We start from the raw sequence: 56698 nt of genomic DNA, 5'->3' as shown, positions 1-56698 counted from the left end.
GGCTGGCGCTGCCGGTGACGATCGTCAACCTGGCCTTTGCCGTACCGATTGCCTTCAGGGTCCGGTTGATGACGCGGCAACGGCTGTTGACGACGATCCTTGTCCTGCCGATCACGCTTGGTACGGTTTTCGTTGCCGATGGGCTTTTGACGTTTCTCGGACCGCAGGGCTGGTTCAACCGCGTGCTGGTGCTTGTCGGGCTGCTGGATGCACCCGTGAAGCTCACCAACAACTATTGGGGCGTCTTTGCCTCGCTGGTCATTACCGGTTTTCCCTTCGCTTTCCTTCTGACGCTGTCTTACGTCACCGGCATCGATCCGGCGATAGAGCAGGCAGCCGCCACCCTTGGCGCCAATGCGCGCCAGCGGTTCACGAAAGTCTTCCTGCCGCTGCTGGTGCCGGGGCTTGCCGTCACCTTCTGTCTTGCTTTCGTCCAGGCCTTTGCCGTCTTTCCCTCCGCCGTCCTGCTCGGGGCGCCGGCGGGGCCGACGCGGGTGATCTCGATTGCCGCCTATCAGGCGGCCTTCGAGCAATATGACCATTCGCTGGGAACCGCGATCGCGATGATCATGGGAGCGGTGGAGCTGGTCGTCGTTTTGGCTGTTCTTGGCGCGCGATCGATGTTCTATCGCGGCCCGACCGGGGGGACGAAGGGATGATGATGCTGACAAAGCCTGTGCCCCATCACTCATTTTTCCGGGAGATGCCGCGATGATCCGTGATCAGGGCCTCGTGTCGAAAATCTGGCGTTTTGCCGTCTGGGCGGTTGCCGGGCTGTTCATTATAAACCTTATCGGCGTGATTGCTGCCGTGGTGGTCAATTCCTTCGCCACCCGCTGGCTCGGCACCTGGCTGCCGGTCGGTCTGACGACAAAGTGGTATTTTAGCGCCTGGAAGGAATTCCAGCTGTCGAGCGTCGTGTTCGTCACCTTCCAGATCGTCTTTACCGTGGTGATCATTTCCGGGATTCTCGGCGTCACCACCGCCTATGCACTGGCGCGGCGGGATTTTCCGGGCAAGCGCCTCGTCGTCCTCCTGTTCCTTTTGCCCTTGCTCATTCCGCCGCTGACCTACGGCATTCCGCTGGCGACGGTGCTTTACCAGATTGGTCTCGGCGGCTCGTTCTGGGGTGTCGTGCTGATCAACCTCGTGCCGTCGCTGCCCTTCGTCGTTCTGGTGATGATCCCCTTCATCGAGCAGATCGACCCGCGCATCGAGGCCGCAGCGCGTGTCTTCGGGGCTGGGACAGGCAGCCTGTTTCTGCGTATCCTGTTGCCGCTTCTGCTTCCCGGCATGCTGGCGGCGCTGCTTCTGGTGCTGGTGCGTACGATCGCGATGTTCGAGCTGACCTTCCTGATCGCCGGGCCGACGAGCCAGACGCTGGTCGTGTCGCTCTACTACGCCGTCTTTGCCGCCGGCGTGCGGGCCGGACAGTCGATCGATGCCATGGCGGTAATCTACATGGTGACGACGCTGTTCTGGCTGATTCTTGCCCTGCAATTCGTCAACCCGTCGCAGATCGTCGCTCGCGCCAAACAGCAGCCCGCATCATGACCAGAATATCGAATGACACCCTGAAGCCCGTACCGGACGGGATCGAAAAGCCGGGTTATGACCGGGCGACGGTGACGGTCGGTATTGTCCATCTCGGGATCGGCGCCTTCCACCGCGCGCATCAGGCGGTGTTTACCGATGATGTTCTGGCACACGATCCCTCCTGGGGGATTTGTGGTGTCTCGCTGCGCAGCCCTGACACCCGCGATGCGCTCGCACCGCAGGACGGGCTTTATACGCTGAAGATTCAGGACGGTGGGGGCGAGACGCTGCGCATCATCGGCAGCGTTGTCGAAATGCTTGTTGCGCCGGAGGGCCCGAAAGCTGTTCTAGCGCGGATGGCTGACCCGGCGACCCGCATCGTCTCGTTGACGGTCACCGAAAAGGGCTATTGCCATAATCCGGCGACCGGCATGCTGGATGAAAACCATCCGGATGTTCTTCACGACCTGCAGAACCCGGCAGCGCCGCGATCGGCCGTTGGCTTCATCGTCGAGGCGCTGGCCCGAAGGCGGGCGGCGGGCGTGGCTGCGTTTACGCTGCTATCGTGTGACAACCTTCCATCAAACGGTCATGTGCTGAAGCGCGTCGTCAGCCGTTTTGCCGAGCTGCGCGATCCGGGACTGGCCGCTTTCGTCGCCGATGTCGCTTCGCCATCCACCATGATCGACCGGATCGTGCCGGCAACAACCGATGCAGACCGCGCTGCCATTGCGGCTGCGCTTGGTGTCGACGATGCCTGGCCGGTGGTGACAGAGCCGTTCCGGCAATGGATCATCGAGGATCATTTTCCGCTGGGACGGCCGGCATGGGAGGAAGCGGGCGCCGTCTTTGTTCCCGAGGTTTCGGCCTTCGAGACGATGAAACTGCGGCTTCTCAACGGCAGTCATTCGACACTTGCCTATCTGGGGTTTCTGGCCGGGGCCGAAACGGTGGCGGATGCCATGGCCTTGCCGGGCATGCAGCCGCTGATCGACGGGCTGATGTCCGAGGAGGTTTCTCCGACACTGCCGCCGCTCGCCGGTTTCGATCTGGCGGCCTATCGAGGTGCCCTCATTCAGCGCTTCAAAAATCCGGCGTTGCGTCATCGCACCTGGCAGATCGCTATGGATGGATCGCAAAAATTGCCGCAACGGCTGCTCGGGACGATCCGCGACCGTATGCGAGCAGGGGCTTCTTATGACCGGCTGGTACTCGGGGTTGCCGCATGGATGTCTTACGCACGCGGCCTCGATGAGGCTGGAGAGGCGATTGACGTCCGTGATCCGCTGGCCGGGCGCATCGCGGCATTGACGCAAGGTCTGGATGATCCGGAACAGATCGTCGTGGCGTTTCTGGGCATAACCGAGGTCTTCGCCGACGATCTTAGCCGCGATGATGGCTTCCGGGCAGCGCTTACCGATGGTTTGTCGCGTCTGCTCTCAAAGGGAGCGGCCGTCGAACTGGCTGCGTGGCAAAGGCCAGTCAGGTGAGCCGCTGTTCTGGTCGCTGCTGCGGCAACTGGCGTTACCAGCCCGGTGTAGAGCCCTGCCGATGTGCCAGTACCCAGCTGGCAAGAATAATCTAAGGTTGTCGTTTTTAACATATGTATATTTACTGGTGTAGTCTTGCGGCAACTTGTATTCTTTCGTTTGTGGATGACCGCGCCGCCCGCGTGGCAAGCTAAGGGCGGTATTTGTTTCTAAATGGAACGTGCAGCTCCATATTCTAGTAAAATAATGTTCTGCTGAATTACGTTTCGGTTAACTACTGCTTTTTACCGCCGTTTAGAGTTTCGTAAGTACTGTCCGTTGTCTGAGGGATACATCGATGCCAGGGGTGGCTGATGCCGAGACAGGGGATCACAGTGCGCATATTGAAGAAGCTTTTTGCCGACCGGGCCGGCAATTTCGCCATCATGGGCGCCATTGCCATCGTTCCCATCCTCGGCTGCGCCGGCCTAGCGGTGGATTTCAGCCGCGCCATGGACCTGAAATCGAAGTTGCAGGATGCCGCCGATATGGCGGTTCTTGGATCGATCGCTGAAAGGTCCGCAGGTGTCGCGCAGGCCGTCGGCATGACCAAGGATGGTCCCGTTCCCCTCAGCGAGGCGGAAGCAGAGGCGTTTTTCAAGGCTCAAAGCGAGGGCACATTGAACGGCGTGGCGGAGGAAGGGACTGAGGCGGAAAAGGCCGCATCACAGGACGTAAAACTCGACCTCGTCAAAGCGTCCGTTACCAAGGACGGCAAGGATATCAAAGCCAAGCTGACCTATCAGGTTACCTTGAAGACATCTTTCCTGCGCATTATCGGCAAGGACAGCATTACCGTTTCCGGTTCTGCCAATGCCGTCTTTCAATCGCAGTCTTTCATGGACTTCTACATGCTGTTGGACAACACGCCGTCCATGGGGGTTGCTGCGACAACGGCTGACATCGACAAAATGATCGCCGCGACAAAGAATGTGGCGGACGCGGGTTCCAAGAATTGCGCTTTTGCGTGCCACATCGTCTCGGAACAGGGCGTGCCTAACACCGGTAGCAACTATGCCATCGCCAAGAAGAACGGCATCTCCATTCGTATCGATGCGGTGGCAAAGGCGGTGGCGCAACTGACCGATGAGGCCAAGCTCCAGCGGAGCTATCCCGACCAGTACCGTATGGCGACCTATACGTTTGGTGAGACCGCTATGGATACCAAATTGCTCAAGGTTGCGGGTTTGAACGGTGATCTTTCCCAGGTGGCAAGGACCGCAGAGGGCATCAAATTGATGAGCATTCCCAAGCAGGGATACAACAATGACCAGCAGACCGACTTCGACAATGCGCTGACAAAGATCGGTGAGGAAATTGGCACGCCGGGCGATGGTTCAACGGCCGCAACTCCGGAAAAGGTCGTGTTCTTCGTGTCCGATGGTGTCGGCGACAGCTATAAGCCGAAAGGGTGCACGGCCAAGCTGAGCGGTAGCCGTTGTCAGGAACCCATTGATACGAAAAGCTGCGCTGCACTGAAGGCGCGAGGCATCAAGATCGCGGTCCTTTATACGACCTATCTGCCGCTTCCAAACAATGACTGGTACAATTCGTGGATCAAACCTTTCCAGCCCACGATCGGTACGAAAATGCAGGAATGTGCTTCTCCCGGCTACTATTTCGAAGTGCCGCCATCGCAAAACCTCGGGGGGGCCATGAAGACACTCTTCAATATGGTCGTGCATACACCGCGCCTCACGAGTTAAGCCGCGCCTGCGTCAAGTCCTGATGCTTAAAACTGAACGGCCATATGTCCATGATGGAGATATGGCCGTTTTCACGGCTATCAATCCGTCTGTTTGGTGCTATTCCGCCGCGTTTTTGCAGTGCAGCATCGTGACGCTCTGTACAATTGCGCTCAGGCGCAGTATGAGGCGCGCATGTATTGGCTGGCGACGTGCCGGCTGCGGGGACTGCGATTACCCTCATCGACCGAGGAACGCATGACATCCGAATTCCGAAAGATAAACATATGGTAGAGTTAGACGGCATCGCTCCGGCGATCGCTCAGGCATTGAGCAAGCGCGGTTATTCAGAGTTGACGCCGGTTCAGAAGGCTGTTTTGGGCCCTGAACTCGAAGGCAGGGACGCGCTGGTCTCGGCGCAGACCGGTTCGGGCAAGACCGTGGCTTTCGGTCTGGCGCTTGCCTCGACGCTGCTCGAAGGCAAGGACCGCTTCGGCCAGCCAGGCGCGCCTTTGGCGCTCGCCGTCGCACCGACCCGCGAACTGGCACTGCAGGTCAAGCGCGAACTGGAATGGCTCTATGAGCTGACCGGCGCGACCGTGGTCTCCTGTGTTGGCGGCATGGACATGCGCAGCGAACGGCGCGCGCTCGATCGTGGCGCCCATATCGTTGTCGGTACCCCTGGCCGTCTCTGCGACCATATCCGCCGCAACGGCCTCGACATGTCGAGCCTGAAGGCCGTCGTTCTCGATGAAGCCGACGAGATGCTCGATCTGGGGTTTCGTGAAGACCTCGAATTCATTCTCGAGGCAGCACCGGCCGACCGCCGCACACTGATGTTTTCGGCGACCGTGCCGCGCTCGATCGCCAATCTGGCGAAGAGCTACCAGAAAGATGCCATTCGTATCTCGACCCAGGCCGAGCAGAAGCAGCATCTTGATATCGAATACCGGGCGCTGACCGTTGCGCCGTCCGACCGCGAAAATGCGATCATCAACGTGCTGCGCTTCTATGAAGCGAAGAATGCGCTGGTGTTCTGCTCGACGCGTGCTGCCGTCAACCATCTGACGGCGCGCTTCAACAATCGCGGTTTCGCTGTTGTTGCCATGTCCGGCGAACTCAGCCAGAACGAGCGCACCCACGCGCTGCAGGCGATGCGCGATGGACGCGCCCGCGTCTGTATTGCCACCGACGTTGCTGCTCGCGGTATCGATCTGCCCGGCCTCGAACTGGTGGTTCATGCCGACCTGCCGACCAATCCTGATACGCTGCTGCACCGGAGTGGCCGCACGGGCCGCGCCGGACGCAAGGGCGTCAGCGCGCTGATCGTGCCGAACAGTGCGCGCCGCAAGGCTGAACGCCTGCTGCGCGACGCCAATATCAATGCCGAATGGGGCCGTCCGCCATCGGCCGACGACGTCAGCCGCCGTGATGACGAGCGGGTTCTGGCCGATCCGGCGCTCACCGAAGCAATCACGCCCGACGAAGCCGATTTCATCCGCGAATTGCTGGAAAAGCACGGTGCAGACCAGGTGGCTGCAGCTTTCCTGCGACAAGCGCGTGCGGGCCGCTCGGCACCGGAAGATCTGATGGACACACCGTCCTATACCCCATCCGGCGATCGTCCCGACCGTGGCGACCGCCCGGAACGCAGCGAGCCAAGGGCTCCGCGTGGCGATTTCGGTGACAGCGTCTGGTTCTCGCTGTCGGCTGGCCGCAAGCAGAGTGTCGAACCACGCTGGCTGATCCCGATGCTGTGCCGCATAGGCAAGATCACCAAGCAGGAAATCGGCGCTATCAAGATGCAGACCGAAGAAACCTATATCGAGATCGCTCGCGAGTGGGTGGATCGTTTCGTCGAGGCGATCGGTCCGAAGCGGGCGCTCGAAAAGGGCATCACCGTGACGCAGCTTGACGGCATGCCTGATCTGTCCGGCGGCTCGCGTGGTGCGCCGTTTGCCGGCAAGAAGCCATATCCGGCCAAGCAGGCCGACTGGAACGGCGAGAAGCCAAAGCGGAAGTTCGAGGGCAAGCCCGATTTTGCGAAGGCCGACAACCGCCCGGCTGAAAAGACCGACAGCAAGCCCTGGACCAAGAAGGCCGGCAAGCCTGCTTTCGACAAGCCGAAATTCGATAAACCGAAATTCGACAAGCCGAAGTTTGACAAGCCTGCGACCGAGGGTGTTAAGCGCAAGCCGTTCAAGAACAAGACCAACTGATTGATTTTCGGGCGAGTAGGTACAGCCTGCTCGCCAGAGACTGAAAAACCCGCGTATCGAAAGATGCGCGGGTTTTTCGTTGGAAGAGAATGCGTGCTCTATGCGCTTGCTGTGCCAAGCCGCTTGATCTGGCCGGCAAGCGTGGAGGCGAGCCGTGTGCTGGCGCCGCAAGCGATCACCATTTGCGGCAGGATCATCCATTCCAGGGTCCAGGCAGCGCCGGAACGTTCCTGTTCATGCACCATCGACTGGTGAATGCCGGAAAGCTGGACGGCGTTGAAGCGGGCGAGCGATACCAGTGTTTCTGCGGCCACCGGGTTCTGCTTATGCGGCATGGCGGATGAGCCGCCGCCACCCGAAAGCGCGATTTCATCACTGGCTTGGGCCAGCAGAGCGATATCCTGGCCGAATTTTCCAAGACTGCCTGATATTAACGACAGGAGATGGGCGAGATCGGCGATGATAGCGCGCTGGCTTTGCCATTGTGGCCGATCGGAAAGGCTAAGGTTTTCGGCCAGCGTTGCCCGAACGGCGCCGGCCTTATCGCCCAGTTTCTCGAGTGTTCCTGCGGCTCCGCCGAACTGCACCGGGAATGACGTTTCCTGCAGCCTGTCGCGATAATCGGCAAGCGGCGATGACCAGGCGGCGAGGCGATCGGCGACAGTGATCGGGATCGCGGCCTGCATGCGCGTGTGGCCCATCAGCGGGTGTCCGCCCCACTCGTGGCCAAGACCGTCGAACGAACCCAGCAGTTGCGACAATCTGTTGGAAATGACGGCGCAAGCCGCCTTTAACCGCCGCATCAGACTGGTGTCGATAACATCCTGACTGGTGGCGCCGAAATGGACTTTTTCCGCCGCTTCCCCCCCAACCGCCTTGCGCAATTGCCGGACCAGTTCGGGGATCACCACGCCATCGCTCGCAACGGCGTGGCGCAGGGCAAGGACATCGGGCTGGAATGTGGCGCAGGCCTCAGTGATACGGGTTGCCGATTCCTTTGAAACAATCCCGTGTTCGGCTTGTGCCTGCGCCAAGGCTGTCTCGAAGCACAGCATGGCGCGGATATCCGCCTCCGCCGAGAAGAAGGTGGATATTTCCTCGTCGCCGAGAAGACCTGAGAGATAGGGGTGGTCGAACACCGAGGCGGTCATGGCTGTCCTAGGTTCCCGGGGCTCTAGCAGGCTGCTGAAAAACCCTGAATATGATGATTTAACGAAGGCGGCACACCACTCTCCGTCATCCTCGCCCTGTGGCGGGGATCCAGCGACCCGACGTCTGTCGGGTCAAAAGACTCTTTCAGCTCAATGACTTGAGCTGGCTGGATTCCTGTGACGAGCAGAGGAATGACGGAGGATTTGGTAAGCGCGCAATTTCTAAAATGATCCACCAAATGCCAACAGAATGACTTTATCAGCAGCCTGCTAGATGTCGAGGAACACGGTTTCCTTTTCACCCTGCAGATGGATATCGAACGTATAGACCGATCCGTCGCGTGGCGCGACCAGGGTTGTGACGCGGTGGCGGTGTTCGATACGGGCAAGCAGCGGGTCTTCGGCGTTGGCTTCCGGCTCGTCGCCAAAATACATGCGGGTATGCAGGCCGATATTGATGCCGCGGGCGACGATCCAGAACGTGATATGCGGGGCCATCTTGCGCCCGTCCTTGTAGGGCGCGCGGCCGGGCTTGATGGTCTCGAACGTGAAGATGCCGTCCTCAGTGCCGGTCGGGCAGCGGCCCCAGCCGGTGAAATTCGGGTCGGCGGTACCGCGCAGGTCCGACGGGCTGTTGTAGAGGCCGGCGGCATCAGCCTGCCAGATTTCGACGAGCGCATCCTTCAGCGGCACACCGGCACCGTCGATCACCCGGCCGCGCACTGTGATGCGTTCGCCGAGCGTCCGGTCGTTGACCATGGTGGTGCCGAGGTCGGTTTCGTAGACGCCGGTAATGCCGGCGAAATTCGGGGTGCAGCCGATATGGACGTAAGGACCGGCCGTCTGCGACGGCGATTCCTTCCGGTAGCCGAGATCTTGGACCATCAATTGCCCTCCATCCGGTTTTCAAACAGCGTCGAACGGCGGCCGCGCAGGACGATGTCGAATTTGTAGGCGCGTGCATCCATCGGAATGGTGTTGGCCCAGTCCAGCGGGGCGATCAACTGTTCGATGGCACTCCTGTCTGGGATGGTGGTGACGATCGGACACTTCCAGATCATCGGATCACCTTCGAAATACATCTGGGTGATCAGCCGTTGCGCAAAACCGTGGCCGAAGATCGAGAAGTGGATATGGGCCGGGCGCCAGTCGTTGACGCCGTTCGGCCAGGGATAGGCGCCGGGCCGGATGGTGCGGAAGCGGTAGCTGCCGTCCTCATCGGTGATCGTGCGGCCGCAGCCGCCGAAATTGGGGTCGAGTGCGGCGAGATAGCTTTCCTTCTTGTGGCGGTAGCGCCCACCGGCATTGGCCTGCCAGAATTCAAGCAGCGCGCCCGTAACAGGCTTGCCGCGCTCGTCGAGCACGCGGCCGTGGACGATGATGCGCTCGCCGATGGCGCTTTCGCCGGGCTGGGCGAAATTGTGGATCAGGTCATTGTCCAGTTCGCCGAGCAGGGAATGGCCGAAGACCGGGCCGGTGATCTCGGAAATCGTGCCGTCGAGCGACAGCAACGCCTTTTGCGGTGAGCGCAGCACCGAGGTTTTGTAGCCCGGCGTCAGGGCAGGGGCATGCCAGGCGCGGTCACGCTGGAAGAATGCACCGGTCTCAGGCTTCTTGTTGGAAAGATCAGACATCGTTTCGCCTCATGCCGCTTGTTCGGCGTCCATCTGTTCGAAAACCTGCTTGGCAATCTTGATCGCCCGGTTGGCGGCGGGAACACCGGCATAGATCGCCACATGCAGCAGCGCTTCGCCGATATCCTCGCGGCTGGCGCCGGTATTGGCGGTGGCGCGTACATGCATCGCCACTTCCTCGTCATGGCCAAGCGCGGCCAGCAGGGCGATGGTGACCATCGAGCGCTCGCGTTTCGTCCAGGTCGGCCGCGACCAGAGGTTCCCCCAGGCGGCCTCGGTGATCAACTCCTGAAACGGCTGATCGAAATCGGTGGTCGCCGACTGTGCCCTATCGACGTGACGGTCGCCCAGCACAGCGCGGCGGGTGGCCAGGCCCTGACGGTAACGTTCGGTGGGAACTGCGGCGTCACTCATGGGCTTTTTCTCCAGACAGGATGGTATCGATGAAGGCGCGCAGCACGGCGGTCAGCATTTCCGGCTGTTCGACGCAGGGGATATGGCCGGCATCCTTGATAACTTCGTAATGCGCGCCGGGAATGAGCTTGGCCGTCGACAGGACGAGATCGGGCGTCGTCGAGCCATCCTGATCGCCGACGACGCAAATGGTCGGAACGGCGATACGTTTGGCTGCTTCGGTAAAATCGGCATCACGGATGGCAGCGCAGGTGCCGATGTAACCGGTTACCGGCTGGCGGATCAGCATGTTACGATAGCCGTGCAAGGCGTTGTTTTCCGGCCGGCGGAAGGCGGGTGTGAACCAGCGTTCGAGAATGCTGTCGGTAATACTACCGATGCCGTTCTGTTCGATGGCGGCGATGCGGGTGTTCCAGAACTCCGCCGTGCCGATCTTGTGGGCGGTGTCGCAGAGCGCCAGCGCCCGCACGAGGTCGGGCCGGGCAGCATAGAGGCCCTGCGCAATCAGGCCGCCGACCGACAGGCCACAGATGATTGACTGCTTGACCGATAGCAGATCGAGCAGTCCGGCGAGATCGGCGACGTGCAGGTCCATCGAATACGGCATGTCGCCGACATCGGAGAGGCCATGGCCACGCTTGTCGTAGAGAACCATGGCAAAGTCGCCGGCGAAACGGACGATCACATCGCGCCAGATGCGGAAATCGGTGCCGAGGGAATTGGCAAAGACCAGCACCGGCTTGTCATTGGCAGCACCAATGACCTGATAGTGAAGCGTGGCGTCGTTGATGCGGGCAAACTGCACGGAAATTCTCCTCGGGAAACAGATTGGAACTTTAATCTGGTTCGGTAAAATGACATTTTATTGCCTATCATTAACTCCAGAGTTATGAGTTGCCATGATCGACGCTCGTGTGAAATTCCGCCATTTGCAGACCTTTGTCGAGGTCGCCCGCCAGAAGAGCGTGATGAAGGCGGCCGACCTGCTGCATGTCAGCCAGCCGGCGGTGACCAAGACCATCCGTGAACTGGAAGAGGTTCTCGGTGTTGCCGTCTTCGAGCGGGACGGCCGCGGCATCAAGATCACCCGCTATGGCGAGGCTTTTCTGCGGCATGCGGGGGCGGCGCTGACGGCGCTACGCCAAGGGCTGGATTCTGTCTCGCAGGTGCGCTCCGGCGATGGACCACCGGTCAGGATCGGTGCGCTTCCAACGGTTTCCACCCGGATCATGCCGCAGGCCATGGCGAATTTCCTCAAGGAGGAAACCGGCAGCCGGATCAAGATCGTCACCGGCGAAAATGCCGTGCTTCTGGAACAGCTGCGGGTTGGGGATCTTGATCTGGTCGTCGGCCGGCTTGCAGCGCCTGAGCAGATGACCGGGTTTTCCTTCGAGCACCTCTATTCCGAGCAGGTCGTCTTCGTTGTGCGCAGCGGTCACCCGCTGCTGTCGGCCAAACAGTCGGTGTTCGATAATCTCGGCGTCTATCCGGTGCTGATGCCGACACGCGCGTCGATCATCCGGCCGTTTGTCGAGCGGTTCCTGATCACCAACGGTATTGCCAGCCTGCCCAACCAGATCGAGACCGTGTCCGATTCCTTCGGGAGGGCTTTCGTGCGGGCGAGTGATGCCATCTGGATTATTTCGGCTGGTGTCGTGGCTGGTGATATCGAGGACGGAATGCTGGCAGCCCTGCCGATCGATACCAGCGAGACCAAGGGACCCGTCGGGCTGACGATGCGGGCCAATGCTATTCCCTCAATGCCGCTGGCGATCCTGATGCAGACGATCCGGGAGGCTGCTGCCGAGGTTTCGGCTGCTCCGGCCGAGCGCCGGTAGGCCACACTCAGGCTGCCTGCAGCTTCATGGTTTTCCTGTACGAAATTACCACCGGCTGCTAGTCTTCATTCAACTCCAAGTTTTGGATTTTATTGGCGTATTAGGGGTCAGAGGCAAAGCATGTCGGAAGTAACGGGTGGGCCTGCCGCAAAAGGCAGGCCGACAGTCTGGACCAAGCCGCTGAGATCGCTTCTGGGGCTTGCGATGGCGGCTTTGCTGATCGCCGTTTCCGGGACGTTGATCAGTCTGGGCTATGTGCGGGCGCGCGACGCGGCGCTGATCAATGCTGAGGCTGACATGCGGGCCTTTTCCGAACGCCTGATCGATCGATTGGCGATTCTGTCCGGACGGACGACGGCGCTGGTGGGGTTCACCGCCTCGATCGCCAACTCCTTGCTGGTGCCGCCGCCCGAGCGGATGAACGACAAGATCAAGCTGCTGCGCGAGATCATCGCCCAGTCTTCCAATCTCGATGGCATCTATGCTGGTTATCCCGATGGAGCCTTCATTCAGGCTGTCGACCTCAGCGCGCCTGCGTGGCGCACCGCCCTCAATGCACCGGATGCGGCGGAAATCGCTGTTCGTTCGATGCAGGTGGAGCCGACCGGGGACCGCAGCAACCGGCTGATCTTTCTCGACAAGGACGGCAATCAGATGCTGGAACGGCGTCTTATGCCAACGGGGTTCGATCCGAGGAAACGTCCCTGGTACCAGGCTGCAGTCAACGGCACGATGCCAGCCGCAATCGGTCCCTATACGATGGTGACGACCGGCGCGCTGGGCATGAGCATTTCCCAGGCACATAGCGGCAATGGCGGCATCGTCATCGGTGCCGATATCGACCTTGGCACGATTACCGATTTCATTGCGCGTGAACGCCTGACCACCGACACCGTCGCCTTCGTGATGGACGCGGCGGGCCAGCCGATCATGCATTCGGATCGCGGTCTGATGGCCCGGATGACGGCGCGAAAGGAGAAGGGGGAGCTGGATGTTTCAAGGCCCGTCGATCCGCTGCTTTCCGGCATCAAGGCCAATCTTCCAACCGGCAACGGGGTGAGTTTCGCCGATATCGAGGGCCGCACCTATATCATCATGGCGACATCGGTAAAATCGGTGCTGCTGCTTGCAGGACACCGGACCGTGGTGGCAGCTCCGCTCGACGAATTGACGGCCACCGCCAATCGCAATCTCTATCAGGGACTTGCCATCGCCGCAGCCATTGTCATCCTCGGCCTGCTTGCAGCGCTGTTCATGGCCCGGCTGATCACGCAATCGCTGAGCCGGTTGACCGCCAGCGCCAACCGGCTGCAGGATCTCGACTTTACGGCGCCAAGCCACGTGTCCTCGCATGTCACCGAGATATCGACGCTTGGCCGGGCGATGAACCGCGCGCGCGATGCGATCTTCACGTTCGCGCTCTATGTGCCGAAGGAATTGGTGCGCAAGGGCATTGAATCCGGGCAGTTTGCGGGCAGGGGCGCGCGGCGGCAGGAGGTGACGGCCTGGTTTACCGATATCTACGATTTCACGACGCTGAGCGAGCAGCGGACGCCGGAAGAGGTCGTGGCGCTGCTGTCGGACTATTTTGACATCTTCAATGAGACCGTCGGTGCGCATGGTGGCGAGATCATCCAGTTTCTCGGAGACTCGGTGTTCGCCATGTGGAACGCACCGGTTGCCGATGAGCATCACGCGGAAAATGCCTGTCGCTGCGCGCTTGCGGTGGAGAGAAAACTCAAGGTGTTCAACGCCAATCTGAAGGCGCAGGGGCTGCCGGAATTGCGTACACGCTTTGGCATTCATACGGGCACGGCAGTTGTCGGCAGCGTCGGGGCGAGGGAGCGGCTGCAATATACCGCGATGGGCGACACGGTAAACGTGGCTTCCCGTCTCGAAGGCATGAACAAGGTTTATGGCACGGCGATTCTTGCCAGCAGCGCCGTGGTGGCGTTGTGTGGCGACGCAATTGCCTTTCGTTCGCTTGGGGAGGCACAAGTCAAGGGCCGCGCGACTGCGCTGCAGCTGTTCGAGGTTGTCGGCGAAAAGACGGAAGCGGACTGTCCGCAGACGCAAGCTGCGGTACAAACCTGACGATCAGTCGTTCGAGTAGCGTTGCTCGCGCCAGGGATCGCCGAGCATGTGATAGCCGTTCTTTTCCCAGAAACCGGCCTGATCGCCGACAAGGAATTCGATGCGGCGCAGCCATTTGGCGCTTTTCCAGAAATAGAGATGCGGGATGACGAGGCGCATCGGGCCGCCATGGTCGCGCGTCAATGGTTCGCCCTCCCATGCCGTTGCGAGAATTCCGTCTTCCGAGGCGAAATCGGCGAGCGGCAGGTTGGTGGTGTAGCCGTCATAGCTGGTCAGCATGACGAAATTGGCCTCTGGTCTCGGCATGACAAGATCGAGCAGATCATGGGGCGAAACGCCCCGCCAGCGATTGTCGTAGCGCGACCATGTCGTCACGCAATGGATGTCCGACAGTTTGCGGCTTTGCGGCAGCCGGTGGAACGCATCCCAGTCGAGTTTGACGGGATTTTCGACGCCGCCGACGATCTGCAGTGTCCACTCCGCCTGCTGGATACGCGGTTGCTGGCCAAGATCAAGCACCGGCCAGTTGGTGACCAGATGTTGACCCGGTGGCAGGCGGTCGGTTTCCGGGCGATAGATTTTTCCCGTCAGGAACTTGCCCTGTTCGGCCCAGCGGCGTTTGGACAGCGTCAGTTTCGTTTCCGGGCTTTCGTCGGTCATGATGGGAACTCGCTGCTTGTAACTTGCCTGTGGGCGGGCAGCCGAATTACAGGTTTAATTGGCGGATGTGTCAAGGCATCCTGCAAAGCCAGCCATATCTCTTAAATGAACAGGGCCGCACACCTTTCGATGCGCGGCCCTGTCTCATCTTACTCCGATCTGATCAGACCGGCAGCTGGAAGTAGGCGTTCGCCGCAAGCACGACGGCGAGGCCGCCGGCGAGTGCCACGTAGGGCAGGATACCGGCTTTCTTGACGCCGAGGTCCTGGCCGACGAGGCCCAGATCTTCCATTGCGCCTGCCGGGAATTTTCCGCCGTCGCGCACATAGTGGCGATAGGCAAAGACCGGCAGGATGAGGGCGGCGAAGATGAAGCCGACCCAGAGCGCGTTGGAATAACCCCAGACCTTGGCGCCGGCACCAAGGAACAGCGCGTTGACGAAGGCAAGAACGGTGTTGAGGCCGATCAGCCAGGTCGGTGCCTTCCAGGGGCGCTGGATGTGGCTGGAGTCCATCCGGTGGATCCAGCCGGCGTTGAGATTGAGGAAGTTGAAGATGATGTAGCCGACATTGGAGACGGCCAGCACGAAGAAGTAACCGGCGACGTCGGAGGCGATGGCGAGCAGGATCAGGTTGAAGGCGAAGTCGGTCCACATGGCGCGGGTGGGTGCGCCGTGTTCGTTGACGTGATCGAGGTATTTCGGCAGCCAGCCGTCCTTCGAGCCCTGGTACAGGGTGCGCGACGAACCGGCCATAGCCGTCATGATGGCGAGGAACAGCGCCATGATCATCAGGATCACCAGCAGCTGGGTAACGATCCGGCCGCCATGGACGAGGCTTGCCAAAGCTTCCGCAACACCCGTTCCATCAACGATGCCGGGTGCGAGCATGCCGGCATGGCCGAGAACGCCCTGGAAGGTGAAGGGGATGAGGAAGAAGAACAGGCAGCAGAGCAGGCCGGAATAGAAGATGGCCTTGAAGGTATCGGTCTTCGGGTTCTTCAGTTCGCGGGTGTAGCAGACAGCTGTTTCAAAGCCGTAGGTCGACCAGGCAGCGATATAGAGGCCGCCGAGGAACAGCGTCCAGCCGCCATTGCTCCACACACCGTCAATGCCGGAATAACCGGCGGTCGGCGGAACCAGATTGGTGATGTTGGCGCTGTCGATCTGGCCGGAGAAGATCGGATAGAGGCCGATGATCAGCAGCGGCAGCAGAACGATGATGGCGAGCCATTTCTGGACGCTCGCCGTTCCCTGGATGCCGCGATGCTGGATGGCAAAGATCACCAGCATCAGGATGCCGCCGATGACGAAGGTGGCGTTGAGATTGGCCTTGGCGAGGAAAGGAATGTCGAAGGTGATCAGCGACCAGCTGCGGATTTCCGGCGTCAGTGCCGCGATGGCATCGGTCGACAGGAGAGCGGAAATCGCATCCTGTGGCGCCTTTCCGGCATTGGCCGCAAGCCATTCCGCGACGCGCGGGCTTTCGGCCGTTAGTGTGGCCATATTGGCGTTGATCCATTCCATCACCGCCGGGCTGTCCGCACCGGGAATGGGGAACAGGGCGTTCAGAATATAGCCCGCCGCGATCGCGCAGCCGAGCGACAGCACCGGCGACCATGCGAACCAGTTGCACCACACAGACAATGGCGCGATGAATTTCGAATAGCGCAGCCACGCGGTGGCGCCGTAGATCGACGCGCCGCCGGATTTGTTGCCGAACATGCCGGCAATTTCAGCGTAGGTGAAGGACTGTAAAAAGCCCATCGTCATGGAAATGATCCAGACCACGAAGGCGAGCTTGCCTGTCGTGCCTGCAATGCCGCCGATGGAAAACAATACCAGCGGCGGTACGCCGGCAGCGACCCAGAATGCCCCTTTCCAGTCCAGCGCGCGGATCAGGCCGGTGCTGGGCGCAGCGGTCGACCCGTCGGTCTCAACGATAGATGCCATAAACAGTCTCCTCGACCAGTTTTGTCTTGAAGCGCGTTGCCGCGCGTTCCCTTTGGGATGGTTTTCGCTGCGGCTTCTTCGCTGGATGGGCCTGCGTTTTCGCAGTGTCACCACCTGTTCCCGTTTGAATTTCGCGACCGCAACTTATCTTCATAGTGAATTTTTTTTCTTCTCGGTCAAGTCTCTCTTTACTTTCCAAGGGCTCCCATAGGATAGTTTGGCCATATTGCCGGTGCATAACGTGGCGCTTATAGATCGCTGGACCGACTGTGCCTTCGGGTGGGAGCTGAGATGACTGATTCCGGACGATTTGCCGGCACCTTGATGCCGCCGCGGCCCAGCACGATTCTGCGGCCGGGCATTCCGGCGCTTGCCCCCGGCGTCGAGCGTTACCGCGTCAAGGGACGCGGCGCGACGGTCATCAAGGTGATGGCTGGCGACCGGATCAGCATCAAGGATATCGAGGGTGGACAGCTTTGCGAGGTCAGCTTCATCGATGCTGGGGGGCGGTTCAATGCGGCCGGGCTTGGCGTCGGGTTTTCACGGGCCGCTCTTGGATTACAGGAGATACTTGCCCGCGATGAGGACAGTGCGCGGAGAACGCTGTCTGCCTTGAAACGGCGCAACGTCGATCCGGCTGGAGCCCAAGTGCTGGTATTGTTCGGTGAAAGTTCGTCGCCGGGCGCTTCGGCCGAACTGACGATTGCGCTCGACGGTTTGATGATTGTCGCAGCACCCGCGCCACCAATGGATGCAGAAGTACAGAATACCGCGACTGCGCTCGAACTGCGGGTGACCCGCTCCCGAATTGAACGCACCTACGAGGAAATGCTGCCCGAACCAATGGCCGATCCCGTGCAGGATCTGCGCATCAAGGCGGCGAGGGCTTCGGCCTATTTCGTGCGGGCCGGCGAGTTCATTCAGGTTATCGACGTTTCAGGACGGCAATGCACCGATTTCCAGGCGTTTTCGGCCCGCAAGGTCGACAAGGGGCTGGATCTGGCGCTCGATGCGACGGTGACGCGCACGCTTCTTGGGCGCAGCTATCCGACGCCCGGCCTGCCGTCGAAGGCTTTCGACCGCGATTTCGAGCCGCTTGTGGAGATCGTTCAGGATACGGTTGGGCGCCATGATGCGTTCGCCACCGCCTGCAATTCGCGTTATTACGACGACATGGGTTATCCGGGGCATGTCAATTGCACCGATAACTTCAACGATGCGCTGGCGCCCTATGGGATCGCGCCGCGTAAGGGCTGGGAAGCGCTCAACTATTTCTACAACACCAATGTCGATCACCAGAACCAGCTCTATCTCGATGAGCCCTGGTCGCGGCCGGGCGATTATGTGCTGATGCGGGCGCTGACCGATCTCGTCTGCGTCTCGTCGTCCTGCCCCGACGATATCGATGCAGCCAATGCCTGGAACCCGACCGACATTCATGTCCGTACCTATTCGGACAAGGAAAAATTCTCGCGCGCCGTCGCCATCCGAATGACCCCTGATGCAGAGCCCGAAATGACCCAGGAAACCGCCTTCCATCCACGCCTGTCGGCACTGACGCGCAATCATACCGAATATCGCGGCTACTGGTTGCCGAACCGCTTCAACAATGAGGGGCCGATCGAGGAATACTGGGCCTGCCGGGAAAAGGCGGTGGTGATGGACCTGTCGCCGCTCAGGAAATTCGAAGTGACCGGGCCGGACGCCGAGGCGCTGCTGCAATATTGCGTCACCCGCGATATCCGCAAACTGTCGCCGGGGCAGGTGGTTTATACGGCGATGTGCTACGAGAATGGCGGCATGATCGACGACGGCACGGTGTTCCGGCTGGGCGAGAACAATTTCCGCTGGATCGGCGGCGACGATGTCAGCGGCATCTGGCTGCGTGAGCAGGCGGAAAAGATGGGCTACAAGGCCTGGGTGCGCTCCTCCACCGACCAGATGCACAACCTCGCTGTTCAGGGGCCGAACAGCCGCGAGATCATCAAGGAAATCATCTGGACAGCGCCATCGCAGCCGTCGATCGGCGAGCTGGAATGGTTCCGTTTCGCCGTTGGCCGCATCGGCCATTTCGAAGGTGCGCCGGTCGTTGTTTCGCGCACCGGCTATACCGGCGAACTCGGCTACGAAATCTTCTGTCATCCGAAGGACGCACTCACCGTGTTCGATGCTGTCTGGGAGGCAGGCCAAAAACATGGGCTGAAGCCGATGGGGCTGGAAGCACTCGACATGGTGCGCATCGAGGCCGGTCTGGTGTTTGCGCATTATGACTTCTCCGACCAGACCGACCCGTTCGAGGCCGGTATCGGCTTTACCGTGCCGCTGAAATCAAAGACCGAGGATTTCATCGGCCGCGACGCACTGATCAAGCGCAAGGAAAACCCGCGCTACAAACTGGTCGGGCTCGATATCGATGCCAATGATGCCGTCGGCCACGGTGACACCGTGCATATCGGCCGCGCCCAGGTCGGCGTCGTCACCAGCGCGACGCGCTCGCCGCTTTTGAAGAAGACGATCGCGCTGGCGCGGATGGATGTATTGCATTCGGAAATCGGTACGGAAGTGGAGATCGGCAAGCTCGATGGCCAGCAGAAGCGGCTGCCGGCGCGGATCGTGCCGTTTGCGCATTACGATCCGCAGAAGCTGAAGCCGCGGTCGTGACGACACAGCTTCGACAGCTGTAGATCCCAAGCCTATTTGCCCTGTGCAGTCGCGATCTGCCGCGCGACCGCTTCGGAATCGTTGGCAAGGGTGCGCATTTCCGAGGCAAGCACGGCGAAGCCGGCGCCGGCTGTTCCGGCCCGGGCGGCTTCGATGCCGGCGTTGACGGCAAGCAGTTTCAGGTAGCGCAGGGAATGGAGGATTTCGGCTGTTCGAGAGGCTGTGGCGCGCATGTCGGCGGTCTGTTCGTCGATGCGCTGGTAGAGGGATTCGATATTGACGATGCTGCCTTCGAGATAGAGCAGTTCGCCGTTTTCATCCCAGACACCACCGCCGGTTTCCGTCACCCAGACGAAATGACCGCTGTTGTGGCGGATGCGGTATTCGAGCGTCCAATCGGTGCGGCTTTCCAGCGCCTTTCCGACCACCGCGTCCATGGCGGGCACGTCGTCTTCGCACATGATCGAGGTGACGGTGCGCACACGGTTGCCGACGATCTCGTCCATCCGGTAGCCGAAGATCCGCTGGATGCCGTCGGTCATGTCGAGCATCGTATAGTGCTCGTCAGCCCGGCACCGGTAGAGAAATCCATTCATGCGGCCGAGAACGCTGCTCAGAAAGTCCATGGCTAATCCGATGATGGCTGGAGGGCGAGCGGGGAGGTTATTGATATGTCTTGGAAATGTGTGGGCTAGTTGAAATTGCTGCGCCGAAGCCCATTGCATTGGCCTTCGGCTATGTCATCAGCGAGATGCGATCAGTTCTTCAGGTAGACTTCCAGCGTATCGTCCATCGCTTCCAGCCATGGCGTATGGTGCTTGGGCGCCATCGTGCCAGTCATCAGCGATTTGTAGGCGTTGTCGCGGAAGCCCATGATGTTTTCGCCCTTGTGGTGCTCCCATTCCATGAAGGTCTGGTTGGTGCCCTCGACGTCGAACTTTGGATAATCGGTGTCTGCAAGCAATTCGATGACGTAATCGCCCTGGAACCAGATCATCTGTTCGGCATCTTCAAGCGTTTCCTCGCGGGTGCGCCATGTGTCGAAATGCGCCTTCATGTCCTCCTTTGAGGGCAGCTTGATGCGGTTCATGATGACGTCGCGGGCGAACCAGGCCTGGGCGTCAAACATGTTGAACGTGTAGAACTGGTCCTGCATGCCGATATACATCAGCTGCGGATTGTCCTCGTAAACCACGCCCTTGTAGAGATTGTCGGACCAGAGCCGGTTGGCGGTCTTCAGGCGCAGGTCGTCGGGCAGGAACGGAAAGTGGTGGAGATAGCCGGTGCACAGGATCAGCGCGTCGACTTCCTTGGTCGATCCGTCGGCGAAATGCGCCGTCTTGTTGACGAGCTTCTGCAACAGCGGCCGCTCCTCGAAACGCTCCGGCCATTTGAAGCCCATCGGCTTGGACCGGTAGGTGGTGGTCACCGATTTGGCGCCGTATTTCCAGCATTGCGAGCCGATGTCCTCGGCCGAATAGCTGCGGCCGACGATCAGCACGTTCTTGTCCTTGAATTCCAGTGCATCGCGGAAATCATGGGCATGCAGGACGCGGCCGCCAAAGGTTTTGACGCCTTCAAAATAGGGGACGTGGGGTGTCGAGAAATGACCGGAGGCGACGACGACATAATCGAAGATCTCGTCATACATGACGTCGTTGACGCGGTCGTGGGCGGTAACAGTGAAGGTCTTGGATTCCTCATCGAAGCGGACCATGCGTACCGGGGTCGAGAATCGCACCCATTTGCGCACGTCTGCCTTTTCGACCCGGCCCTTGATATAGTCCCAGAGTACGGCGCGGGGCGGGTAGGAGCCGATCGGCTTGCCAAAGTGTTCCTCGAAGGAATAGTCGGCGAATTCCAGGCATTCCTTCGGTCCGTTCGACCAGAGGTAACGGTACATGCTGCCATGGACGGGTTCGCCGTATTCGTCGAGCCCAGTGCGCCAGGTGTAGTTCCACAGCCCACCCCAGTCGGCCTGTTTTTCGAAGCAGACCACTTCGGGGATATCAGCGCCCTTCTGGGCGGCGGACTGGAAGGCTCTCAATTGAGCGAGGCCCGAGGGTCCCGCGCCGATCACGGCTACTCTGGTCATGTCTGTCTGTTCCCTTTGTTTTCAGACGCATTTTTGGCGCCCTTGTCTTGATATTCGTTCGACCGCTTTTCTCTCCCTCATCCTCGCCCTTGTGGCGGGGATCCAGCAGCGGCACGTCTGCGCCGCTAGAAGACTCTTTTCACGCGACGGACGTCGCGTGGCTGGATTCCTGTGGCAAGCACGGGAATGACGGAGCCAGAGGATTGCCCTGACCACGTCTCAATCTGGATAAATCCCCGCACTCGTGGGCGCCCCGTCATCGTATTTCGCCAGCCAGTCAATCATGATCGGGCGGTTGCGGGTCAGGCCCTTGTAGTCGATGATCTCAGGCGGCAGACTTTGCAGTACGCGTGGCAGGCGGCGGGCCCATTTGGGGACGGTCACCAGTTCGTCGAGGCTGATCAGGTAGCAGCGGATAACGAAGAGGATGGCGTTGGAGCGCGGCAGGCGCCACAGGCTCTGCAGTTCGACGCGCAGGTGCATCTTCTCGCCCACATTCTCCGGCGTCACGGTCAGGCGGTCGGGGCCCCATTTGTGATAGTTTTCCGGTGAGGTATCGAGCCTCGGATTGACGGTCATCGTCCAGTTGAGGCGGCGGGTTGGCTTACCCTGCTGCAGGTTGAGCAGGAATTTCAGCGCCCGGTCGAACACGCCAATCTGGTGGGCGAGCGGCACCGGGCCATGCCATTCCATGAAGTTCATGCCGATATCGAAATCGAGCGACCAGTCGGCCTGGGTGGTCACCATCCCGGCGTCCATCCAGAGATTGTTGTCGCGCTGATCGACGATGCAGAAATCACCCTGGGCCTGGCGGGTGATGTATTCCATCGGCGGATAGGGCAGGGTGGAGGGATCGCCGAAGGTGAAGGTGTCGTCGATACCCATCGGCCGGTTGATCCAGCGCCAGCGGTCGCCGTCCTTTGTCAGAGTAAAGTGCTCGGGATAGTCCTGGGCCTGATGCTCCATCAGCAGTTCCAGCACATCCCATTGCGCCGCCATCATATGCGGCAGCGCCTGGCAGCGCAGCGGATCGTCCTTCAGAACCATCGCCCGGTCCTGCATCTCGGCGACATAATGCTCGTCAACGTCGATCAGGTTTTCAAAAACGCTATCGGCCTTGCCGCGAGTATGCGGCTCCATATTGACCGAATACATGTATTCGTCGCGGTCGAAGGGAAAGGGAAAGCGCCTGATATTGGTGAGGCTGTTGCGGAAGGTGAAGTCGTCGCGGAACGTTTCGCTCCTGAACGTGATGGTCATCTGTCGGCCCTCCGGTGCTAGAGTTGAAGAACGAGTTGCTGGCCCTTGAACCGCGAGACGCAGATCATGACCTTCTTGCCGGACGCTTTTTCCTCGTCCGACAGGTAGATGTCGTTGTGCTCCAGCGTGCCGTCACAGGACGACACCTCGGTCTCGCACTGGCCACAGGCGCCGCCGCGGCACATGTAGGGGGCGTCGCAGCCATGGGCCTCGGCTGCTTCCAGAATGCTCTGGTGCTCGCCGACGGTCATGTGGATATTGGATTTTTCGAGGAAGACCTGGAACGGCAGGCCGGCGGGCGGCGCAAGGAAGCGCTCCGAATGCAGGTTTTCCTTCGGCCATCCGGCTTTGAGCGCCGTCATCAGCACGCCATCGATCATGCCGGCCGGGCCGCAAACATAGAGATGTGTGCCGAGCGGCTGGTTGTCGGCGATCCCGGCGACGGGGATATAGGTCTTTTCCTCGTCGACATAGATCTTGATGCGGCGCGGGCCGTAGCGGTCCAGCAATTGCTGCCAGTAAGCCCCGTGCGTGCGCGAGCGAATGGCATAGTGCAGTTCAAAGGCGATATTGTCGCGGCTGAACTGTTCCATCATGGCGATGAACGGGGTGATGCCGATGCCGCCGGCAATCAGGATATGCTTTCGGCCGCGATGGTCCGGCGCGAACAGATTGACCGGCTGGCTGACGGTCAGCCGGTCACCGGGGCGGACCTGCTCGTGCATGAAGATCGAGCCGCCGCGGGAGTTCGGGACCCTGAGAACGCTGATTTCATAGGCGCTGTTGTCGTCGGGATTGGACATCAGCGAGTAGGGATTGCGGCGCAAAAGGCCATTGTCGTTCATCGAGACGACGACATGGGCGCCGCCGGAAAAGAAAGGCATAGGGTGGCCATCCAGCCGCTCGAAGCGGAAGCGTTTGACCAGATCGGTCACCTGCGTCACCGCTGCGACCCGGACGGGCATGTCGGTATTGAGGCTCACGGGAACATCTCCTCAGGGGCAGGCGCTGTACCCGGTTCTTCTGCATCGATGTTGACGCCCTGGAAGGCGCCGAGACGTCTGGAATAATGATCGCGCACCAACAGAGGAAGTCCGCAATGGGTGCAGGCAAAGGGGCTGGTCGTCACATTGTCTGTGATGCCCTTGCAGTGTACGCATTGCACCCGGCGCGCTGTCGAGCCACGATGCTCGGTGTGGATCGAGTTGAAATCGATACCGAATTCCAGCGCTACCTGCATGATCTGGCCGATGAAACCCTCGGTGCCGGCAATGGAGAGCCGCGTTCCCATACGGGCCTGCTCAAGACAGGCGCGCAGACGAAAGAGAAGCGGCTGAAGCGTCGGCGCCTGCCAGAAAATATCGGGCGAGAGCGCCGAAAGCGCGATGTCGTAGGCTTTGGGGGCCGCGCCCGCCGCCAGATAGAGGATTTCCGACTTTGACAGGAAGTCGTTGCCCTTGGCCTCGACATGATCGATCAGGGCCTGGGCCCCTTCGCCTTCGAGGACGAAGAGGTGGCGCTTTGCGTGGGGATCGACGTCGAGCCCCTTATATTCCGGCCTGCTTTTGATCCCTTGTACGAGCATGCCGATATCCTCAGCCTTGCGCCGTCCGTTTCGTCTTCTTCGGATCGTCGAAGGTGATCGTGTGGGCGATGGCCGGTGCGTTGACGGTCTTGCCCTTCACTTCGAGCTTGGTGCCCTGCACGGCATAGGGAACCTCGACGCGCATGATCGCCATCGAGCGGTTGGTGAGCTTGGAATAGGAGGGGCAGGTGATGACACCGACCTTCTTGTCGCCATCCCAGACCTCGTCGCCGAGATCGGCCGGGCCGTCAGATTCGACCAGCAGGCCAAAAATCTTGAAGCGTTCCTTGCCCTTGAGGCGGGCGTGTTCTTCAGCGCCGCGAAAGCCGGTCTTGCCGGGGCTGACGGTGAAATCGAGGCCGAGTTCCCACAGGCTGTCGCCGGGGTGCTCGTTGGCGAAGGGATACATCTGCGAATTGTCGTAAGGGTAGAACAGCAGATAACTTTCGACGCGCAGCATGTCTAGAACGCTGAAGCAGACGGGGATGATGCCCATCGCCTTGCCTTCGTCGACGATCCGATCCCAGACCATACCTGCATCCTGGCCGCGCACGAAGATTTCATAGCCGCGTTCGCCGGTATAGCCGGTGCGCGAGATCATCACCGGGGCGCCAAACAAAGTCGTCTGCATATGATGGAAATATTTGAGGTCGCGAATGCCGGGCACGTATTTTTCGAGATAATCGACGGCAAGCGGCCCCTGCAGCGAGAGGTCGTGCAGGTCGTCGTCGAACAGCACGGCACAATTGCGGCCCTGCGCCTGCTTGACGATTTCCTCGAAGCCGGAGCCCGAGCCATGCACCAGCATCCAGGAGTTCGGGCCGGTGCGATAGACGATACAGTCATCGGTGAAATGACCGCGATCGTTGAGCATGCAGGCATAGACCGACTTGCCGGGATAGACCTTGGTCATGTCGCGGGTGGTGATGTATTCCAGGACGGCAATCGCATGCGGGCCAACGAGATGCACTTTCTTCAGACCGGAGACGTCCATGATGCCGGCCTTGGTGCGCACGGCGATGTGTTCTTCGGAGATATCCTTGTCGTAGGTCCAGGCGGTTCCCATGCCGCTCCAGTCCTCAAGGTTGGATCCCAGTGCCCGATGCCGATCGCCCAAGGCGGAGAAACGCCAGCTAAGTGCCATGATTTGTTCCCTTATTTATTTCACTCTGTGGAAATAATTATTCCTGAGTATATTCGCGTTTTTGGGAACGGCAAGCCCGGGATGTGGATTTCTAGCCGGAAAGTGCGGTGTCGCGGATGGTGAAAACCATGCCGCATTTGTGCTTTGGTGGGCATTCAACGCCGGGCAGGCGGCATTTTCAAGTGGGAAATACTGGAGGGGAGCCGAAAACAAAAATGCCCGGATCGAAGGTCCGGGCATCGGCGTGGCTTGGGACAGAAGAATCAGGCGAGCACGCCTTCTTCCTTCATGGCAGCGGTAAACGAAGCCCAGGCTTTCTGCGGGCTGCGGATGCCATCGAGGGCGTCGAGGCAATGTTGCAGGGCGCGCCGATAGGCAAGGCCACGCTTGCCCGGCCAGTGGCGCAGGAACTCGACGGCATCCCATGCGGTGGCGATGATGTTTTCCTGGCTCTGCTTGATGATCACTCTGACGGGGGTTGGAAAGCGTTTGTAGCTCACGTCGTCCTCATGCTGCTTCTTGAAATTGCAGCACTGGAACGTCCGAGATTCGAGAAGGTTCCGGCACAGGTTTCATTTCGGAATCTGCTTGTGAAACGATGTTCTGATGCGGCCGGAGATTAGCGTCTGTCCAATACCTGCTTTACCCATTCCGCCCCGATCTGCCATCGCCGCAGGACATCCAGAGGGTCCTCGGCATCGAGCCGCGAACAGATGCGGTAGACCTCCAGTACCTCTGCGCTCATCTCTCCCTGATGATAAAAGAAAGTGGCTGCGGCATAGCGGGTGCGGCCGGACCATTCGATGCCCGGCGGCGTTTTGATCAACTCCCAGTTCTGGCGCGTTTCGTCGTCCATATCTTAACCGTCAGAACAGGCCGGGCGGGGAGGCGGCGCGGCGGTCGAGCTTGATGAACGGGCGCGGCACGATGCGGGCGCGTTTCATCATCTTCTGGTATTGCAGCTCGCGCAACGCGTAGATTTCCACCCAGAGGTCTTCGGTGAGGCGCGTGCCGTAGGGCCGCGTCAGGCTGGCGATGGCGATGTTGCGCTTGGCAAGCGGCGACCAGATCGCGGCGCTGACGAGACCTGCCTCTTGCTTTTTCCGGTGATAGACGATTGCCCCGTCACCCGGAATATTGCCTTCAATTTCAAGGCCGACGAGCACATGCTTCAGAGTTTGATTCCGCCTAGCTTCAAGTATCGCTTTACGTCCGTTGAAGTTCGGCTTTTCCGCATCGACCAGCCAGTCCAGTCCGATTTCGTCGGGCATGCGGGCGCGATCGGCGCGCAGCGCAGTCTCGGCCGTCATGAAATCGGCATTGGCGACGATGAAGCCGGCTTCGATGCGGGCGCGGTTGAGCGCGGCGTAACCGATGGAGCGGATGCCATGAAGCTGACCGGCCACCCAGAGGCGATCCCAGAGGCTGAGTGCTGCTTCGGCCGGGACGAACAGTTCGTAGCCGAGATCACCGGTGAAGCCGGTGCGCGAGACGGTGACCGAGCCGCCTTCATGGGGGAAATCTGCAAGCTGAAAGGGTTTTAGCCGTTCGATGCCGTCGAAGCCGGCTTTGGAGAGCACGGCAAACGATGTCGGACCCTGCAAGGCAAGGCCAGCGATTTGCATGGTCTCTTCTTCAATCCCGACATCGAATCCGATGCCGCTGTCGAGGAGCCAGGGCAGGTGGCGTTCCTGGCAGCAGAGACGGAACGTGTCAGGCGCGAGCCGGAACAAGGTGCCATCGTCGAGAACATGACCGTGGTCGTCGCACCAGGCGGTGTAATGGACGCGGCCGGTGCCGAGCTTGGCGACGTTGCGGACGGTCAGGCGGTTGAGATAGCGCTCCGCGTCGGGTCCGGCGATGCGGTATTTGACCATCGGCGAGATATCGAAAAGCGCCGCCGTCGAGCGGATGGCGAAATATTCGAGTTCCTCGTCGAAGACCGAATGCGGCGCCTTGTAGCCAGCCCAGGTGTACCAGTCGCTGGTTTCGCTGAGTGTGGCGATACGTGGATGAAACGGGGTCTCGAAGCGCGGCGTGGTGATGTGGCTTTGCAGGGCGCGACGGGTGTTGATCTCCAGCATCATGCTCTGTCTCCCGAAAGAATGTGGCGCGCGGCGAGAAGCCCCGGCAGGCCGGAAATGCCGCCGCCCGGATGCGAACCGGCGCTGGCCAGATAGAGACCGGACAATGGGGTCGCGTAACCGGCGGCGGCATTGAGGGGGCGGTTGACCAGCAGCTGATCGGCCTGCAGCTCGCCATGATGCCAGTGGCCGCCCGGCAGATGGTAATGGGTTTCCATGTCGGCTGGTGTCATCAGGTTGCTGGCGATAATACTCTTGCTCAAGCCCGGCGCGTAGCCCTCGAGTGTTTCGAGGATGATCTTTTCGAAGGCCACCTTGCCGTTTGCCCAGCCGCCCTTGAGGTCGTAGGGCGCGAACTCGACCAAAGCCGAAAGCGTCGCGCCACCGGAAGGTGCGAGCGCTGGATCGGTGAGGCTTGGCAAAGTGATCTCCATCACCGGATCGGGGGAGAATTCGCCGTATTTGGCCGGGTTGAAGGCATTTTCGACATGGGCGATGGAGCGGGCGATGACCAATCTGCCACGATGATCGTCCGCCGCGACGCCGGTGAACGTTGGCGGCTTGTCGAGCGCCAGATCAAGCTTTGCGACATTGCCTTTCGAACGGATATTGCTGACGGCCCGGACGAAGCCGGTGTCGAGTTCGGCGGTATCGCAGAGTGTCAGAAACGTCGCCTGCGGATGGATGGCGGAGACGATGACGGGTGCGTTCAGCTGCTCGCCGGTGCCGAGGATGACGCCGGTTGCCGTGCCGCGGTCAGCGGTAATGCGTGTGACATGGACGCCGGTACGGACGGAAACCCCGGCGGCGGTTGCTGCTTTTTCGAAAGCCGGGGCAAGTGTGTTCATGCCGCCTTGCGGTACGTATTGCGCACCGGTCTTGCCATCGGTTTCGCCGGTCAGGCGATAATAGAGGCCGAGAAGCGAGGTTGGTGAGCGCGGCCCGAGATGAATGCCAAGCGTGGCGTCAAAGGCGACGAGGCCCTTGAGGCGGTCGTCGCTCAGATATTCGTCGGCGACATCGGCGACATTCATCAGCAGCATGCGCAGGAAGTCGCGGCCTTCTTCACGGCCCTTGGTGATGAGGCTGAGGCCTGCTCCGGCAAAAGTACTGAGGTCGCGCATCCCGACCTTGCCGATCTCCGGCGGTCGGCGCTTCAGGAAACGCTTGAGAATGCTGGCCTGAAACATCAGCTTCTTGCGCATGGCAGCAAAGGCCTTGGCCTCTTCCGGGCTGACGCCCTCGATGGTTTCGCCATAGGCGCCGCGCAAGACGGCATGCTTGCCATCCGGGGAGAGTGCGACAGTTGGCAGTGGCGCGCCGGACGTGGTGCTGGCGTTGAGCTTCAGCAGCTTGGCCACCTCCGGATCGAGCCGGTTGACGATATGGGCAAGACCGGCGGAGTGGTAGCCGGGGTGGAATTCGAAACCGCGCATCGCGCCGCCGGTACTGGCTGCGGCTTCGAGAACGACCACCTTGCGGCCGTTCTGTGCAAGCAGCGTCGCGGCCGTCAGGCCGTTATGGCCGCCGCCAATGACGATGGCGTCGAAGTCTGCGGCGTCGAGGTTGGTCGTCCGGGCGAGATCAGATGACGTCATGGGCCGGGCTCATTTCAGCGGGTTTCAGTTTCAGGTCGCGCAGGATTTCAGCGGCGGCATTGCGGCCGGGCGCCCCCATGACGCCGCCGCCGGGATGGGTGGAGGAGCCGCAGAGATAAAGACCGGGCACCGGCGTACGGTATTGCGCGTAACCGGGCACCGGGCGGTTGAACAGCAGCTGGTCGAAGGTCAGCTCGCCTTGGAAGATATTGCCTTCGGTGAGGCCCACTTGCGCCTCGATCTCGCGCGGCGTGCGCACTTCCATGTGCAGGATACGGTCGCGGAAGCCGGGGGAGTAATCGGCGATCTGGCTGACGACGGTATCGGCAAAGGCATCGCGATCGGCATCGGTCCAGTCGCGGCCTTCCAGTTGCGGCGGGCAATATTGCACGAAACAGCTCATGAAATGCTTGCCCGGCGGTGCCATGGTCGGATCGAGCGTGGTGGGAATGACCATATCGACGAAGGGATCGGCGGAATAGCGGCCAGCCTTCCAGTCGTCATAGGCGCGCTCCATCCGTTCCATCGAATCGGTAAAATGCAGGTCGCCGCGAATGCAGGAGGAATTCTTCGGCAGTGCGGGGAATTCCGGGAGGCTATCGAGCGCGATGTTGAGCTTGCCGGACGAGCCGCGCATCTTGAAATGCTTGACCCGGTGGACGAAGGTTTCGGGCAGGGCGTCTTCCTCGACCAGCTTGAGGAAGGTGCGCTTGACGTCGGCATTCGAGACCACGAGATTGCCGCGCACTTCCTCGCCATCGGCAAGGACGACGCCGGTGGCGCGGCCGCTGCGGGTCATGACCCGTGCCACATCGGCGCCGGTGCGGATCGTGCCGCCCGACGCCTTGAAGGACGAGGCGAGCGCCTGCGTCACCGCGCCCATGCCGCCGCGGGCATAACCCCAGGCGCCGACGGAGCCATCCACCTCGCCCATGTAGTGATGCAGCAGCACGTAAGCGGTGCCGGGCGACATCGGTCCAAGGGCCGTGCCGATGATGCCGGACAGAGCCAGATAGGCCTTGATGACGTCGGTCTCGAAATATTCATCAAGAAAATCGGAGATCGACATGGTCCAGAACCGCAACGTCTGCGCCATGTCATGGGCGGAAAACTCGCCGAATTTCTTGCCGAGATAGAGAAGTTCGGAAATGTCACGCGGCTTGAACGAGAAGGGATCAGGGGCGGTGCGCATCAACAGCGGCTGGATGAATCGGCACTGGCGGGTGACGTCACGGGCGTAGCGGTCATAGGCTTCAGCATCGCGCTTGGAATAGCGGGCGAATTCGCGGCGGTGGCTGTCGTGGTCACGGTAGGATGCGATGTAGTCGCCATCGCGGGTGAACACCGCGCCGCCTTCATAGGCGATGACCTGCAGGCCGTGCTTGGGAAGTTCGAGATCGCGCATAATTTCCGGGCGGAACAGCGAGCAGACATAGGAACAGTTGGAATAGAGAAAGCCCGGTGTCAGCTCGCGGCTGGTGGCAGCACCGCCGACCCAGTCGTTCTTTTCCAGCACAAGCACGTCAAGCCCGGCGCGCTGCAGGTAGCACGCTGCGACCAGGCCGTTATGGCCGCCTCCGATCATCACCACATCGTATTTTTTCATGCAGCCTGTCTCCCTCATTGCGAAAAATCTGGCATGAAAAGCAGAATGTTGTCCAGTTATATTGAATGAATATTCAGCAAGTATGTTGCAATCCTCTGATTATGCGATAGGATTTCGTGTCAGAGGCCATGCGGCGGGAAAGACGCAATGAGCGAAACATCAGCGCAGGAACCGGAATATGACGAGGCGGCGATCCGCTTTCTCGGCGTCCTGTGGGGCGAGGGCTATCTGTCTCCGGGCGGGCCGCAAGAAGTGGACAGGGTTCTGGCCGGTATCAATCTGTCCGGAAAACGCATTCTCGATCTGGGCTGTGGGGCCGGTGGCATCACACTGCATATCGCCAACACATACGGTCCCGCGCAGATCACTGGTTTCGATGTCGAACTGCCGGTGATCGAAAGGGCGCGTCTTGCAGCAGGCAAAGCCGGTCTTTCCGGGCAGGTTTCATTTGTTCAGGCAGCAGCAGGCAATTTGCCATTTGCCGACGCCAGCTTCGATGTCGTTTTTTCCAAGGATGCGCTTGTGCATGTCGCCGACAAGGAGGCGATCTTCCGCGAAATTTTCCGGGTGCTGAGGCCGGGTGGATTGTTTGCCGCGTCCGACTGGATGATCGCTCATGATGATGCGCCGTCGCCGGAGATGCGGGAGTACCTGGCAGCCGAAGGATTGAGCTTCGGCATGGCATCGGCGGCCCGTTATCTTTCGGCGATGCAGGCTACCGGTTTCACCAAAACGACGACTGAAAACCGCAACGGCTGGTATCGCGAGGTGGCACGCCAAGAGCTTGCGCGGCTGAAAGGCCCGTTGCATTCGGCCGCCGTCGAGGCGGTCGGTAAAGCGTATGTCGCGAAGAACATTCGCACCTGGACGGCCATGCAGAAGGTTCTTGACACCGGTGAACATTGTCCCACTCATCTGCGCGGTGAAAAACCGGGTGGGAGCATGTCATGAACGTTGTTCTGAGCCTGAAGGACAAGAAGGTAACGTTGAGCATGAAGGCAGTGTCTGCGTCGGTGCAAGCCGGCGAAAGCGAAAAGCGGGGCCGCAAGGCATCCAAGGAAACGCGGCGCCAGCAGCTGGTCGAGGCGACGATCGATTCGCTTGCCAAGCGCGGCTATTCCGAGACGACGCTTGCCGATGTTGCCGATGGCGCGGGCCTGTCGCGGGGCATCGTCAACTTTCATTTCGAGAGCAAGGAAAAACTGCTGATCGCCACGCTGCAGTTCATGGCCGATGAATATGCCGCCCATTGGGGTGTGGCACTCGACAAGGCGGGTGAGGCGGCGGCGTCGCAGCTCTGGGCGCTGGTGGCAGCCGATTTCGATCGCAAGATCTGCACAAAACGCAAGCTTGCCGCCTGGTGCGCCTTCTGGGGCGAGGCCAAATCACGGCCGACCTACCAGGCGCTGTGCGGCGCCCGGGACACCAAGTACCAGGAGCTGTTCGTGGCGCTTTGCGCCCAGATGAAAGCCGAAGAATCCTATACCTATGACGCCGAAACCATCGCGCTGGCGCTGAGCGCCATGATGGAAGGCCTGTGGTTCCGGCTGATGATGGGCGACGGGCTGACGCGCGAAAAGGCCCATGCGGCCGCGATCGAATATCTGGTTTCGGTTTTTCCGGGCCATATGACCCACAAGGGTCCGAAATAGGGAACAGCTGAAAACAGCGAAGGAGACCGGCATGCGGATAATGAGAATGGTCAAGCATTTGGGAAGCGCCGCGTTGCTGGCTTCACTCATTTCCAGCGCAGCCCTTCCGGCTCTGGCTGCGGACAATCTCACCGTTTTCGATTGGGCCGGTTATGAGGACCCGGCCTTTCATCCGGCCTATACGGCGAAATATGGCACCGAACCGGACTTCAGTTTCTTTGGCGATGAGGAAGAGGCGTTCCAGAAGCTGCGTTCCGGCTTCAAGGCGGATCTTGCCCATCCCTGTTCGCAAAGCGTCAACAAGTGGCGCGAGGCTGGTCTGCTGGAGCCGCTCGATACGTCCAAGCTCACCGGCTGGAACGATATCTTGCCCGGCATCAAGGCGATGAAGGGGCTGATGACATCCGATGATGGTACGGCCTGGTTCCTGCCATTCGAATGGGGCAACACGGTGCTGACCTATCGGACCGACACCGTGAAACCGGAAGAGATACAGTCGCTGAAAGCCTTTGCCGATCCGAAATTCAAGGATCGCGTCTCGATCGGCGACAATGTCGACGATGCCTATGCGTTGGCCAGTCTTGTCATCGGTGTGAAGGACTGGACGAAGATGACCGATGCGCAGTTTGCGCAAGCATCCGCCTTCCTGCGCGAGGTGCACAAGAATGTCCGCCTCTACTGGACCGACAATACCGAAGTCAGCCAGGCGATGGCGAGCGGCGAGATCGATCTTGCCTGGGCCTGGAACGAGACCGTGACGACGCTGCAGAAGGATGGCGTGCCGGCCGATGTCAAGCGGGATACGACGGAAGGGCTTTCCACCTGGGTCTGTGGCTATGTCCGGCTGAAGGGTGCAGAGGGCGATGCGGCAAAGCAGTATGATTTCCTGAATTCGATCAGTGATCCGGCCATCACCACCTATCTGGTCAACGACTGGGGGTACGGTCATTCCAACGGCAAAGGCATGGCTGCGGTGGATCCGAAGATCCTTGCCGATAAGGGTTATGCCGATGTCGATAAGTTCGTCGACAAGACGTTGTTCCAATCGCCGATGCCGACCGAATTGCGCCAGAAGATGATTGCTGAATTCGAGAAGATCAAGGCAGGCTATTGAGCGGACAGGATGCAGATGTGATCGTCGTCGGGGCCGGTTTTACAGGCCTTTCGGCGGCTGATGCGCTGGTCGCGGCTGGGCTCGATGTTATCGTGCTCGAAGCGCGCGACCGTGTTGGCGGACGGGTTGAGCGCACGGCTTTTGCCGATGGCGTGGCGATGGATACCGGCGGCCAGTTCATCTGCGACGAGATGCCGAATGTGATCGCGCTGACGCGGCGGTTCGGCATGTCGCTCGTGGAAACGCCGCTGCAGGGTGCCTTTCTGGTCCAGCCGCAGGCTTTGGCAGATACCGGTTCGTCCTTTGCGGAATCCGGACGTATCCGCGCCCGGGGCAACCGGATCGACCCGCGCGATCCTGCCATTGCTGGGTTGACGGTGGGCGAATGGCTGGCCCGCCAGAGCGATCCGCCCGGCGCAAAAGCCAGCTATCAGGCGATGGTCGAGGGCCTCTGGTGCCGGCCGATCGAGGAAATTCCGCTCTGGTATCTGATCGACAATGACCGGCGCACGATCAGCAACGGCAACGAGCTGCAATATTTCGCTGAAGGCACAATCCATGTGCTTGCCGAGGCTTTGGCAGCAACGCTCGGTCCGCGCCTGCGGCTCGGCACGCCCGTCCTTCACATAACCCGTACGGATGGTTCGGTATTGGTGACGAGGGGCAATGGTGACGTTTTAACCGCGCGGCAGATGATTATCGCCGTGCCGCCGGTGATGGCGTCGCGCATCGTGCATGTGCCTGAACTGCCGAAGCCTCTGGACGGGGCTCTGGCCGCCTGGAAGAGTGGCACGGTGATCAAGGCGCTTGTGCGCTACGAGCGGCCATTCTGGCGCGATCGTGGTCTGAGCGGCATGATCATGTGGCGCGATACGCTTGGGCTTTTTGCCTGCGATGTCAGCAGCGCGCAGACAACGGCGCTGGTCGTCTTCGCTGGCGGCCCGCTTGCCGTCGAATGGAGCGGCCGGGGGCGTGTGTTCATCGAGGTTGAAATCCGCCGGCGGCTGGTGGACGCGCTGGGAGAGGCTGCTGCCGATGTCACGGGTCTCCTGATCCGCAACTGGGTTAGCGATCCGTGGAGCGGCGGCGGCTACAGCGATGTGATTGCGGACCTTCAAGCCTATGATACTGAAGACATTCTTCGTGCCGGTGCCCCGCCGGTCCATTTCGCCTCATCGGAACTGGCCTCGTCGTTTCCCGCCTATATCGAGGGCGCAATCGTTGCCGGGCGCGAGGCGGCCGTGCGGGTGATCGCGACGGTTCAGTCGGCCATCGCCACCAGCGCATCCGGATCGTAGGCCAGCCGGATCGGTGCGCCGACCGGAATATCATCGGCGCCGAAATTGTTGGTTTCCGATACCGATAATGGTTTTTCCAGGCCTGGCACATCGACGATCAGGTGGGTGATCTCGCCGAAATAATGCCGGTCGACCACATGGCCGGTCACTTCGCAATCGGCCTTGGCATCATCCCAGAGCACCCGCAGACGTTCCGGCCGGATGCCGATGGTGGCCAAACCGTTGGTGGCAGTAAACCCCTTGGGCTTGGCGATGGTGACATTGCCGAAGCGGGTGGTCTCGACGGAAAGATTGACGGCGCTCTCGCTGGTGATCTTTGCCTGCATGAAATTCATGCCGCCCAGGAAATCCGCCACTTGGCGGGTGAGGGGATGCTGGTAGATCTCCTTCGGCGTCGCCACCTGGGCGATCCTGCCGCCAAACATCACGGCAATCCGGTCCGACATCGCAAGGGCCTCGTACTGATCATGCGTGACCAGCACGAAGGTGATGCCAACGGCTTTTTGCAGGGTGCGCAACTCGACCTGCATTTCCTCGCGCAGTTTCTTGTCGAGCGCAGACAGCGGCTCGTCGAGCAAAAGCACTTTCGGCCGCATTACCAAAGCCCGCGCAAGCGCAACGCGCTGACGCTGGCCACCGGACAGTTCGTGCGCCTTGCGTTTGCTCAAGTGAGCGAGCCGCACCTGTTCGAGCGCATTGCCGACACGCTGGCGTTCGTCGGTTGCATTCAGTTTGAGGCGCTTCAGGCCATAGGCGACATTTTCCTCGACATTCAGGTGCGGAAAGATCGCGTAATTCTGGAAGACCATGTTGGTCGGCCGCTTGTTGGGCGGCAAGTCGATGGCCGATTGGCCGTCGATGCGGATATCGCCGGATGTGGGCGTATCGAAGCCGGCGATTGAGCGCAGCAAGGTGGTCTTGCCGCAACCGGATGGACCCAGCAGCGAGAAGAATTCGCCAGCGGCGATATCGAGGCTGACATCGTCGAGCGCCCGGTAGATGCCGTAATAGCGGCTGACGGCATCGATTTCGATCATCGGGGTGTCAACCATGGGCGGCGGCTCCAGCTTTGAGACGGTTTTCGGCACGGCGGCGCAGGATTTCGGCGGTGGTAACCAGGATGATCGACAGCGCGATCATCAGGGTTCCGAGCGCCAGCACGCTCGGCAGCTTGGCGGCAAAGCGCAATTGCCCCCAGATATAGACCGGCAGCGTCGGCTCGGTTCCCGACAGGAAGAAGGCGAGGATGAATTCGTCGAGCGAAATGGTGAAGGAGACCAAAAGACTGGAGATGATCGCCGGCGCCACCACCGGCAGCGTCACCCGGCGGAAGGTGCCGATGGCCGTTTCGCCGAGGTCAAGCGAGGCCTCTTCCAGCGAGCGGTCGAAACCATCAAAGCCGGAGATCAGCACCGACAGTGCATAGGGCAGGCAGAAGACGGTCTGGCCGAGAATGACGGTCGCCAGCGACAGCTCGATGCCGAGCTGTAGCACGATCATCAGCAGTGACACCGCAACGATGATTTCCGGCAGAAACAGCGGTGCCATCAGCAATCCGGTCGCGGCGCGCTGTCCGCGAAACTTGTAGCGGGTGACGGCACGGGCGGCGCAGATGGCAAGGCCGGTGGAGAGGATGGAAACGCAGATGCCGACGATCAGGCTGTTGCGCGCCGCCTCCAGCATCACCGTATTGCCCCAGAGGGCGGCATACCATTTGGTGGTGAAGCCGGCGAGCGGGAAGGTGGTCGAGGCGGCGTTGTTGAACGAGAAGATCGGCAGTAGCAGGATCGGCAGATAGAGAAAGGCAAGGTAAGCCGTGACGTAGACAGGCAGCCAGCGGGATTTTCGAATGCCGTGACGCCCGCTCATTTGATCCGCCTTACGAAAATTTTCAGCGCCAGAACCATGAGGCCTGCCATCGCGGAAACGATCACCATGGTGGTGACGGAGAGTGCTGCCCCCAGCGGCCAGTTGGCACCCTTTCCGAACTGCGCCTGGATGGCGGTGGCGATCATCACGCCGTCCTTGCCGCCGACCAGTTTTGGCGTGACGTAATCGCCGACGGTCGGGATCATCACGATCAGGAAAGCTGAAATCACCCCGGGTAGCGACAGAGGCAGGGTGACGCGCAAAAAGCTCCAGAGTTTGTTGTCGCCGAGATCGTGCGCCGCCTCGATCAGCGAGCGGTCTATCTTTTCCAAGGAAACATAGATCGGCAGGATGGCAAAGGCGGCCCAGCTGTGCACCAGTGTGATGATCACGGCATTGGAATTGTAGAGTAGCGAGGTCACCGGCGTGTCGATCAGGCCGGTGGACATCAGTCCGGTGTTGAGCACGCCCTGATAGCCGAGAATAACCTTCCACGACATCACGCGCAGCAGGTAGCTGGTCCAGCAGGGCACGGTGATCAGGAACAGCCAGAGGTTTTTGTGCACCCCGCCATGGAAGGAAATGAACCAGGCGACGGGATAGGAAAAGGAGACGGTAATGATGCTGACGACAAGGGAGATGGTGAGGGAGCGCCAGAGAAGATCGCGGTAGATCGGTTCGGTCAGGGCGACGCGGTAGTTCTCGAAGGTAAAAGTGCGGTCGATGGTCAGGTAATCCTGGGACCAGAAGCTGTAGGCGATGACGATGAGGACCGGCAGAAACAGCAATGCCAGCGCGTAGAGCAGCGTCGGCGAAATCAGCGCCAGGCCTTTGGCCTCGTCGCTGGATGTCCATCGGCGGCCACCGGCAAGCGGCCGTCTGCTCTCCGTTTCAACGGAGCCCGGCAACGCCACCATCAGCGCCGCCTTTCCGGCGATATGCCGGTACAACAGTGAAAATACAGGGATCGTATCATGTTGTCCGTCCCAGGCGGTTTTCCGCCGTTCTTTGTTCCCGATGGCAGAATGAGCGCAAAACGGGATTGAACGCAAGTGTTTTTTCTGCCAATATTGATTGAACGGACATTCAGAATAATCGGAATTATGAATTTAATTCAGATGTTTGATGAAAAATATGACAGTAAAACTACCTGTGGAGATGGAAGATGGCGGCGAAACGTGACGATGTGATCGGTTCCTTCGAGGCTTCGGAAGGCATGGTGGCATTGGCGAAAGACCATCTCGTTCAACCCTGGCCGACGGCCGGCGAAATCGGTGCCGAGGCACGGGGCGGCATTGTCAGCGGCGATGGCATCTATGTCATCGATGGCGAGGGTCGAAAGCTGATCGACGGCCCTGCCGGCATGTGGTGCGTCAATGCCGGGCATCGGCGCAAGGAACTGGCCGATGTGCTTTACCAGCAGGCGATGGACCTGTCCTACAATTCGCCGTGGTACACGATGAACGAACCGTCGGTGACGCTGTCGGCGCGGCTTGCCGGTCATGCGCCCGGCGATCTCAATCATGTCTTCTATACCACCGGCGGCTCCTCTGCGGTCGAGACGGCGCTGCGCTTCATGCAGTTCGCCAACAATGTGAAGGGTCGTCCGGAAAAGAAGCTGATCGTTTCGCGGCAGGGGGGCTACCACGGCTCGACCTATCTGTCGGCATCGCTGAACGGTCGTCCACGCGATCACGACTGGATGGATAGCGCCAGCGAGCAGGTGGTCAAGCTGACCTGCCCCAACCCTTTTCGCCGGCCCGAAAGCATGAGTGAGGCTGATTTCTGTGATTTTCTTGTCGAGGAGTTTCGCGCCGTCATCGAGGCAAGGGGAGCAGACCGCATCGGCGCATTTATCGCCGAGCCGGTGATGGCGTCCGGTGGTGTCATCGTGCCGCCGGATGGTTATCTCAGCCGGATGCGGCAGCTCTGCACCGACAACGACATCCTGTTCGTCGCTGACGAGGTGGTGACGGCGTTCGGGCGGCTGGGCCATGTCTTTGCGTCCAAGGATGTTTTCGGTATCGAGCCGGACATGATCACCTTTGCCAAGGGTGTCACCTCCGGCTATTTCCCGCTCGGCGGCGTGATGATCGCGTCGCGCCTGTTCGAGGAATTGCGCCGCTCCAATCATCCGGACGCGATGTTTGCCCACGGGCTGACCTATTCCAGCCATCCGATCGGCTGCGCCGTGGCGCTGAAGAACCTCGATATCCTGGAAGAAGGGCTGCTCGACCATGCGCGCGCAATTTCCGGTCATTTTCAGGCGAGCCTGAAGACACTCGAAGACCTGCCGCTGGTCGGCGAAGTGCGCGGCGTCGGGCTGATGGCCTGCGTCGAATGTGTCGCCGACCGTGTGCACAACAATCCGCTGACGCTTGATCTGGACGTTGGAAAACGCATCGACAAGCACTGCCAGGAACTCGGTCTTCTGGTGCGGCCGCTGATCAACATGTGCGTGATGTCGCCACCGCTGACGATCACGATACCGCAGATTGATGAGATGACGGCGATCCTGCGCACCAGCATCCGCCGGACCATGGATGAGCTCGTTCGCGAAGGGCTTTGGCACGGCTGAGCATTCTCTTGAGCAGGGCATCCATTCCCCGCCATGCTCAATTTTAAAGGGCCGGTTTTGCCGGCCCTTTCTTTTGGCTTTTTAGAGGCTGGCCGACCGCAATCGGTTGTTCACGTCGGCTAGCTCCCGCTCGTCCGGGGCTGATGGAAGATTCATCACCGGCAGGATGGCACGCAGGTGGTCGTGATGGGTGCGCACGCCATATTCGAGGTCAGATAGGTAGAACCCGCTGAAGGCCTTCGATGTCATCGATTCGTTCGACCAGATCGTCAGCTGCACGTCTTCAGCCTGCGTGTCGCGATCGATGCGGTGGGCGAGATAGCGGGCGGCGCGTTGCTGCCTTGTCTCGTCGCGGTGCCGGTAGACGCCGCCACGCAGTATCGTTTCGCCGGTCGATAGCGGAAACTCCTGATAGAACTGCACCGCTTCCGGCGTTACCGCGATCACCGCATTGGCGAAGATGCCGTAGTAGGCCCAGGCCTTGCGCAGATGCTCCGGCAGATGTGTGGCCTCCGGGGCGATGGAAACGTAGTTGCGCACGCTCCAGCGGCGGCCGGCATGCGGATTGTAAGTGGCGAACGACCGGCAGAGGCCGTTGACGAACGGCTCGTCGTAATAGGTCGAGCCGTAGAGATCCTGCAGTGCCGGATGCGCCATCGCCACGTGATAGCCCTCATTGTCGACATCGCGGACTGATTTCCAGTTGACCGGCGAGGCTTGGGTCCAGATATCGCCGGCGGGAACCATGTCCTGCGTCTTGTATTCACCGAGTTCGGCAGCGAAAGGCTGCATCAGTTCCGCCACGGAGGGTTGCGGGCCAGGTGCGAAACGGATGAAGATAAAACCCATCCAGACTTCGAGATCGAGCCCGATCAGGCCGAATTCCTGCTTGTCGAGCGGCGGGAAGGAGCGGGGGCGGGCGGCACCCCTGAGCGTACCGTCGAGATTATAGACCCAGCCGTGGAACGGACAGACCAGCGCGTTGCGGCAGGTTCCCTTGGTGTCGGCAACGACGCGCGAGCCGCGATGGCGGCAGATATTGTGGAAGCCGCGCACCGTGCCGTCCTGGTCGCGCAGGATCAGCGCGCGCTCGCCGACGACGTCCATGGTGATGTAGTTGCCGGGGTCTGGAATGTCGGAGATATGGCAGGCGATCTGCCAGTGTTCGCGGAAGACATGTTGTTTTTCAAGTTCAAGCAGGGCGTCGCTATGGTAGCACCAACCGGGCAGGCCGCGCCTGTCCCAGTCATTGGGAATACCGATGTTCCGGGTCATTTCGTTCATGAATTTCCCCATATCTTGCTGAACGTTCATTCAATAAAATCACATTTCCCTATAAATAGGAATAGGTTGACGTATCGTTGGCGTCATGAATTTTGGAATTCAGGTAGCGTTTATGAGGATCGCGTGTCGCGCAGGCTGGCGACAGGCATGCGCGCGCATCAAAGAACGCCGTTGACGAGTCTACTTATCCAGTTGCGGATAGACCCGGTCGAGAAAGCCCGGACGCAGTTTTTCACCCATTAGGCAATCGGTGGGCGGTGTGATCTGTACGGGGATAATCCGCATGTCCGGCCCTGAGCGGCTGACCTCCATCACCAGCTTCTGCCGGATGGCAACGGCGAAATCTTCCGGCTGGTGGACCGGCAGAACGAACGATCCGGGGCCACCGATGACGCAGTCGGCATAGTAGCGGTCAAGCGAAACCGTCCCGCCGGAGGGGCGAATGAGAATGGCTAGGCCGTTGATGATAATGCCGCTGGCAACGGCGGCGTTGCGGGCCGGATCAACCGGGGGGCCGAGATTGTTCGGCCCATCGCCGGAAATGTCGACCACCCGGCGCGTCGCATCGTAGGGGCTCGCCGCTATCAGTTTCGCTGCGAAGGTGATGGCGTTGGAGATCGACGTGCCCCGGCGGGTAAAGACGGGCCGGGAGGCGAGATGTTCGGCCAGGAGTGCAGCATCCTGTGCGTCATCAATCAGTTGCCAGTTGACGACGGAGGTTTCGTTGACGCTGCCGGCCCATTCGAAATAGCTCAGCGCGATGCGGCCGTTGAGGCCGGCTGTGACGGCATTGATGAAGTCCGGATGACGCAGAGCCTCGACATAGCCCATGCGCTGCACTTGCGCTTCTTCAACATCCATCGAGCCCGACATATCGACGGCGAGCACCAATGCCACATCCACCTGAGCGGCATCTGCGACCGGCGTCGCAATCGGGGCACTCGAAATCGTGAGAAACATCGCAAGTGTTGTGAACATCCAGTCATCCAATCGCTGCTAAGGATCGTATGAAACTAAAATGTAACACAGATCGTAAGTGTGGCGACCGTTCCGGAGGCGGACGACTTCAACAAACGGTGATTTCCACCGGCTGTTCTTTTTAGTGAATTTTCGATCGACTGGAGTAAGCCTGCAATGCTTCTGAAAAACGACACCGACACGGTCATCATCGACCGGTTGCAGCAAGCGGCGTTCGGATACTTTCTAGAGTTCGTCAATCCCGAAAACGGTTTGATTGCTGATACCTCGCTGCCCGACGCACCCTCGAGCATCGCCGCGACCGGCTTTGGCCTTTCCGCCTATCCTACCGGCGTCGAAAGAGGCTGGATGAGCAGGCAGGATGCCGCAGCGCGGACACTGGTCACCCTGCGGTTCTTTGCCGAGAGCCCGCAAAGCCGCGACAAGGATGCCACCGGCTACAAAGGGCTCTACTACCACTTTCTCGACATGAAAACCGGCCTGCGGACATGGCGCAGCGAGCTGTCGCTGATCGACAGCGCGCTTCTGATCGCCGGTATGCTGACTGCGGCCGCCTATTTCAATCAGGACAACGAGGTCGAGACCGAGATCCGGTCTCACGCCGATATGCTCTACGCCCGGGCAAACTGGGCTTGGGCACTGGACGGCAAGGGCGCCTTGTGGCTCGGATGGAAGCCTCGCACGGGCTTTCTGCCGTATCGCTGGGAATCCTACAGCGAGGCGATCATCCTCTATACGTTGGCTCTGGCCTCGCCATCCTACCCGATCGGCAAGGAAAGCTATGATGCCTTCGCCAGCAAATTCGATTGGATGACGGTAAAGGGCAAGCCGTTTCTTTACGCCGGGCCGCTGTTCATCCACCTGTTTTCACATGCGTGGATCGATTTCCGGGGTATCCGCGATGCAGCCGTTACCGAGCATGATACGGATTATTTTGAAAACACCCGTCGTGCGATTGCCGTCCAGCGCGATTATGCGACGGTCAATCCCGGCAATTTTACCGGTTATGGTGCCGACACATGGGGGCTGACGTCCTGCGATGGCCCGCAACGTCCACGCCGATTGCAGGATGGTCGGCGCCAGCAGTTTGCAGGCTACGCCGCGCGCGGTGCGCCGCTCGGCCCGGACGACGGCACGATTGCGCCCTGGGCGCCGCTCGCATGCCTGCCGTTCGAGCCGCAGGCAGCGATGTCGGCGGCACGGCATATCCTGTCGAGCTATCCCGATGTTATCGACGCGGGGCGTTTTATCGGCAGTTTCAATCCAAGCGTTCCCGGCAAGACGGCGGAAGGGTGGCTCAACAACCGCAGCGTTGGCCTTGATCAGGGGCTGCTGGTGATGATGATCGAGAACCATCGCAGCGGGCTTTACTGGAACATGCTGCGCGAAACGCCGGTTATCCGGCGCGGCCTCAGACGCGCAGGCTTTTCCGGCGGCTGGCTTTGAGGTAAACGGGCTGCCAGACGATAACGGGCGGCCCCTTTGGACGATAACCAAGATTCAGGCAGTTTTTGCGAGGGTGATGGAGGGCAGGTAGAAGCTGCCATCGCCTGGCAGGCGGAGCATTTTCCGCAGGTTGCTGTCTCTTTGGGTCTGGAAGGCGGTGATTTTCTGCCGGTCACTGAGGCATGGCGTCATGATGGCGATATGCTCGGTGTCTTGCTGGGCTATCAGAACCGCTTTGCCACCGGCATGGATGACCGCGTCAGGGCCGCTCATCTCATTTCCTTCTACAGTCATCATCTCAGCATCGCGGCTGCATCGATCTATTTGCGGACGGGGCTGGTTCCTGATCTGAGCCCGGATCGCCTGGCGTTCCGGTTTGAGCCCGTCGTTCCGCACGATCACGTTCCAACGATGGAAACGCGTCGATCCGATGTCTGCCGTTTTCATTTTCGCTTCGAGCATTTTTCGCGCGGCGATGACCGGGCGTTGCTGTTTCACAATCTATTCGTCGACAGCTTCCTTCCGGTGATCGACGCGCTGCAGGGGCGCACTGGCCTCTCTCCCGTCGCGCAATGGCGGCTGGCGGCCGATGGCATTGCGGGTGCTTTTCTAGAGATCGGTACAGCGTTGGGCGACCAGGAGCGCGCAATGGCTACGGCACTTGCGATCATCAACAGGACAGGCTCGCCGCTTTTCTCCGATGCCGTGCGCTACCAGCGTATTGAGGCCGTTTGCGATGGCGTTGCGGTCGAGCGCGTGTTCCGCCGGCGAAGCGGCTGCTGTCTCTACTATCGGACAGAGGGCGGGGATTTCTGCGATGTCTGTGTGCTTCTCGATACCGAGACGCAAAAAGGCCGCCTGCAAGCTCATGTCCAGCGTACCGGCGGCCTCTGATTGCCGTTGCCGCGCAAACAATGCCTGCGCGGCAACGATTTTGGCTCAAGCCGATTTCAGAAACTTGTCGTTCAGGTAACCTGAGATCACGCCGAGCACGATCCAGAACGCCAGGGTCGTTGCCAGGGCGGCGACCGCAAATTCCGCACCGAGAACGGACGGAACCGGGCTCGAAATATCAGACGGCTGCGGCGCACCATAGGCATGCGGTGCTGCGATCAGAACAAGGCCGATGATCTTGGCAAGAATTTCACCGCGCAAGACGATGAGATAAAGCCCGGCGGCGGAGAACGCGATGGTCGCGATCCACCAGATCTGCCGGTCATGCAGATCAGCGGCAGGAAAGCCCGGCAATTCCGGCGGCAGGCCGATGGCGGGCAGAAGGTGAACCGTCAACCAGCCACAGGCGCCCCACAGCGCGCCGTTGCGCATGGTAATCGGATAGTTGAAGGCGAGGCTTGCACCGGCGAGCAACAGGCCGAAGCCGGCACCGGCCACCAGATTGGCAATCAGCGTGCCGGAGAACCGGCTCATGCCGAACATGATGCCGCCCTCTTCTTCATGCTCGCCTTCATGGGCATAAGCCGGTGTGACCGGTGAAAGTGCCGACAGGATCTCGCCAATCACAGAAGAGCGGTTTAGTGAAGAATGCTGCTGGCCTTCTGTCGTCGCCGGCGGTTCGGCGGCGGGTTCCTTGACCTCATATTCCTCGGCATGAAGGATGAGCGGGACCACCCGCAATTCCTGCGCCGCCGTCATGAAGACACCGGCGATCAATCCAGCCACCAGTGCGGCCAGAAGTGTTTTGACAATCATGTGATACCCCCAAATTCGAGCGGAGCCGATTTCTCATCAGTGCTCAACGCTCGTCGTGTTTCAATTCCCCACGGCAAAAACCGCCCGATGCCGGAGCATGGGCGCAATCCACGGCAGCGCGATTTCCAAAAGGAAATCCGCCATCCTTTTCATCGATAGAGTGCGGAAAGCCCTCAAGCTTTCCACGGCTCACATCAATGGCAGGGGAAGCCGTAGGAATGGCGGACGTCGTGGGCGGTGTCGTGCAGCACGGCCGAATTGGCAAGGCCTGCACCGAAAACCAGGAAGCCGCCGATCAACAGGGCAAGAATAGCCGTGGTAATGCGGTCGTTGAGAGAAAGCGGAACGCTCGAAACTGTAGTCGTAGCCATGACAACCTCCGTGATGGCGCGTGGGAAATATCCCACCAATTGGGCACCATGCCCTTCATCAACCGGCAGGTTTCCTGGCTCGCGGCGTCAGGTGCTTCCGCACCAAGGAGCCTGTCTCACCTTCCCGAGGCAGGGCCCAAAGGCCCGTCGCCGCAGTGGTTTTTACCGGCTGAACATACCGGCATGACAAACTCTGACCGCTCTACAGTCGCGGGGTCGGCCGTGATAAAGATGCCCAGAATGGGTCCATCCATCACGTTCCCATTTACTCCCCGAAAGCACCTCGCGTTCAGGGAACCAATTGATCCAACGATGATTATGCCGTCGCCCCGGTCCTGTCAATTCAGTGTTGCGACCGACAATGACGCATTGTCGCTCTTGATTTTTCCGTACAATGTCTAAATCTGATATGTAATACGTTGCTGGATTCGCCTAAGTTGCAACTGGTTTCCGGCAAGCAACACTCAATGGTTGTTTGCTTTGGAAAAATACTCTTCTCAATAATGGAACAATAGTTCTTTAGGAACCTTGGCGTAGAGTGCTGCGGCGCTGATACGCGAAGAATCCTCCACAGAGAAAACCATGAAATCGGTGAGGTCCGAACAGGAATTCCAGAATATTCTTCGCCGCCTGGGAATTGCGCTTGACGCTTCTCAGATCGGCGTGTGGGAACACGATACCCAGAAAGACGAAGTCGTCTGGGATCTGCAGATGCACCGGCTCTACGCAACCGGCAAGACGCAAAAGCGGGTCAAGGCGGAGGTCTGGATGAATGCGATCCATCCCGATGATCTCGCCCAGGCTGAGGCCGATTTCGACCGGGCAATCGCAACCAAGGATATTTATTCTTCGGAATACCGGATCATTTTGCCCGACGGTGAAATCCGTTACCTGCGGTCACGTGCCTACTGTTTTGAGGAGGATGGCCATATCACCTTCATCGGAGCAGAATGGGACGTGACGGCGGATGTGCTGCTCAATCGTGAGCTTCGGCGGCAAAAGGCGATTGCCGAGGCGCGCGCGGTGGCCCTTGAAGCAAGCACCGAGCGGATCAAATATGCGGCCGAGCACGATTATCTGACGGGACTTCCCAACCGCCGCTTTTTCGATAGGCGATTGGCGGAACTGGCCGGCGAGACCGGCCCCGAAAAGCTGGCAATCCTGCATATCGGCCTCGACCGGTTCAAGCAGATCAACGACACCGCCGGCCACGCAGCCGGAGACGACGTGTTGAAATCCTGCGCCCGGCAGATCGAAGCCGGCGTTCCGAAGAACTCGTTCATTGCGCGTGTGAGCGGCGATGAATTTGCGGTTCTGATCGCAAATTTTGTCTCGCTCGATGATCTCAAAACCCGGGCCGAGCAGCTGGCGCAGCAATTGAAGCAGTCTGTCTGGCATAATGATGAGGTCTTGCGGACCGGCGCCTCTATGGGGGTCGCGGCGGCCAGCGGCCGCAGTATCGCCAGCCTGCTGGCCGAATCCGACATCGCGTTGCAACGGGCCAAAAAGCTCGGGCGGGGCAGGGTGGAAGTGTACTCGGCACACTTGAAGGCGCAGCTCACCAACGAGCAGCGCATTGGCCGGCAGTTGGCGCATGGATTGGAGAAGGGGGAGTTCGTTCCCTACTATCAGGCTCAGGTGGAGGCGCGAACCCGGCGCATTGTCGGGATGGAAGTCCTGGCGCGCTGGCGTCATCCGAAGCGCGGAATGGTTTTGCCGGGCGAATTCATCAAGGTTGCGAGCAGTCTCGGCCGGCTCGACGATCTCGATGCTGCCATCCTGAAGGCGGCGCTGAAGGATCGTCAGGCCTGGATGCGGCAGGGGGTGCATGTTCCGCGCATCGCGGTGAATGTCTCGGCCGCCCGTCTGTCGGATCCGCTTTTGATCGATGAATTGAAACATCTGGATGTCCGGCCGGATATGCTGTCGTTCGAATTGCTGGAAACCATTTTCCTTGACGACAGCGAAGATGATGTATTTGCCAATGTCGCTGGGTTGAAGGCCATGGGTATCGATATCGAGATCGATGATTTCGGCTCCGGCCATGCGTCGATCATCGGGCTGGTCAAGCTGAAGCCGCGACGGATGAAGATCGACCGGCAACTGGTTTTGCCGACCACGACATCGCGCGAACAGAAGCGCCTGTTGCGCTCGATCATCGACATCGCCAAGGCGCTCAACATCGAAGTTATCGCCGAGGGCGTCGAGACTTTAGAGCACGCCAAGCTTTTAACGCGCCTTGGATGCGATATCCTGCAAGGGTATGCGATCGCTTATCCCGTTCCGGCCGCCGATATGCTGGCACGACTGACTGAGGATCAGCAATTGGGGCTGGTCGCTCAGCATTGACGGCGACAGGTTGCGCGGCTCCTATTGTCCCAACAGATCCTGCATGGCGCTGATGATGCGGCGATGTTGGTGGGCGTGGCGTGTGCGGATGCTGGTGGCGGCGTAGACGGCCTGTTGAATGACAGGAGCGTCTGTGATGGGGAAGGCGATACCTTCACCTTCGAGTCGCAAGGCTGTGCTGCTGGTTACGTAGGCGGCACCTCCCAGCGTTTTCAGGAGGCCGGTAATGGCGATGTTCTGTCCCGATGCCAACGGGGCGGATGAAAGTTGCGGCAGGGCCAGCCGATGGGCGCGATCGAAGGCCGGGGAATAGACGGCCTGGATATATGTCTCCGGCAGCAATTCGCTGACCGTTCGTGCCGTGGTGCCGACCAGCGTGTACGTCATGTCACCGATCCGCTCATAATGGAGATCGGGCAGATAATGTGGCGTGTAGAGAATGGCGAGATCGAGATCACCGGCGGCGAGATCGCGGTTCATCTGGTTGGAGTAGTCGGCTTCCATATAAAACGACGTCGTCGGCAGGTCGGTGCGCACTGCCGACAGCCATTTTCCGGCAAAGGCTTCGGCCAGATCATGCTGGATGCCGAGCCGCATCGAGCGCTCGTAGGTTCCTGCGTTTTCCACCGCCCGCGTCGCCTCGTGCCATTGGTGCTGCAATGCCTTGGCATGATCGAGGAAGCGCAGGCCGGACGCGGTTGGCGCCGTGCCGCCCTTGTTGCGGGTGAAGAGCTTGCGGTTGAACTGCGCCTCCAGCGCCTTGACGCGGTGGGAGACGGTGGATTGCGTGATGTTCAACCGGTCCGCCGTGCGATTGAAGCTACGGGTTTCCATCAGGTCGAGGAAGGTTTCAATGAGGTCGATCTGCATTTTCTGTTCCAGATAATTCGAAGATTGCCCCTCGCGTTTATTCTCCTCCCGCAAGTGAATTGCGTGGGCTTGTAACCGCCTTCTATCCAATTAAACTACTCGCATGAAGCACAAGATACTTCTTTCAATTGCTCACAATCTCGCCGATTCGATCGCTTCCGGCCAAGGATTCCCAATAGGTTACTATTTGACAGACGTTTTTGACGAGGCGGCTAAGAGCCCAGGCGGTAAGCTTGAAGTGGATATGCTATCTGGTGTCGTCACGGCAGGATTGCCCACCGATTCTCTTCGCAAAGCAATTCTTCTTTACAAGGCATTTCTTCCTGATCTTTGCACTCGCCAAAGTGCGGCGATTTCCGACTTTCGGCAATTGACGGTCCAATACCACGCGGGTTTTCCGGAAAACCGTTTCTTGGTTACGATAGAAGATGCGAACGGGCGTCGATCATCAGCGGAATATGTCGGCACGCCCGGACAGCAAGCAAAAATCCTCGACAAAGCGGGACGCCCACGCCCGAAGGTCTTTTAGTGCCCGACCCTAAACGTCTATCACCCGGTTGTGCAATCTAATCGAAGTCTTCGATCAATAAAGCGCATTCCGACCGCTTGATGCAAGCTCTGTTCATGGCCAAAACTTCCCCCAAACAAGGGAACAGACATGTCGAATTTGCCGTCTTATGCGCGCGTCGTGATTATCGGAGGAGGTGCTATCGGGGCGTCCTGTCTCTACCATCTGGCCAAGGCCGGATGGACAGACTGCGTGCTTCTGGAAAAGAACGAACTGACGGCCGGTTCGACATGGCATGCGGCCGGCAATGTGCCGACATTTTCGTCGTCCTGGTCGATCATGAACATGCAGCGTTATTCGGCGTCGCTTTACCGCGAACTCGGCGATCTCGTCGATTATCCGATGAACTATCACGTTACCGGCTCGATCCGTCTCGGCCATTCGAAGGAGCGGCTGCAGGAATTCAAACGCGTCGTCTGCATGGGCCGTTATCAGGGTATGGATCTCGACATCCTGTCGCCCGATCAGATCAAGTCGAAATATCCGTTTCTCGAAACCCATGATCTGACCGGCGCGCTCTACGATCCCTATGATGGCGACATCGATCCGGCCCAGTTGACGCAGGCCTTAGCGAAGGGCGCCCGCGACATGGGCGCGAAAATCTTCCGCTTCTGTCCCGCCACCGGCGCCCGCCGGGAAAACGACGAGTGGATTATTTCCACGCCGCAGGGCGAGATTCGCTGCGAATATGTCGTCAACGCCGCCGGTTATTATGCCCGCGAGGTCGGCAAGTGGTTTGGCCGCGACGTGCCGATGATGGTGATGAGCCACCAGTACATGCTGTTCGAGGAAATTCCGGAACTGGCCGCATGGTCGAAGGAAGCCGGACACAAGTTGCCGCTTCTGCGCGACGTCGACAGCTCCTATTACCTGCGTCAGGAAAAGACCGGGATGAACCTTGGTCCCTACGAGAAGAACTGCAAGGCGCACTGGATCACCCCCGACGATCCGATGCCGGAGGATTTTTCGTTCCAGCTTTTCCCCGACGATCTCGAGCGGCTGGAATGGTATCTGAACGACGCCGTCGAGCGCGTGCCGATCCTCGGCACTGCCGGCCTGTCGCGGATGATCAACGGCCCGATCCCCTATGCGCCCGATGGCAATCCGCTGATCGGCCCGATGCCGGGCGTGCCCAACGCATTTGAGGCCTGCGTCTTCACCTTCGGCATCTGCCAGGCAGGTGGCGCGGGCAAGGTTCTGGCCGAATGGGTGACGGAAGGGCAGACGGAGTGGGACATGTGGTCCTGCGATCCACGCCGCTTCACCAGCTTCACCGACCAAGATTATTGCATCGCCAAAGGCATGGAAATCTACGGCCATGAATATGCCATGCACTTTCCGAAACACGCCTGGCCTGCCGGCCGCAACAAGAAGCTGTCCCCGATCCATGACCGGATCGCCGCGCTCGGGGCGCAGTTCAAGCCCTACAACGGCTGGGAGCGCGCCAACTGGTACGCCAAGCCGGGCGACGATCTTTCCGAGGAATCGACGCAGACCTGGAACCGGGCGGGGCCATGGCAAAAGCGCATCGAGGAAGAGTGCCTTGCGGTGCGCGATACAGCCGGCATTCTCGATCTACCGGGCTTTTCACGCTATCGCCTGAAGGGCGAGGGCGCGCGCGACTGGCTGCTGGGGCTCACCACCGGCAAGGTGCCGAAGCCCGGCCGGATCGGTCTTGCCTATTTCTCCGACGATAAGGGTCGCATCGTCACCGAAATGTCGGTCATGGCGCTCGAGGAAGATTTCTTCTTCCTGATCACAGCGGCAACCGCGCAGTGGCACGATTTCGAATGGCTGAAAAAACATTTACCGAAGGACGCCACTTTTACCCTGGATGATGTCACCGAAAGCTTCACCTGCCAGATTCTGTCGGGTCCTAAATCGCGCGACATTCTCGCGGAGGTTTCCAATGCCGATCTCGCCAAAGGCTGGTTGACGCATCAGTCGGTGCAGATCGCCGGGCTTTGGTGCCAGCTGGTTCGCGTATCCTTTGCCGGTGAACTCGGCTGGGAAATTCACACCAAGATCGACGATACCGCCGCGATCTTCGACGCCGTCTGGGCAGCCGGGCAAAAGCATGGCCTGAAGCCTTTCGGTATGGAAGCGCTGGATTCGCTCCGGATCGAAAAGGGATACCGTGCGTGGAAAGGTGATCTTTCCACTGATTACACCATCCTGCAGGGTGGGCTGGAACGCTTTGTCGATTGGGCCAAACCGGACTTCAAAGGCAAGGCGGCGCTGGAGCATGAAAAGCAGCAGGGTGTGAGCAAGCGCTTCGTGACGCTGGTGGTGGACGCTGGAGACTGCGACGCGCCTTACATGTCGACGCTCTGGCATGGCGGAAAGGTGGTCGGCGAAACGACATCGGGCAACTGGGGTTACCGGATCGGCAAATCGGTGGCACTCGGCATGCTCCGGGCTGATCTTGCCTTGCCCGGTACCGAAATCGAAGTCGAAATCTACGGCGACCGTTTCAAGGCTGTCGTGCAGGCCGATGAGCCGCTGTTTGATCCCAAGAATGAAAGACTGCGCGCATGAGCAAGCCCATCCCCAAAAAGGCCCGCGCGGTCATTATCGGCGGCGGTGTCTCCGGTTGTTCGGTCGCCTATCATTTGGCGAAACTCGGCTGGACGGACGTGGTCCTGCTTGAGCGCAAACAGCTGACATCGGGCACGACCTGGCATGCGGCCGGTCTGATCGGCCAGCTGCGTGCCTCGCAGAACATGACCCGGCTCGCCAAATATTCGGCCGATCTCTACACCAAGCTGGAGGCTGAAACCGGAATCGGCACGGGCATGCGCCAATGCGGCTCGATCACCGTGGCGCTCACCGAGGAGCGCAAGCAGGAAATATACCGCCAAGCGTCTCTGGCCCGTGCCTTCGATGTCGATGTACGCGAGATCTCGCCGGATGAAGTCAAGGCGATGTACCCGCATCTGAATGTATCGGATGTGGTGGCCGCCGTGCACCTGCCGCTCGATGGGCAGTGCGATCCGGCCAACATTGCCATGGCGCTGGCCAAGGGCGCGCGGCAGAACGGCGCGACCGTTCTGGAAGGCGTCAAGGTGACGGAGGTTCACAAGAAGGACGGCCGGGTGTCCGGCGTCACCTGTGAGCAGAATGGCGAGACGTTTACGATCGAGACCGAGAATGTCGTCAATGCCGCCGGCATGTGGGGCAGGGAACTCGGCAACATGTCCGGCGTTACCGTGCCGCTGCATGCCTGCGAGCATTTCTATATCGTCACCGAGCCTGTGGCCGGGCTGCAACGCCTGCCGGTCCTGCGCGTGCCGGACGAGTGCACCTATTACAAGGAGGACGCCGGCAAGATGCTGATCGGCGCCTTCGAACTCAAGGCTAAGCCTTGGGGAATGGACGGCATCAGCGAGGATTTCTGCTTCGACCAGCTGCCGGAGGATTTTGACCATTTCGCGCCGATCCTCGAAAAGGCGGTCGGCCGTATGCCAATGCTGGAAACGGCCGGGATCCACACCTTCTTCAACGGCCCGGAAAGCTTTACGCCCGACGACCGCTACTATCTGGGCGAAGCGCCGGAGCTGAAGGGCTATTGGGTCGCGGCCGGTTACAACTCGATCGGCATTGTTTCGTCCGGCGGTGCCGGCATGGCGCTGGCGCAGTGGATGAATGATGGCGAGCCGCCGTTCGATCTGTGGGAAGTCGATATCCGCCGGGCGCAGCCGTTCCAGAAGAACCGAACTTACCTGAAGGAGCGCGTCACCGAGACGCTCGGCCTGCTCTATGCCGATCATTTCCCCTATCGCCAGATGGCGACGGCACGCGGTGTTCGCCGCACGCCCTTGCACGAGCATCTGAAAGCACGTGGTGCCGTGTTCGGCGAAGTGGCGGGCTGGGAGCGGGCCAACTGGTTTGCCAGAGAAGGCCAGGAACGGGAATACAAATACAGCTGGAAGCGGCAGAACTGGTTCGACAACCAGCGCGACGAACATCTGGCGATCCGGGGTGGCGTCGGCCTGATCGACATGACGTCGTTCGGCAAGATCCGCGTCGAGGGCCGCGATGCGCTTTCTTTCCTGCAGAAGCTTTGCGCCAACCAGCTGGACGTCGCCACCAACCGCATCGTCTATACCCAGATGCTCAATGCCCGTGGCGGCATCGAAAGCGATCTGACCGTTACCCGTCTTTCCGAAACCGCTTTCCTGCTGGTCGTTCCCGGCGCCACGCTGCAACGTGATCTCGCCTGGCTGCGCAAGCATCTCGCCGATGAATTCGCCGTTATCACCGATGTGACAGCGGCGGAATCAGTGCTCTGCGTCATGGGGCCGAAGGCGCGCGAGCTGATGCAAAAGGTCAGCCCCAACGACTTTTCCAATGCGGCTCATCCGTTCGGGGCGGCCCGAGAAATCGAAGTCGGCATGGGCCTCGCCCGCGCCCACCGCGTCACTTATGTCGGCGAACTCGGCTGGGAGCTGTATGTTTCCACCGACCAGACTGCGCATGTGTTCGAGACTCTGGAAGCGGCAGGTGCCGATATCGGCCTGAAGCTCTGCGGCATTCATACGCTCGATAGCTGCCGCATCGAAAAGGCTTTCCGCCATTTCGGCCATGACATCACCGATGAGGATCATGTGCTGGAGGCTGGTCTTGGTTTTGCGGTGAAGCCGGCCAAGGGCGAGTTCATCGGCCGGGATGCGGTGTTGAAAAAGCAGGACGATGGGCTGTCGCGCCGGCTGGTGCAGTTTCGCCTGACCGATCCGGAGCCGCTCTTGTTCCACAACGAAGCGGTGGTGCGCGACGGCAAGATCGTCGGCACGATCACCTCGGGCAATTACGGCCACCATCTCGGCGGCGCGATCGGGCTCGGCTACGTGCCGTGCACGGGCGAGAGGGAGGCGGATGTGCTGGGCTCGGCTTACGAGATCGAAATTGCCGGAACGCGGGTGAAAGCGGAGGCGTCGCTTGCGCCGATGTATGATCCGAAGTCGGAGCGGGTGAGGGTGTGATGCAGGACACGATAGCGTCTGCCGGGACCACCCCCCTCTGTCACTGCGTGACATCTCCCCCTCAAGGGGGGAGATTGGCCGCATCCGCTGCGGCTTACCTCACTTTTCTTCACTCCACCCCCGTTCACTTCATTTTTGTTGGACAGAGAATTATCCGCGATCGCCCGATCTCCCCCCTTGAGGGGGAGATGTCACGCAGTGACAGAGGGGGGTGCGCCACGCGCTCTTCAGCCTGGAGGAAGTCCCATGCTCGCACCTGATACCAAGAATACGGCGGTAGCTTCGCCCGACCGCATCGACCAGCTCGTCGCCGCCCACAAGCCCGGCCATGGTCTCGCCCGGCCATTCTACCGCGACGTCGATATCTACGAGCGTGACCTGGAGCGTGTCTTCCGCCGCCACTGGCACTGCGTCGCGCATGAGAGCGTCATTCCGAAGCCGAACGATTTCGAAGTCTTTCGCATGGCCTCCGAGCAGGTGATCCTGACGCGGCATGCGGATGGGACCATTCACGCCATTCTCAACGTCTGTCGCCATCGGGGTGCCGAGGTTTGTACCAAGGACAAGGGCAATGCGCGGGTTTTCGTCTGTCCCTATCACGCCTGGACCTATGGTAACGATGGCAGTCTGCGGGCTGCCCGGCTGATGCCGAAGGATTTCAAGCGCGAGGATCATGGGCTGAAGAAGCTGCATGTCCGGGTTGTCGAGGGCCTCGTGTTCATTTCCTTTGCCGAGAACCCGCTGGATTTCACCGAGGTCGAAAACCTCCTGCACGCCACCTGCGGCCAGTATGGCTGGGGGCAGGCGAAGGTCGCCTACCGGCAGAGCTATCCGGTGGACGCCAACTGGAAGCTGGCGGTCGAAAATTATGTCGAGTGCTACCATTGCGGCCCGGCGCATCCGGAATATTCACAAACCCACGCGCTGGAACAGCCGCTGCATATGATCGAGGCGCTGAACGCGGCGATGGAGGAGCGCACCTGCGCGCTCGGCATCCAGGTCGGTTCCGGCGATCACTGGCAGACATCGGAAAACGGCAAGGAAACCATCCATGCCTTCCGCTATGCGCTCTATGACGGTGTGAAAACCGGCAGCCAGGACGGCTCGCCGTTGAGTACGCTGATGGGCCGCTTTACCGAATTCGACGGTGGCGTCACCTCCGTCCATCTCGGCGGCACGTCCTTCCTCGTCTGCTATCCGGATCACGGCATGATCTACCGCTTCATTCCGAAGGGACCGGAAGCCTGCGAGATGGAACTGATCTGGCTGGTCAATGGCGAGGCGCAAGAAGGCATCGACTATGATCTTGAGAAGCTGAAGTGGCTCTGGACGGTGACGACCGACGAGGACAAATCGATCATCGAGCACACTTCGCGCGGCGTCCGCTCGCATTATTTCGTGCCCGGTCCGATTGCCCCGATGGAGCAGAACGAGCTGCGTTATATCAACTGGTATCTCGACGAGATCAGCCGGCCCTGATGCAGAAGCGGCGCGTTACTGCGCCGCCACACCGCGGATATTGGAAATCTGCGTCGTCCATTTTGGTGCGGACGGTTCGATACCGAAGCGGTTGGGGAAGGTGAAGAAAGTCTCGAACGTCTGTTCCCGGCCGGCCGGAATGCGGGCAAGGATCAGGGCCGTGTCTTCGCCGACTGTCTTGCAATCGTCGGCCGGGCAATCCTGAAGCGTCACCGTCAGATTGAAATTCATCAGATTGGCGGCACTTTTATTTAAGACCGTGCCGGTGACCCGGTAGCTGGTATCCGGCCGGTTGCGGGTGAATTGCAGGCCTTCCAGCGCAATCTCCTCCGGCAGGATGACCGGACGGTTCTGGGTGAAGGGTGGCGGATCGCTGTCGTTGCTCTCGCCAGTACCGTCTCTCATCCAGACCACGAAAGCCGAAAGAAGCGCCAAGGCGACGAGAATGCTGAGAACCGGTTCGGCAAAACGCCGGAAGCGCGACGAGCGCATGGCGAAATATACGATCAACAAGCCTGCAAGCGCAGGAAATATCCAAATCATCAAAGTCCTCCAGACTTCTATATAGGCGGGGCTATGCCGGGATGGAAGCGGTTCGGCGATGATCAGGCAGCGCGTGCGGAACAAAGCACCGGGCTACCCGTTACCTGCTCGTCGCCCCCGACATATTTCAATTGCGGAAAAGGAAGAAACCTATGGCCGATAAAGCCCTGGAAGATCTGTTCTATGACATGCTCAAGGATGTCTATTACGCCGAACGCAAGATCCTGAAAACCCTGCCGAAAATGGCCAAGGGCGCGCAGAGCCCGAAGCTGAAGGCGGCGTTTGAAAAGCATCGTGACGAAACCGAAGGCCAGATCGAGCGCCTGCAGCAGGTGTTTGAAATCTTCGGCAAGCGCGCCGTCGGCAAGACCTGCCCGGCGATTGACGGCATCGTCGAGGAAGGCGAGGAAATCCTCGAGGAATTCAAGGGTTCGCCGGCGCTTGATGCCGGGCTGCTCGCCACGGCGCAGGCTGTCGAACATTACGAAATGGCCCGCTATGGCACGCTGAAGACCTGGGCTGGAATGCTCGGCCTCAAGGAAGCCGTCAAGCTGCTCGACGAGACCCTGCAGCAGGAAGGTGCTACCGATCACGCGCTGACCGCTCTGGCAGAAGCTTCGGTCAATGCAACGGCGATGAAAAAAGCCGCTTAAACCGACTGACCTCATTGGCCGGAGATCCCATCTCCGGCCAATTTTCTATTTCAGGCTGATCCAGTAGGAGCCACGGAACGGAACCGCAGCAAAGCGCGCGTTGATTTCCTTGAGCGATTGATCCGGATCGATATCGGCAAACATCTCCGGCCGCAGCCAGCGGGCAAAGGCCTCCGCTGCCAGAATATTCAGCGGTACGGCATTGAAGAA

Annotated in this window: 49 protein-coding genes and 1 riboswitch (2 of these 50 only partly in view); of the genes, 21 read left to right on the top strand and 28 right to left on the bottom strand. The window is 60.0% G+C overall.

Features of this window, described 5'->3' with window-relative positions; genetic code table 11:
* The 5 genes from ACQY8Q_RS26220 to ACQY8Q_RS26200 all read left to right on the top strand — a co-directional run.
* Positions 1 to 659, top strand: partial view of an ABC transporter permease gene (locus ACQY8Q_RS26220; RefSeq protein ID WP_428429446.1) — the 3' portion only. 220 nt of this gene lie to the left of the window's left edge; only the last 659 of its 879 coding nucleotides appear in the window; its start codon lies off the left edge, out of view; it ends in the stop codon at positions 657 to 659.
* Positions 660 to 711: 52 nt separating this feature from the next.
* A complete protein-coding gene (locus ACQY8Q_RS26215; RefSeq protein ID WP_428429445.1) occupies positions 712 to 1554 on the top strand; it encodes an ABC transporter permease in 843 nt (280 codons plus the stop codon).
* A complete protein-coding gene (locus ACQY8Q_RS26210) occupies positions 1551 to 3026 on the top strand; it encodes a mannitol dehydrogenase family protein (protein WP_428429443.1) in 1476 nt (491 codons plus the stop codon). The genes ACQY8Q_RS26215 and ACQY8Q_RS26210 overlap by 4 nt, the downstream gene beginning before the upstream one ends.
* Positions 3027 to 3379: 353 nt before the next feature.
* Positions 3380 to 4771 carry a TadE/TadG family type IV pilus assembly protein gene (locus ACQY8Q_RS26205; RefSeq protein ID WP_428429442.1) on the top strand — a complete coding sequence of 464 codons (1392 nt, stop codon included), beginning with the start codon at positions 3380 to 3382 and terminating at the stop codon, positions 4769 to 4771.
* Between the two features lie 266 nt (positions 4772 to 5037).
* Positions 5038 to 6969, top strand: a complete 1932-nt coding sequence (locus ACQY8Q_RS26200; protein WP_428429441.1) for a DEAD/DEAH box helicase — start codon at positions 5038 to 5040, stop codon at positions 6967 to 6969.
* A gap of 98 nt (positions 6970 to 7067) precedes the next feature.
* Here ACQY8Q_RS26200 and ACQY8Q_RS26195 read toward each other — a convergent pair whose 3' ends face one another.
* From ACQY8Q_RS26195 to pcaD, 5 genes are all read right to left on the bottom strand, one after another.
* The gene (locus tag ACQY8Q_RS26195) at positions 7068 to 8120 is read right to left on the bottom strand and encodes a 3-carboxy-cis,cis-muconate cycloisomerase (protein WP_428429440.1); all 1053 of its coding nucleotides are present in this window, start codon (positions 8118 to 8120) and stop codon (positions 7068 to 7070) included.
* 270 nt (positions 8121 to 8390) lie between these two features.
* A complete protein-coding gene (gene pcaG, locus ACQY8Q_RS26190; RefSeq protein WP_428429439.1) occupies positions 8391 to 9005 on the bottom strand; it encodes a protocatechuate 3,4-dioxygenase subunit alpha in 615 nt (204 codons plus the stop codon).
* Entirely contained in the window at positions 9005 to 9754 is a 750-nt protein-coding gene (pcaH, locus tag ACQY8Q_RS26185) for a protocatechuate 3,4-dioxygenase subunit beta (RefSeq protein ID WP_428429438.1), read from the bottom strand. Before pcaH ends, pcaG begins: the two co-directional genes overlap by 1 nt.
* A gap of 9 nt (positions 9755 to 9763) precedes the next feature.
* The gene (gene pcaC, locus ACQY8Q_RS26180) at positions 9764 to 10168 is read right to left on the bottom strand and encodes a 4-carboxymuconolactone decarboxylase (RefSeq protein ID WP_428429436.1); all 405 of its coding nucleotides are present in this window, start codon (positions 10166 to 10168) and stop codon (positions 9764 to 9766) included.
* Positions 10161 to 10973 (bottom strand): 3-oxoadipate enol-lactonase, encoded by an 813-nt coding sequence (gene pcaD / locus ACQY8Q_RS26175; RefSeq protein ID WP_428429435.1) that lies wholly within the window; start codon positions 10971 to 10973, stop codon positions 10161 to 10163. Before pcaD ends, pcaC begins: the two co-directional genes overlap by 8 nt.
* 94 nt (positions 10974 to 11067) lie before the next feature.
* Here pcaD and pcaQ point away from each other — a divergent pair, with 94 nt between their 5' ends.
* Positions 11068 to 12006 (top strand): pca operon transcription factor PcaQ, encoded by a 939-nt coding sequence (pcaQ, locus tag ACQY8Q_RS26170; protein ID WP_428429434.1) that lies wholly within the window; start codon positions 11068 to 11070, stop codon positions 12004 to 12006.
* Positions 12007 to 12126: 120 nt separating this feature from the next.
* Positions 12127 to 14100 carry an adenylate/guanylate cyclase domain-containing protein gene (locus ACQY8Q_RS26165; protein WP_428429432.1) on the top strand — a complete coding sequence of 658 codons (1974 nt, stop codon included), beginning with the start codon at positions 12127 to 12129 and terminating at the stop codon, positions 14098 to 14100.
* 3 nt (positions 14101 to 14103) lie between these two features.
* Here the strand turns inward: ACQY8Q_RS26165 and ACQY8Q_RS26160 are convergent, their stop codons facing one another.
* Together ACQY8Q_RS26160 and ACQY8Q_RS26155 are read right to left on the bottom strand one after the other, a co-directional pair.
* On the bottom strand, positions 14104 to 14760 hold the full coding sequence (locus ACQY8Q_RS26160; RefSeq protein ID WP_428429431.1) for a sulfite oxidase-like oxidoreductase: 657 nt from the start codon (positions 14758 to 14760) through the stop codon (positions 14104 to 14106).
* A 163-nt stretch (positions 14761 to 14923) separates the two neighbouring features.
* Complete coding sequence (locus tag ACQY8Q_RS26155) at positions 14924 to 16711, bottom strand: APC family permease (protein WP_428429429.1); 1788 nt, start codon at positions 16709 to 16711, stop codon at positions 14924 to 14926.
* 291 nt (positions 16712 to 17002) lie between these two features.
* On the opposite strand from ACQY8Q_RS26155, the gene ACQY8Q_RS26150 reads away from it, so the two are divergent.
* Positions 17003 to 19372, top strand: a complete 2370-nt coding sequence (locus tag ACQY8Q_RS26150; protein WP_428429427.1) for a DUF1989 domain-containing protein — start codon at positions 17003 to 17005, stop codon at positions 19370 to 19372.
* A 32-nt stretch (positions 19373 to 19404) separates the two neighbouring features.
* Here ACQY8Q_RS26150 and ACQY8Q_RS26145 read toward each other — a convergent pair whose 3' ends face one another.
* From ACQY8Q_RS26145 to ACQY8Q_RS26095, 11 genes are all read right to left on the bottom strand, one after another.
* Positions 19405 to 19998 (bottom strand): PAS domain-containing protein, encoded by a 594-nt coding sequence (locus ACQY8Q_RS26145; protein WP_428429426.1) that lies wholly within the window; start codon positions 19996 to 19998, stop codon positions 19405 to 19407.
* A 131-nt stretch (positions 19999 to 20129) separates the two neighbouring features.
* A complete protein-coding gene (locus ACQY8Q_RS26140; protein ID WP_428429424.1) occupies positions 20130 to 21467 on the bottom strand; it encodes an NAD(P)-binding domain-containing protein in 1338 nt (445 codons plus the stop codon).
* A 219-nt stretch (positions 21468 to 21686) separates the two neighbouring features.
* Complete coding sequence (locus ACQY8Q_RS26135; RefSeq protein ID WP_428429423.1) at positions 21687 to 22727, bottom strand: heme-dependent oxidative N-demethylase family protein; 1041 nt, start codon at positions 22725 to 22727, stop codon at positions 21687 to 21689.
* 17 nt (positions 22728 to 22744) lie between these two features.
* Positions 22745 to 23710, bottom strand: coding sequence for a PDR/VanB family oxidoreductase (locus tag ACQY8Q_RS26130; protein ID WP_428429422.1), 966 nt, complete (start codon positions 23708 to 23710; stop codon positions 22745 to 22747).
* The gene (locus tag ACQY8Q_RS26125) at positions 23707 to 24312 is read right to left on the bottom strand and encodes a dimethylamine monooxygenase subunit DmmA family protein (RefSeq protein WP_428429421.1); all 606 of its coding nucleotides are present in this window, start codon (positions 24310 to 24312) and stop codon (positions 23707 to 23709) included. The genes ACQY8Q_RS26130 and ACQY8Q_RS26125 overlap by 4 nt, the downstream gene beginning before the upstream one ends.
* A 10-nt stretch (positions 24313 to 24322) precedes the next feature.
* Positions 24323 to 25456: an aminomethyltransferase family protein gene (locus tag ACQY8Q_RS26120; RefSeq protein WP_428429420.1), complete on the bottom strand. Its 1134-nt coding sequence runs from the start codon at positions 25454 to 25456 to the stop codon at positions 24323 to 24325.
* Between the two features lie 263 nt (positions 25457 to 25719).
* Entirely contained in the window at positions 25720 to 25956 is a 237-nt protein-coding gene (locus ACQY8Q_RS26115; protein ID WP_428429419.1) for a DUF982 domain-containing protein, read from the bottom strand.
* A 119-nt stretch (positions 25957 to 26075) separates the two neighbouring features.
* Positions 26076 to 26312, bottom strand: a complete 237-nt coding sequence (locus ACQY8Q_RS26110) for a hypothetical protein (protein ID WP_428429417.1) — start codon at positions 26310 to 26312, stop codon at positions 26076 to 26078.
* Positions 26313 to 26322: 10 nt separating this feature from the next.
* Positions 26323 to 27543: an aminomethyltransferase family protein gene (locus tag ACQY8Q_RS26105; RefSeq protein WP_428429416.1), complete on the bottom strand. Its 1221-nt coding sequence runs from the start codon at positions 27541 to 27543 to the stop codon at positions 26323 to 26325.
* Entirely contained in the window at positions 27540 to 29138 is a 1599-nt protein-coding gene (locus tag ACQY8Q_RS26100) for a phytoene desaturase family protein (RefSeq protein ID WP_428429415.1), read from the bottom strand. The genes ACQY8Q_RS26105 and ACQY8Q_RS26100 overlap by 4 nt, the downstream gene beginning before the upstream one ends.
* Positions 29125 to 30744 carry a phytoene desaturase family protein gene (locus tag ACQY8Q_RS26095; RefSeq protein WP_428429414.1) on the bottom strand — a complete coding sequence of 540 codons (1620 nt, stop codon included), beginning with the start codon at positions 30742 to 30744 and terminating at the stop codon, positions 29125 to 29127. The genes ACQY8Q_RS26100 and ACQY8Q_RS26095 overlap by 14 nt, the downstream gene beginning before the upstream one ends.
* Before the next feature lie 147 nt (positions 30745 to 30891).
* Between ACQY8Q_RS26095 and ACQY8Q_RS26090 the strand changes: the two genes are divergently transcribed.
* From ACQY8Q_RS26090 to ACQY8Q_RS26075, 4 genes are read left to right on the top strand one after another with little or no spacing between them, the layout of a single operon-like run.
* Positions 30892 to 31695, top strand: a complete 804-nt coding sequence (locus ACQY8Q_RS26090) for a class I SAM-dependent methyltransferase (RefSeq protein ID WP_428429413.1) — start codon at positions 30892 to 30894, stop codon at positions 31693 to 31695.
* Between the two features lie 41 nt (positions 31696 to 31736).
* The gene (locus ACQY8Q_RS26085; RefSeq protein WP_428429885.1) at positions 31737 to 32396 is read left to right on the top strand and encodes a TetR family transcriptional regulator C-terminal domain-containing protein; all 660 of its coding nucleotides are present in this window, start codon (positions 31737 to 31739) and stop codon (positions 32394 to 32396) included.
* Positions 32397 to 32436: 40 nt separating this feature from the next.
* Complete coding sequence (locus ACQY8Q_RS26080; protein WP_428429884.1) at positions 32437 to 33510, top strand: extracellular solute-binding protein; 1074 nt, start codon at positions 32437 to 32439, stop codon at positions 33508 to 33510.
* A gap of 17 nt (positions 33511 to 33527) precedes the next feature.
* The gene (locus ACQY8Q_RS26075; protein WP_428429412.1) at positions 33528 to 34808 is read left to right on the top strand and encodes a flavin monoamine oxidase family protein; all 1281 of its coding nucleotides are present in this window, start codon (positions 33528 to 33530) and stop codon (positions 34806 to 34808) included.
* On the opposite strand, the gene ACQY8Q_RS26070 is transcribed toward ACQY8Q_RS26075, so the two are convergent.
* From ACQY8Q_RS26070 to ACQY8Q_RS26060, 3 genes are read right to left on the bottom strand one after another with little or no spacing between them, the layout of a single operon-like run.
* Positions 34772 to 35845 (bottom strand): ABC transporter ATP-binding protein, encoded by a 1074-nt coding sequence (locus tag ACQY8Q_RS26070; protein WP_428429883.1) that lies wholly within the window; start codon positions 35843 to 35845, stop codon positions 34772 to 34774. The genes ACQY8Q_RS26075 and ACQY8Q_RS26070 overlap by 37 nt on opposite strands.
* A 7-nt stretch (positions 35846 to 35852) precedes the next feature.
* Positions 35853 to 36677 (bottom strand): ABC transporter permease, encoded by an 825-nt coding sequence (locus ACQY8Q_RS26065; protein WP_428429411.1) that lies wholly within the window; start codon positions 36675 to 36677, stop codon positions 35853 to 35855.
* A complete protein-coding gene (locus tag ACQY8Q_RS26060) occupies positions 36674 to 37585 on the bottom strand; it encodes an ABC transporter permease (RefSeq protein ID WP_428429882.1) in 912 nt (303 codons plus the stop codon). Before ACQY8Q_RS26060 ends, ACQY8Q_RS26065 begins: the two co-directional genes overlap by 4 nt.
* Before the next feature lie 257 nt (positions 37586 to 37842).
* Between ACQY8Q_RS26060 and ACQY8Q_RS26055 the strand changes: the two genes are divergently transcribed.
* A complete protein-coding gene (locus tag ACQY8Q_RS26055; protein WP_428429409.1) occupies positions 37843 to 39255 on the top strand; it encodes an aminotransferase in 1413 nt (470 codons plus the stop codon).
* Positions 39256 to 39336: 81 nt separating this feature from the next.
* Here ACQY8Q_RS26055 and ACQY8Q_RS26050 read toward each other — a convergent pair whose 3' ends face one another.
* Together ACQY8Q_RS26050 and ACQY8Q_RS26045 are read right to left on the bottom strand one after the other, a co-directional pair.
* Entirely contained in the window at positions 39337 to 40539 is a 1203-nt protein-coding gene (locus tag ACQY8Q_RS26050) for an aromatic ring-hydroxylating oxygenase subunit alpha (RefSeq protein ID WP_428429408.1), read from the bottom strand.
* Positions 40540 to 40719: 180 nt separating this feature from the next.
* Complete coding sequence (locus ACQY8Q_RS26045; RefSeq protein ID WP_428429406.1) at positions 40720 to 41517, bottom strand: DUF1194 domain-containing protein; 798 nt, start codon at positions 41515 to 41517, stop codon at positions 40720 to 40722.
* 156 nt (positions 41518 to 41673) lie between these two features.
* On the opposite strand from ACQY8Q_RS26045, the gene ACQY8Q_RS26040 reads away from it, so the two are divergent.
* Both ACQY8Q_RS26040 and ACQY8Q_RS26035 read left to right on the top strand, forming a co-directional pair.
* Positions 41674 to 42963: a glucoamylase family protein gene (locus ACQY8Q_RS26040; protein WP_428429405.1), complete on the top strand. Its 1290-nt coding sequence runs from the start codon at positions 41674 to 41676 to the stop codon at positions 42961 to 42963.
* Positions 42964 to 42999: 36 nt separating this feature from the next.
* Positions 43000 to 43857, top strand: coding sequence for an IucA/IucC family C-terminal-domain containing protein (locus tag ACQY8Q_RS26035; RefSeq protein WP_428429404.1), 858 nt, complete (start codon positions 43000 to 43002; stop codon positions 43855 to 43857).
* 45 nt (positions 43858 to 43902) lie between these two features.
* On the opposite strand, the gene ACQY8Q_RS26030 is transcribed toward ACQY8Q_RS26035, so the two are convergent.
* The gene (locus tag ACQY8Q_RS26030) at positions 43903 to 44673 is read right to left on the bottom strand and encodes a CbtA family protein (protein WP_428429403.1); all 771 of its coding nucleotides are present in this window, start codon (positions 44671 to 44673) and stop codon (positions 43903 to 43905) included.
* Positions 44674 to 44867: 194 nt separating this feature from the next.
* Positions 44868 to 45044, bottom strand: coding sequence for a CbtB domain-containing protein (locus ACQY8Q_RS26025; RefSeq protein ID WP_082512317.1), 177 nt, complete (start codon positions 45042 to 45044; stop codon positions 44868 to 44870).
* 47 nt (positions 45045 to 45091) lie between these two features.
* Positions 45092 to 45361, bottom strand: a riboswitch (cobalamin riboswitch).
* 265 nt (positions 45362 to 45626) lie between these two features.
* Between ACQY8Q_RS26025 and ACQY8Q_RS26020 the strand changes: the two genes are divergently transcribed.
* On the top strand, positions 45627 to 47393 hold the full coding sequence (locus ACQY8Q_RS26020; RefSeq protein ID WP_428429402.1) for a bifunctional diguanylate cyclase/phosphodiesterase: 1767 nt from the start codon (positions 45627 to 45629) through the stop codon (positions 47391 to 47393).
* 21 nt (positions 47394 to 47414) lie between these two features.
* Here the strand turns inward: ACQY8Q_RS26020 and ACQY8Q_RS26015 are convergent, their stop codons facing one another.
* Positions 47415 to 48263 (bottom strand): LysR family transcriptional regulator, encoded by an 849-nt coding sequence (locus ACQY8Q_RS26015; RefSeq protein ID WP_428429400.1) that lies wholly within the window; start codon positions 48261 to 48263, stop codon positions 47415 to 47417.
* A gap of 103 nt (positions 48264 to 48366) precedes the next feature.
* On the opposite strand from ACQY8Q_RS26015, the gene ACQY8Q_RS26010 reads away from it, so the two are divergent.
* From ACQY8Q_RS26010 to ACQY8Q_RS25995, 4 genes are all read left to right on the top strand, one after another.
* Entirely contained in the window at positions 48367 to 48792 is a 426-nt protein-coding gene (locus ACQY8Q_RS26010) for a hypothetical protein (RefSeq protein ID WP_428429399.1), read from the top strand.
* A 129-nt stretch (positions 48793 to 48921) separates the two neighbouring features.
* Positions 48922 to 51369, top strand: a complete 2448-nt coding sequence (locus ACQY8Q_RS26005) for a GcvT family protein (protein WP_428429398.1) — start codon at positions 48922 to 48924, stop codon at positions 51367 to 51369.
* On the top strand, positions 51366 to 53813 hold the full coding sequence (locus ACQY8Q_RS26000) for a GcvT family protein (protein WP_428429397.1): 2448 nt from the start codon (positions 51366 to 51368) through the stop codon (positions 53811 to 53813). Before ACQY8Q_RS26005 ends, ACQY8Q_RS26000 begins: the two co-directional genes overlap by 4 nt.
* A 246-nt stretch (positions 53814 to 54059) precedes the next feature.
* Positions 54060 to 55292: an aromatic ring-hydroxylating oxygenase subunit alpha gene (locus ACQY8Q_RS25995; protein WP_428429395.1), complete on the top strand. Its 1233-nt coding sequence runs from the start codon at positions 54060 to 54062 to the stop codon at positions 55290 to 55292.
* Between the two features lie 15 nt (positions 55293 to 55307).
* On the opposite strand, the gene ACQY8Q_RS25990 is transcribed toward ACQY8Q_RS25995, so the two are convergent.
* Positions 55308 to 55835: a hypothetical protein gene (locus tag ACQY8Q_RS25990; protein WP_428429393.1), complete on the bottom strand. Its 528-nt coding sequence runs from the start codon at positions 55833 to 55835 to the stop codon at positions 55308 to 55310.
* Positions 55836 to 55987: 152 nt separating this feature from the next.
* On the opposite strand from ACQY8Q_RS25990, the gene ACQY8Q_RS25985 reads away from it, so the two are divergent.
* Positions 55988 to 56488 carry a ferritin-like domain-containing protein gene (locus ACQY8Q_RS25985; protein WP_428429391.1) on the top strand — a complete coding sequence of 167 codons (501 nt, stop codon included), beginning with the start codon at positions 55988 to 55990 and terminating at the stop codon, positions 56486 to 56488.
* Positions 56489 to 56533: 45 nt separating this feature from the next.
* On the opposite strand, the gene ACQY8Q_RS25980 is transcribed toward ACQY8Q_RS25985, so the two are convergent.
* A protein-coding gene (locus ACQY8Q_RS25980; protein WP_428429390.1) for an ABC transporter substrate-binding protein crosses the window boundary here: on the bottom strand, positions 56534 to 56698 show its end. 942 nt of this gene lie beyond the right edge of the window; 165 of the gene's 1107 nt are visible here — the last part of the coding sequence; its start codon lies beyond the right edge, outside the window — the gene reads right to left on this strand; the stop codon is at positions 56534 to 56536.

The sequence above is a fragment of the Pararhizobium sp. genome, from assembly GCF_965279435.1.
Classification (GTDB): Bacteria; Pseudomonadota; Alphaproteobacteria; order Rhizobiales; family Rhizobiaceae; genus Pararhizobium.
Note: the sequence above shows the minus strand (reverse complement) of the source record. Positions and strands in the feature narration are given on the sequence as shown.

What these genes read in the sequence shown, in the direction of transcription:
- ACQY8Q_RS26215 (WP_428429445.1), top strand. Translation starts at nt 712, where the DNA reads ATGATCCGTGATCAGGGCCTCGTGTCGAAAATCTGGCGTTTTGCCGTC.
- ACQY8Q_RS26210 (WP_428429443.1), top strand. Translation starts at nt 1,551, where the DNA reads ATGACCAGAATATCGAATGACACCCTGAAGCCCGTACCGGACGGGATC.
- ACQY8Q_RS26205 (WP_428429442.1), top strand. Translation starts at nt 3,380, where the DNA reads ATGCCGAGACAGGGGATCACAGTGCGCATATTGAAGAAGCTTTTTGCC.
- ACQY8Q_RS26200 (WP_428429441.1), top strand. Translation starts at nt 5,038, where the DNA reads ATGGTAGAGTTAGACGGCATCGCTCCGGCGATCGCTCAGGCATTGAGC.
- ACQY8Q_RS26195 (WP_428429440.1), bottom strand. Translation starts at nt 8,120, where the DNA reads ATGACCGCCTCGGTGTTCGACCACCCCTATCTCTCAGGTCTTCTCGGC.
- pcaG (WP_428429439.1), bottom strand. Translation starts at nt 9,005, where the DNA reads ATGGTCCAAGATCTCGGCTACCGGAAGGAATCGCCGTCGCAGACGGCC.
- pcaH (WP_428429438.1), bottom strand. Translation starts at nt 9,754, where the DNA reads ATGTCTGATCTTTCCAACAAGAAGCCTGAGACCGGTGCATTCTTCCAG.
- pcaC (WP_428429436.1), bottom strand. Translation starts at nt 10,168, where the DNA reads ATGAGTGACGCCGCAGTTCCCACCGAACGTTACCGTCAGGGCCTGGCC.
- pcaQ (WP_428429434.1), top strand. Translation starts at nt 11,068, where the DNA reads ATGATCGACGCTCGTGTGAAATTCCGCCATTTGCAGACCTTTGTCGAG.
- ACQY8Q_RS26165 (WP_428429432.1), top strand. Translation starts at nt 12,127, where the DNA reads ATGTCGGAAGTAACGGGTGGGCCTGCCGCAAAAGGCAGGCCGACAGTC.
- ACQY8Q_RS26160 (WP_428429431.1), bottom strand. Translation starts at nt 14,760, where the DNA reads ATGACCGACGAAAGCCCGGAAACGAAACTGACGCTGTCCAAACGCCGC.
- ACQY8Q_RS26155 (WP_428429429.1), bottom strand. Translation starts at nt 16,711, where the DNA reads ATGGCATCTATCGTTGAGACCGACGGGTCGACCGCTGCGCCCAGCACC.
- ACQY8Q_RS26150 (WP_428429427.1), top strand. Translation starts at nt 17,003, where the DNA reads ATGACTGATTCCGGACGATTTGCCGGCACCTTGATGCCGCCGCGGCCC.
- ACQY8Q_RS26145 (WP_428429426.1), bottom strand. Translation starts at nt 19,998, where the DNA reads ATGGACTTTCTGAGCAGCGTTCTCGGCCGCATGAATGGATTTCTCTAC.
- ACQY8Q_RS26140 (WP_428429424.1), bottom strand. Translation starts at nt 21,467, where the DNA reads ATGACCAGAGTAGCCGTGATCGGCGCGGGACCCTCGGGCCTCGCTCAA.
- ACQY8Q_RS26135 (WP_428429423.1), bottom strand. Translation starts at nt 22,727, where the DNA reads ATGACCATCACGTTCAGGAGCGAAACGTTCCGCGACGACTTCACCTTC.
- ACQY8Q_RS26125 (WP_428429421.1), bottom strand. Translation starts at nt 24,312, where the DNA reads ATGCTCGTACAAGGGATCAAAAGCAGGCCGGAATATAAGGGGCTCGAC.
- ACQY8Q_RS26120 (WP_428429420.1), bottom strand. Translation starts at nt 25,456, where the DNA reads ATGGCACTTAGCTGGCGTTTCTCCGCCTTGGGCGATCGGCATCGGGCA.
- ACQY8Q_RS26110 (WP_428429417.1), bottom strand. Translation starts at nt 26,312, where the DNA reads ATGGACGACGAAACGCGCCAGAACTGGGAGTTGATCAAAACGCCGCCG.
- ACQY8Q_RS26105 (WP_428429416.1), bottom strand. Translation starts at nt 27,543, where the DNA reads ATGATGCTGGAGATCAACACCCGTCGCGCCCTGCAAAGCCACATCACC.
- ACQY8Q_RS26100 (WP_428429415.1), bottom strand. Translation starts at nt 29,138, where the DNA reads ATGACGTCATCTGATCTCGCCCGGACGACCAACCTCGACGCCGCAGAC.
- ACQY8Q_RS26095 (WP_428429414.1), bottom strand. Translation starts at nt 30,744, where the DNA reads ATGAAAAAATACGATGTGGTGATGATCGGAGGCGGCCATAACGGCCTG.
- ACQY8Q_RS26090 (WP_428429413.1), top strand. Translation starts at nt 30,892, where the DNA reads ATGAGCGAAACATCAGCGCAGGAACCGGAATATGACGAGGCGGCGATC.
- ACQY8Q_RS26085 (WP_428429885.1), top strand. Translation starts at nt 31,737, where the DNA reads ATGAAGGCAGTGTCTGCGTCGGTGCAAGCCGGCGAAAGCGAAAAGCGG.
- ACQY8Q_RS26080 (WP_428429884.1), top strand. Translation starts at nt 32,437, where the DNA reads ATGAGAATGGTCAAGCATTTGGGAAGCGCCGCGTTGCTGGCTTCACTC.
- ACQY8Q_RS26070 (WP_428429883.1), bottom strand. Translation starts at nt 35,845, where the DNA reads ATGATCGAAATCGATGCCGTCAGCCGCTATTACGGCATCTACCGGGCG.
- ACQY8Q_RS26065 (WP_428429411.1), bottom strand. Translation starts at nt 36,677, where the DNA reads ATGAGCGGGCGTCACGGCATTCGAAAATCCCGCTGGCTGCCTGTCTAC.
- ACQY8Q_RS26055 (WP_428429409.1), top strand. Translation starts at nt 37,843, where the DNA reads ATGGCGGCGAAACGTGACGATGTGATCGGTTCCTTCGAGGCTTCGGAA.
- ACQY8Q_RS26050 (WP_428429408.1), bottom strand. Translation starts at nt 40,539, where the DNA reads ATGAACGAAATGACCCGGAACATCGGTATTCCCAATGACTGGGACAGG.
- ACQY8Q_RS26045 (WP_428429406.1), bottom strand. Translation starts at nt 41,517, where the DNA reads ATGTTCACAACACTTGCGATGTTTCTCACGATTTCGAGTGCCCCGATT.
- ACQY8Q_RS26040 (WP_428429405.1), top strand. Translation starts at nt 41,674, where the DNA reads ATGCTTCTGAAAAACGACACCGACACGGTCATCATCGACCGGTTGCAG.
- ACQY8Q_RS26030 (WP_428429403.1), bottom strand. Translation starts at nt 44,673, where the DNA reads ATGATTGTCAAAACACTTCTGGCCGCACTGGTGGCTGGATTGATCGCC.
- ACQY8Q_RS26025 (WP_082512317.1), bottom strand. Translation starts at nt 45,044, where the DNA reads ATGGCTACGACTACAGTTTCGAGCGTTCCGCTTTCTCTCAACGACCGC.
- ACQY8Q_RS26020 (WP_428429402.1), top strand. Translation starts at nt 45,627, where the DNA reads ATGAAATCGGTGAGGTCCGAACAGGAATTCCAGAATATTCTTCGCCGC.
- ACQY8Q_RS26015 (WP_428429400.1), bottom strand. Translation starts at nt 48,263, where the DNA reads ATGCAGATCGACCTCATTGAAACCTTCCTCGACCTGATGGAAACCCGT.
- ACQY8Q_RS26010 (WP_428429399.1), top strand. Translation starts at nt 48,367, where the DNA reads ATGAAGCACAAGATACTTCTTTCAATTGCTCACAATCTCGCCGATTCG.
- ACQY8Q_RS26005 (WP_428429398.1), top strand. Translation starts at nt 48,922, where the DNA reads ATGTCGAATTTGCCGTCTTATGCGCGCGTCGTGATTATCGGAGGAGGT.
- ACQY8Q_RS26000 (WP_428429397.1), top strand. Translation starts at nt 51,366, where the DNA reads ATGAGCAAGCCCATCCCCAAAAAGGCCCGCGCGGTCATTATCGGCGGC.
- ACQY8Q_RS25995 (WP_428429395.1), top strand. Translation starts at nt 54,060, where the DNA reads ATGCTCGCACCTGATACCAAGAATACGGCGGTAGCTTCGCCCGACCGC.
- ACQY8Q_RS25990 (WP_428429393.1), bottom strand. Translation starts at nt 55,835, where the DNA reads ATGATTTGGATATTTCCTGCGCTTGCAGGCTTGTTGATCGTATATTTC.
- ACQY8Q_RS25985 (WP_428429391.1), top strand. Translation starts at nt 55,988, where the DNA reads ATGGCCGATAAAGCCCTGGAAGATCTGTTCTATGACATGCTCAAGGAT.